We start from the raw sequence: 57,671 nt of genomic DNA, 5'->3' as shown, positions 1-57,671 counted from the left end.
TAAAAACAGGATTCATTGTATTGTAACAAAATATGAAGTCAATGTAATAAATGGGTTACTCCGATAAACGAACAATCAAGGGCTAAGGGATGCTTAAAAAATAGACAAATATATTTTATTTTGGCAACCTGACACGAAATATATAACTAACAATGAGATAGATGAATTTTTCATCTTTGAAATCGCTGTAATATGATGGTCATAATCGTTTATTTTTATGGGTTTATTCGATGGTGTTAATCGGTTTTTGCATTTAATCTAGGCAGAAAAATTACATAATTAAGCTTAAAAAGTGTGAATAGAATCTACTTTTCCTGTGTTTATGTGGTTTGTTTTTATAATTTAAGCGGACTATCTGGATAAGATAGATAAAACCAGGTTAACAAAAGGCTGGATTTTTTAAAAAGGATTAACAAAAACGATGAAAAATTTAAATCTGATCTGTTTAATCGACTTTACTTTTTGAGATGTGTTTCACATAATAGTGAGGAAGAGGTGTGGTATTTGCATTGTACCTCATAACATTTTCTCGAGTATTCGATGTGTCATGCATCCTTTTTTACTAGCTCGGCTTTCCCCAAGGCTGAGCTTTTTTTTGCCTGTATGGTCGTGATTATCCTGTCGATCCTCTATATTTCCATTCCACTTATTATCCAGAGTCATCAGGAATATATTAAAACCCAACAGGTGCTGACTGAGATTACCAGTTTGCGTGCCCCCAGCAACAAGCTGATGTCGAGCCATCCAAATGAACTGGATAAAAATAAAAAAGAATTGCAGACATTCAGGCAGGTGGTGGATGCGCAAATCAATGAAACCATCCTCACACTACAGAAAAATGGCTTTGATGTAATCGCGCTGCAATTGGGGACAGATTTAAAGCCCAAACTGGCAAAAGCATCAGCTCAACATTGAGGGAGTTGGCGTAAATTTAAGCTGGTGAGACAAAATCAACCGAAATTTACGCCAGTGTTTGAGAACCTGTTAAATTTATTTCAACATCGGCTTTAAGAAATGCCCCGTATGTGAAATCTCAACCTCAGCGACTTGCTCAGGTGTACCTTCGGCAATGATCTGACCACCACCAGAACCACCTTCAGGACCAAGGTCAATCACCCAGTCAGCCGTCTTGATCACATCCAGATTATGTTCAATCACCACAATGGTATTTCCCTTGTTGCGAAGCTCATGCAGGATATCCAGCAACTTGGCAATATCATGGAAATGCAGGCCAGTGGTCGGTTCATCCAGAATATACAGGGTTTTACCTGTATCACGTTTTGCCAGTTCACGCGCCAGTTTTACCCTTTGTGCTTCACCGCCTGAAAGTGTGGTTGCAGCTTGACCCAAACGAATATAGCCTAAGCCCACCTGCATCAATGTTTGCAGACGACGGTGAATCATGGGAATCGCGCTAAAGAACTCTGCCGCATCCTCGACTGTCATTTCCAGCACATCGGAAATGTTTTTGCCTTTATAACCCACTTCCAGCGTTTCGCGGTTATAACGCTTGCCATGACAGGCATCACAAGGCACATACATATCAGGCAGGAAGTGCATCGCCACCTTGATCATGCCATCGCCTTCACAGGCTTCACAACGTCCGCCTTTCACGTTAAATGAGAAACGGCCTGCGCTATAGCCCCGTGCCTTGGCTTCAGGGGTTTGCGCAAACAATTCACGAATCGGGGTAAATAAACCTGTATAGGTCGCAGGATTCGAACGTGGGGTACGCCCAATCGGGCTTTGGTCAATATCAACCACTTTATCCAGATGCTGCAAGCCATCAATCGAATCAAATTTTTCCGCAGTGAGTGTGGTTGCGCCATTCAGTTGCGTGGCAGCCAAAGGTAATAAGGTACGGTTAATCAGCGTTGATTTACCAGAACCTGAAACACCTGTTACACAGGTCATAATACCTAATGGAATGGTCAGATCGACATTTTGCAGGTTATGGCCACTAGCGCCAGACAGCTTGATCACCTCATTTGGGCGTGGCGATGGGGTACGTTGTTTTGGCACTTCAATTTTTAATTTGCCTGATAAATACTGACCTGTGAGGGAGTCGGCATGGTTGGCCAGTTCCTCATACGTTCCTTCGGCAATGATGGCACCACCATGAATCCCCGCACCTGGGCCAATATCAATGATATGGTCAGCTGCACGGATCGCATCTTCATCATGCTCGACCACCAGTACGGTATTGCCCAGATCACGTAAGCGAATCAGGGTTTGTAACAGGCGATCATTATCACGTTGATGCAAACCAATGGACGGTTCATCAAGCACATACATTACGCCCATCAAGCCTGCACCAATCTGTGAGGCTAGACGAATACGCTGTGCTTCACCACCTGAGAGGGTTTCCGCGGAACGCGCCAAACTCAAATAATTCAGGCCAACACTCACCAGAAAGTGTAAACGCTCACGAATCTCCTTAAAGATTTTATCGGCGATTTCACCTTTGGCACCCTCAAGATTGAGGTCCTGATAGTAGTTTTCTGCATCGCCAATCGACATTTTGGTGATTTGTGCAATGGTTTTATCCTTGACCCGAACATGACGTGAGATTTCATTCAGACGTGAACCACCACAGGCATCACAGGCGGCATTGGAAAGATATTGCGCCAGATCATCACGAACGTAGTTTGACTCGGTTTCACGGTAACGACGTTCCAGATGTGGCAAAATTCCCTCAAATGGTTGTACACGGGTGTGTTTACGACCACGTTCATCAATATAACTCAGGTCGATTTTCTCTTTGCCTGTGCCTTGCAGGAATTTTTTCTGGGTGTCCTTATCCAGCTTATTCCACTGCTCATCCAGACTAATGCCAAAGTGATCAGCGACTTTTTGCAGCATGGTGTAGTAATAAGGACGTTGTCTGTCCCAACCACGAATTGCACCCTGACTGATGGAAAGCTCAGTGTTTGGAATCAGCTTTTCTGCACTGAAATGGCTACGTGTGCCTAGACCATCACAGACAGGGCAGGCACCAAATGGATTGTTGAATGAGAACAAACGTGGTTCAAGTTCAGCCACCGCACGGTCACATTCAGGACAGGAGTGCTTTGCAGAGAAAACCCGTTCAGGATGTTCGCCATTCATCCATGATAAAATCGCTATATCGCCGCCTAAACGTAGAGCAGTTTCAAAGGATTCTGCAATACGGTTGCCAAGGTCATCCCGTACCTTAAAGCGGTCCACCACCACTTCAATGCTATGTTTTTTCTTTTTGTCCAGTTCAGGCGGGCTATCAATATCAATGATTTCACCATCAACACGGGCACGAACAAAGCCCTGACCCTGTAACTGTTCAAATAGCTGGCTATATTCACCTTTACGCTCACGCACCACAGGTGCAAGCAGCATCAGTGCCGTGCTTTCGGGCAGTGCCTTGACTGCATCAACCATTTCTGAAATGGTCTGAGCCACCATTGGCAGGTCATGTTCAGGGCAGTATGGCGTACCGACACGTGCATACAGCAAGCGCAGATAGTCATAAATTTCGGTAATGGTTCCCACGGTTGAACGTGGATTATGGCTGGTCGACTTTTGCTCAATGGCAATCGCAGGAGACAAGCCCTCAATTGAATCGACCTCGGGTTTTTCCATTTGTGACAGGAACTGGCGTGCGTAGGCCGAAAGTGACTCAACATAGCGGCGCTGACCTTCGGCATACAGGGTATCGAACGCCAGTGATGATTTACCTGAGCCAGAAAGTCCCGTAATCACCACAAATTTGTCACGTGGTATATCGAGTGACACATTCTTTAAGTTATGGGTACGTGCGCCTCGAATACGGATATGACTTTGACTCATAAATACATCTCGAAATTGTGCGAATAAAACGTGTATATAATAGCGATTTAAAATTGTTCAAGCTGTAACAAAACGATTTTAAACGTCAGATTGTGTCGGATTAATGATTTCAAATATATTTTTAACATGAAATTCTTATCTGACCCAAAGGTTTATCGCTGAGATTTACAGACCATTTATTCAAAAATAAATTCCAAAAATTGAGGGCATCATGTCAAAAAAACTGCAAGTTTCTATTATTGCGATTGTTCTACTGATTTTCGCTTTTGTATATACATCTCCCTATCTGGCAATTTACCAAATCCGTCAGGCATTGAAGAATGAAGACAGTGCAGCACTGGCAGCCTATGTTGATTTTCCCAGTGTTCGACAGGGAATCAAGGATCAGTTGAATACCGAACTCGTAAAGAAATTTCCAGAACATGCACAGGCATCGGAGGGTGGCTTTGCCGCTTTCGGTGCCTTACTGGCGTCTTCGATGGTGGATAAAATGGTGGATGTGATGGTCAGTCCGCAAGGAGTTGCCATGCTTTTACAGGGAAAAAAGCTAAAAGAAAGTTTGCCATTTCAAACCCAGCCTGAACAATCCGAACAACAGCAAACACAGGCAGGAGCGCAAGCAAAGGAAAAGCTGTCTTATCGAGGTAAATATCAGGCATTTAATCGTTTTGTGGTCCAGATTCAATATCCGTATCCAAAACCTCCTGTTACAGTCACAATGCAGCGACAAGGCTTAAGCTGGAAAGTCACACAAATCGTATTGCCGATTGAGCAATTGAAATAGATCAGTGCTACATTTAAATCCATTGTATAAGCGGTAAAACAAGGAAAAAATAAAATGTTGGGAACAATTTTAATTGCGTTGATTGCTATATTGCATGTTTATATTTTAGTGCTGGAAATGTTTTTATGTCTGTATGAAATGTTTTAGGCGTGGTCCAACCCCAACCACTCTCTTTGCTGATAGGCACTGTCCCAGAAGAGCCATTCCAGTTTTGCACCCATGCTATAGGCTGCATGCATTTTTGCCAAAGTATCCGCATCACAGCGTGCGGCCACTTTATCAACGGTTGCAATCACGTTGCGTACGGCTGTATGAAACTCTTCACCTGAATAGGTATCCACCCATGCCTGATAGGGATTATTTTCCACAGACTGGCTGACAATATCGTTGCCAACCTCTGCATAAATCCAGAAACAAGGTAACAGGGCGGCTAAAACCACAGGGTAGCTTTCCGACCAGGCCGTTGCAGTTAGGAACGATGTGTAATGATGACAGGCAAGGGTTAAAGGCGTGCTTTCAAACTCAGTTTTAGTGATGCCAAATGCCTGCATGAAATCCTTATGTAGGCTGCGCTCCACAATAATCGCAATTTTGGCGGCCTCGGAAAACTGGATCACGTCATCTGCGTCAAAGGCCTTTGCTGCGGCAACAGCCAGTGCGCGGCCATAAGCCAGTAAGTAATGTGCATCCTGAATGACATAATGGCAAAACGCCTTACTGTCTAGTGTGCCAGCGGCAAGCTCCTGATTAAAAGGTAGTGCCAATATTTTTTGATATAAATCGAGATTACGTTGCCAAACCTCTTGGGAAAACGTCATGAACTGAGCCTATGCGAGTGTTATTCCATCAATGATTTTCAAACTATAGCAGAATCTTGACGGGCATTTGTTTTGAATCCCTTGGGAGATTTAAGCCTATTTTCAGTTGAACCAGATAAATTCAAAAACGCTGTGGAATTTTCTGCCAGATTTTTCATCATCTCCTTACAACCTTTGTAGGCGAATGGCTTATAATTCGCTGAGTCAGTTACAGTGTCTTATCAACAATGAATGCTTTAGAACGCCGTTCAACCTTTGCCCTAAGTAGCATTTTTGCCTTACGCATGTTGGGCCTGTTCATGATTATTCCTGTGTTTTCAGTGGCAGGACAATCCTATCAATATGCAACGCCAGCCCTGATTGGCTTGGCTGTCGGGGTGTATGGCCTAACCCAGGCAATCCTGCAGATTCCATTCAGCCTGTTGGCCGACCGCTTTAGCCGAAAACCCCTGGTTGTTTTGGGCCTGTTGCTGTTTGCATTGGGCGGGGCCATTGCTGGCTTCTCTGACACCATTTATGGGGTGATTATTGGGCGTGCCATCGCAGGCGCGGGTGCGGTGTCAGCGGTGGTGATGGCATTGTTGGCGGATGTCACCAGTGAGGAGCAGCGAACCAAAGCAATGGCTGCGATGGGCATGAGCATTGGATTGTCCTTTGTAGTGGCATTCAGTCTGGGACCGTGGCTGACCAGTATTGTGGGGATTTCAGGATTATTTTTTGTCACTACACTAATGGGACTGGTGGCAATCCTGATGTTGTTGCTGGTTCCGAAAGTGACCCGACATCATCGAAACTATCAGCAAGGTTATCTGAATCAGCTTAAACAGGTCATTCAGATGGGCGACCTGAACCGCTTGCATGTATCGGTTTTTGCCCTGCACCTGTTGCTAACTGCGATGTTTATCTATGTACCATCACAGTTGATTGAATATGCACAGATTCCACTGGCCAAACATGGACTGGTTTATTTGCCGCTTCTAGTAATTAGCCTGTTTTTTGCCTTTCCAAGTATCATCATTGCGGAAAAATACCGCAAGATGCGCGGCATTTTCCTGTCTGCAATTGCAGGCATTATTGGTGGTTTGCTGATCCTGATCTTCGGTTATGAATCCAAATATGTACTGCTGGCTGGGCTGGGCATTTTCTTTATTGCGTTCAACGTGATGGAAGCCTTGCTGCCATCCTGGTTGTCCAAGGCCGCACCCCTCCAGTCCAAGGCCACCGCAATGGGAGTAAACGCCAGCAGCCAGTTTTTGGGTGCATTCTTTGGCGGTACGCTGGGTGGACAGCTTTTGATGTTACAGAATACTGCGCTCGGGTGGAGTGTGCTGGCGGGGATTGCTATACTATGGCTGCTGATTAGTTTTGGGCTGGCGCAGCCAAGATATTTATCCTCGATTGTATTGCCCCTGCCTCAGGGGGTACAAACAGATGAATGGACTTCAAAACTATTGGCAATTCGTGGTATTGAAGAAGTGGTGGTGATGCCCGAGCAGCAGGTTGCCTATATTAAGGTCGATAAACAGTGTATTGATGATGCTGGGCGACAAGATTTAACGCACTTGTTGGGCAAAGAGGTAGCCATTTAAGCATAACTCTTATAAAGTAAAACACAGAAATACATAGGATGAATACAGCTAATGCGTGGTGTGAATAAAGTTATTTTAGTCGGTACTTTAGGTAAAGATCCAGAAACTAAAACCTTTCCAAATGGTGGATCATTAACCCAGTTTTCGATTGCAACAAGTGAGTCGTGGGTAGATAAGAATACAGGTGAGCGTAAGGAACAAACGGAATGGCACCGCATTGTGCTGCACAACCGTTTGGGTGAGATTGCACAACAATACCTGCGTAAAGGCTCAAAAGTCTATATTGAAGGTTCATTACGCACACGCCAGTGGACGGACCAGAATGGTCAGGAGCGCTACAGCACCGAAATCCGTGGTGACCAAATGCAGATGCTAGATTCACGTCAGCAAGGTGAACAGGGGGTTGCGGGTGGCAATGACTTCAACCAGCCAAGATTTAACAACAATAACAATCAGGGTGGCGTTTACCAGGATACGGGCTTTAACAATAACCAGAATGGTTATGGTCAAGGCGGTGGCTTTGCTGGTGGAAACCAGGGCAACTATGCAGGTAGCCCACAGGCGGGCAATGGCTTTAATACACCAAAAGCAGCACCACAACCTGCGGCGGCTGCCCCTGCGGATTTAGATGATGATTTACCATTTTAGATCATCGTAGAACCCTCAAGAAAAGGCATAAAATTAAATTTTATGCCTTTTTTATTTTCATTAGCTTCTTCTTTTCTAGGAGATTGTCTCATTCATATTTGACTTCGGTTCTCACAAACATACCTCGTTCTGTAAATAGGACCATGTGTTGTATTTCCATAGCTATAAGCCTGAACTTGCAAGGCGTAAAATCAAACCCAAAACCAGAACTTCTAAATGAATAGGAGTACAGAGATGAAAAAGATTATTGGTATCTATGAAAATAAGTACATGCATTGGGTGGGTGATGGCTTCCCAGTCTACAACCTGTTTTCCTATGATCGCCTAGGGCAAAGCATCAGTCCTTTCCTGTTGCTGGATTATGCGGCGCCTTACCGTTTTGCCCCAACAACTGAGCATCATGGAGAGTTATTAACTAGGATAAATCAGCTATTTATATAAGAAAGCCCATCACTCTGTTTGACTGATGGGCTCTCGCTATAAGGTTCTCTATTGATTTTTTTAATATTTGGTCACTTATTCTTGTACAGTTTATTATGTCACTCTGTTCTCATTATTGTTTAATCAGAATAGCGCTAAAATTATACTTTGCAAAGGCCCCTATAGTGCAAAAAATGGATATATAAAGTACGATCTGTATGTTTTTGTGGGTTTTGATCTAATAAAGTTTTATTTTTCATCTATTTAGCGTGTAAAATCAATTTTTGTCAAAATGTAAATATAACCGACAAATAATTGGTCGACAAAATTCTGGCCTAAATGCTGAATCTGGTATTTTTTAATACGGCGTTTGAGCCGATGATCAGTCATAATCAAGAAAAATCATCAACTGATGGGACATAATTTTGGATATTGCAATTATTGGCAGTGGAATGGCAGGGCTTGCTGCCGCCAGAATCCTACAGGATGCTGGACATCAGGTGACTATCTTTGAGGCCCTCTCTGGTCGAGGCATGGATAGTCACAGTATTGATTTTGAAGGAGGCCTGATTGACGCGCCATTACGGGTGATGAATCCGAAGCTTTGGAAAAACACGCTCAGTCTGGCAACCTATTTAGGCATAGAAACCTTTCCAGTACGAACCTTTATGGCCTGTAGCTGGCTGTTTGAAGATAAAACCGATACATGGTTGACCACCTCGCGTAGCCGTATTGGCAATTTTCCGATTATCAACAACCGCAAGGGCATACAGCAGTATGGCTGGCGTTTGGTCAAGGGCATGCTGCAACTCAAGACCGCCATCACCCAGTTCTTTAAGTCGGACAATCAGGACATCACCCTAGCTGAGTTCATGAATCAGTACCATATTGAGGAAGTGTTCTGGCACGGCACGGTAATGCCGGTGCTTTATACAATTTGCACCTGTCATCCAAAAACGATTGGTGAATGGCCTGCCAAACCTTTACTGGAATTTATTCGCCAGCTCACTGAGGGTGAGGCACTGTTGCGTATGAAAGGGGGCACACCTGCATTGGTGGATCGCCTAATCGCGGGAATCAGCATTTATAGTGGTTCAGCGGTTCAGAAAGTTGAAGAGCAGGGAGACAAGGTAAGGGTTGAAAATACGCTGGACGAAAGCCAGTCATTTGACCGTGTGGTGATTGCCACCCCAACGCCTGCCATTGAGGGTTTCCTCAAGCAGCCACAATTTGCTGAAGATATTGCCCTGTTAAAACAGTTTAGGTTTGAACAGGGGGATTTGGTGATTCACACTGACCCGATTGTCATGCCTCAGCGCCGTAAGGATTGGGCAGTACTTAGTTATATGATGGACCGAAAGTTTACACGCCAGCAATTTACGGTATGGATTAATTCTATTGAACCCAGTCTGGTTGGTAAAAATGCGGTTTTCCAGACTTGGTGTCCTGTGATTGAGATTGATCCCAAAAAAATTATTTCCAAAGTGAAACTGACCCGCGCGGTAGTGGATTCTGAAACTGTGGCATTGAACAAAAAAATTCAGCAACAACACCTACAGTTGAACCGTAAGGTGTTTTACTGTGGCTCATGGTCATGTGATGGCCTGCCAATTTTAGAGTCCGCCGTGACCTCTGCCATGCATATTGCCCAAATCCTGGGTGCGCCATTGCCTTTTGTTGGGCTTAAACCCAAAGTCAAGGTGGCACCTGAACTCGGGTACTAAACATGGCGACTTTTAGACAGGCATTCATCGAAAAAGTCATTGGGCATAAATATGCAATTGATGCCAAACGGCTGGGTGATGATTCATTGCTTGCCTGGAGCAATCTGGGGTATTGGCAAGGTCAACAGCATAACTATCCACTGGCATGTCAAAACCTAGCTGATCAGATCGCGGCATCTGTTCAGCTCAAGTCGACAGATCGTGTTTTAGACCTTGGTTGTGGGCAAGGTGCTAGTTTATTGCACTGGCTTAATCATTATCATATTGAACAATTGAGTGCAGTTGAATTACAGAAAGATTACATTCAGCGAATTCAAAAGGAATTGCCACAGGTGCAAAGCATCTGTGGTTCTTTTTTGAATTTAAGGCCGCTGCACTTTTTAAATTTATTTGATGTGGCCGTATGTGTTGATGCTGCGTATCACAGTGAATTGAATTTATTTCTGGATTCAGTTTCTTTTGTTTTGAATTCAAAAGGGCGAATTGCCTTTCATTATTTGATGTGGTCGGATGATTGGCAACATTGTTCCTATCTACACAAACAGCAATATCGCTATCTGTTAAAAGGTGCTGATGTGAGATGGCAGCATTTGATGGACGAGCAGCAGCTTTCTCAAATACTGGTAAAGCGTGGTTTTAAGGACATTGTCATTCAAGATTTTTCAGAACCTGTTTTGAAAGGTTTTGCCCAATATATTGATACACGGTCACCAAGACCAAGGAACAAGCCTTTTGATTTTGCCCAACTCAAAATAGCAATGACGGCCAAGTTGTGCCAAAAACTCTATCAAGATGGTCTGGTGCGTTATGTTCAGGTGAGTGCAGTTAAAAACTAGGTAATAAGAAAGGCTTAAACCTTAAAAGTTTAAGCCTTTCTTGAATTTAATGGTGCCGACACACGGATTCGAACTGTGGACCTACTGATTACAAGTCAGTTGCTCTACCAACTGAGCTATGCCGGCAACGTGGCGTGAATTTTACAGATTCTGTTGAAAAAAACAAGTGAAAAAATAAACAAATGAATTTGATAGTTTAATGGCTTTTAATTGATCAAAATCTATGGGATGAATAAAGGAATCGAACGTTTTGCCATTTCCAATGCACCACGTGCTTCAATTTTTTTTGCACAAATAAGCACATCTTTACCCTTAATTTGATCAATAGGCATATCACCTAAAGCAGGGAAAAGGTCTTTTTCAAATACAGACAAATCACGTAGGTAAGTTGTTTCTTTAATGACTGCTTTACGATCTGCCATCCACTCCATCGCAAGGGATTTAAATAGGATGCTTTCATCCGTTTGTTGTAATCGTTGCATTTTCAAAGCATTGGGGTCGATATTCTTATAAAGCTGAACACGTGCTTCATCACGTGTACGGCGAGCTTGAGCAAGGGATATTTCTGGATAGCTTCCAATGGTTAAAGTGCTTTCGCGACCATTGAACCGATATTTTAAACGCCAGAATTTTCCACCCGACGGAGTGACTTCTAAATATAGTCCTTTTTCATCTGAATAACGTTTTTTCTTATCAAGTGGTTTTATCTTTCTAACCTGAGCATCTGTAAGCATTGCAGCAGTTTCCGTAGAAATTTGGGGGTATAAAAATGGGGGTAATTTATTATACCCCCAGTTATACCCCCAACTATCTCAGGATTCAATAGGATTAATTGGAAAACATAAGGCAATAAAAAAAGCCTAAACCCTTTAGATTTAAGCTTTTAGGACTCTATGAGATATCATAGAAAGTAAACTTGGCGGTGAGAGAGGGATTCGAACCCTCGATACGCGCAAACGTATACACACTTTCCAGGCGTGCTCCTTCAGCCACTCGGACACCTCACCAAGGTGTGCGATAGTAACCAAAAAAAAGCGAGCTGCCAAGTTATTACAGCATAGATTTGCAGAAAAACTTTTTGGCTAGTGATAATATTGCGCTATAACGCTCTATATTGAAGACAATATATGCAAAGTACCGCAAAAAAAGCCGCATTGCCTGCGATGACGCTGGCAGCCTTAGGGGTCGTATTTGGAGACATTGGAACTAGTCCTTTGTACGCTTTGAAAGAATCCTTCCATGCTGCACATGGGCTAGGAATTCAACCTGAAAATGTATTAGGAATCTTGTCGATTATTTTTTGGTGTTTAATGCTGATTATTAGTATTAAATACATCGCGATTGTTATGCGTGCGGATAACAATGGTGAAGGTGGAATCATGGCTCTACTTGCTTTGAATCTACGCAAAGCAAAAATATCCGACAGTAAAAAGATTTATTTAATTGCGATTGGTTTTGTTGGGGCATCGCTATTTTTTGGTGACGGTATTATTACGCCTGCAATCTCAGTACTTTCCGCTGTTGAAGGTCTATCAATTGCAACCAATGTACTTGATCCTTTTATTGTGCCAATTGCAATCGTGATTGTAACGACATTATTTTTAATGCAAAAACACGGAACCGCGTTTGTTGGTAAATTTTTTGGGCCAATTACGTTACTTTGGTTTTTGTCATTAGGGATCTTGGGCGTCATTAGCGTTGTACAAACACCAATCGTACTCGGTATGGTTAGTCCTCATTGGGCAATTCAGTTTATTTTCACTCATCCTGTACAAGCATTTTTTATTATGGGTGCTGTTGTTTTAACGGTCACAGGTGGTGAAGCCTTATATGCAGATATGGGGCATTTTGGACCACGTCCAATTCGTTTCGGTTGGTTTAGTGTCGTTTTGCCTTGCCTTGTATTAAATTATGCTGGACAAGGTGCGCTGTTACTTCGCAATCCTGCGGCGATTGAAAATCCATTCTATTTACTAGTCCCAAGTTGGGCTTTGTACCCAATGATTATCTTGGCAACGATGGCAGCTGTGATTGCATCGCAGGCCGTTATTTCTGGGGTTTTCTCATTAGCACGTCAAGCAATCCAATTGGGTTATTTACCACGTTTAGGCATTAAACATACTTCTGATTCTGAAGAAGGACAAATTTATGTGCCATTTCTGAATTGGTTATTGCTGATTGCGATCGTCATCTTAATTCTAATTTTTAAAACTAGCTCAAACCTCGCAAGTGCTTATGGTTTGGCTGTGACCTTAACCATGTTATGCGACACGATTTTGGTTGCTGTATTCATATACTATGCATGGAAATGGAGCTTACCAAAGGTGATGCTGTTGATTATTCCATTCTTTATTTTGGAATCCGTACTGGTCGCAGCAGCATCATTAAAAATGTTCTCAGGTGGTTGGGTACCGTTATTGATCGGTGCAGTCGCCGTTACGATCTTGATGACGTGGAAACGTGGGCGTGAGCTTACTTTTGCTAAACTTGAACATGACACTCTATCACTCGATTTATTTGTGAAAAGTATTGGGAACAATGTTCATCGGGTACCTGGCGATGCAGTCTTTTTAACAGGAACGCCTAATGTTGTTCCACATGCGATGCTACATAATATTAAGCACAATAAAGTACTACATGAGCGTAATATTTTAGTCACTGTTGTGATTGAAGATGTTCCATTTGTCCCTCAAGAAGAGCGAATTAGTGTTGAAACGTTGAATGAACATTTCTATCGCATCAAAATTTTCTATGGTTTTAAAGATGAACCTAATGTGCCAAAAGCCTTGATTCAAGCTTACGAAGAATTAGGCTTTGAATACGATTTGATGCAAATTAGCTTCTTTATTTCACGTGATCGTATTGTTCATAGTGTGGGAGATGGTATGTCTCCGTGGCGCGAACGCTTATTTATCTCAATGCAGCGTAATACCAGCCCTGTGAGTGACTTCTACCAGATTCCGACCAACCGTGTGGTAGAGCTGGGTAGCCAGATCGAGATCTAGTGAAAACCTGTATGGAAAATGGCACTTTCGAGTGCCTTTTTTATTGTCTGCTGATCAAGTGAACAGTTTTGCGACATAAAGTGTCGTTCTAGGCGGTAGCGCAATATACAGCATGCTCCTGAATTGTTAAGCTTCGCGTTCATGTTGATCTTGATGTGGTTATGGCAAAGAAACCAAGCAAAAAGGCTAAAACTCAAGCTAATTTTTTAAGCCAGAATATTGGAAAAATTGTTCTTGCTTTGATCGCAACAGGCAGTTTCGCAATTGCATTTGGTAATGAAAAAATTTCTAAATTAATTCCTTTGCCATCGAGTCATGGGGCTTGTTTAGAACAATTTTATCGAGATGTTCCTCCTTTATTTACAAAAGAAAGTCTAAAAAAAGATAGTTATGCGCTGTGCTTTAATGACTTTAACGTGATGTATTCAGGTATTTCAAAAACACCATTGTGGTCAGCGGAATATCTGACACCTGAACGTTTAAGCATCAAGATTAAACGCGAAGATAGTTTTCATGAAGAAACACGAGTGCCTCTCGCTCATCGTGCATTGTTAGCAGACTACCGTGGTTCAGGCTATGACCGTGGGCACATGGCGCCAAATGGCGATATGAATAACACCGCTGCACAATATGATAGTTTCTCTTTAGCTAATATGGTGCCACAGGCCCCTAAAAATAATCAGGAAGTTTGGCGTAAATTAGAAGAGGCGGTTCGAGCAGTCGTAACCAAACATCATAAAGATGCTTATGTACTCACTGGGCCAGTTTTTGAAGGTAAAAGATTAAAAACGATTGGTAGTGGAGTGATTGTACCAACGGCGGTATATAAGGCAGTTTATTTGCCCAAGCAGGGGATTATTGGTGCTTATTACGCTCCGAACAATAATTCTCAGCAGGTGAAAGTGGTGAGTATCTGTTATCTAGAAGAGAAACTGGGAATCAATTTATTTCCGCAGCTGACCGAACAACAGAAGCGGAATGTTTATCATCTTCCACTCACTGCGCAAAATGTAAAAGCCAATAGAGAGATCAGTTACTCGCATTGGGATGGCCAAAGTCAGTGCGCAGATGAAGCGGATAATGCCAGTATTCAAGCACAGCAAAAACAGTTCACCTCAGGACAAACGCAAGCTGTTGAAAGTAAATTCCCACAGATCGATGAGGAAACTAAACAGGCATTAATCAAGCAGTTAGTCGATGCCCTAGTTCAGTATTTCTTACAATTGTTGAGATAATGTAGCGAAGATTGCAAAGTCTCCGCACTTCGCTCATGGTGTAAAACTGACAATAACAATGAGAGAAAAAATGTTTAAGCCTTTTCAAAATGGAAATGAGTCAGCAGCGATTTATGATCTGACACTAGAAAATGATTTAGATTGCGTGAGCTTATACGGCAATTTGCAGATCACCAAAGATCAAGAGGGTCTGAAAACAGCAAAAGCTTTACAGCAGTTTGTGAATGAGCTTGTGGCAGCATTAGAGCAGCAAGATCTGCCTGCGAAGATAGAACGTCGACCTGAACAAGAGATAGAAAACCCATTTCTATAAATAAAAAACAGCCTAATCAGGCTGTTTTTTATTGCAATATATCTTAGTTTTTCTCGTTGCTTACCACCTTGTAGATGATTGCACCGATCACAGCACCAATAATTGGCGCAACCCAGAACAACCAAAGTTGGCTTAATGCTGCTGTTTCTGCAAAGAAGGCAACGCCTGTACTACGTGCAGGGTTCACAGATGTATTGGTGACTGGAATACTGATTAAATGAATCACAGTTAAAGTCAAACCAATCGCAATCGGTGCAAAACCAGCAGGGGCATTCTTATGTGTAGATAACAAAATGATAATCAAGAAAACCGCTGTCAGAACCACTTCAATTAAAAATGCTGAAGCCAAAGAAAAGTGGTTTGGAGATAACTCACCATAACCATTGGTTGCGAAGCCACCTGTGCCTGAAAAGCCAGCTTGACCTTGGACGATAATGTAAAGAATAAATGCGGCGAATGTTGCACCGAGCACTTGCGAAATAATATAAGGTGCTAAATCTTTGGCTTCGATACGACCACCCACCCATAAGCCCACACTGACAGCGGGGTTAAAGTGCGCTCCAGAAATATGACCAAAGGCATAAGCGCCTGTTAAAACAGTTAAACCAAAAGCAAAAGCAACACCTAAGAAACCGATTCCAAGTTCTGGAAATGCAGCTGCAAGCACTGCGCTACCACAACCACCAAATACGAGCCAAAAGGTTCCGAGAAATTCTGCTAAATATTTGTTCATTTTTATCACCACACAATTTATAAAAAAATAAAAAAGTAACCATCCAAAAATTTATTATGGATATGTTTAAGACCTGTGAAATAAATGTGAAGTAATTCACACAGGTTGTACGCTCTTGTATAAATGGTGTAAAAATAATGATCAGTTGTGAAACCGTTAGTTTGCCCCGAAATTTATTACGAATTGTAAGTTGTGTTGTCTTTCCGCCACTGTTGTGGGGTTAAACCAGTCCAAAACTTAAATGCACGCTGAAAGGCACTCTGTTCTGAATAGCAAAGCAGCAGGGCAATCTCCTGTAAACTCAGGTGTGGGTCTTTTAGATATTCAGTTGCCAGCATAAAGCGAACTTCCTGTACCCGTTCCTGAAAAGTGGCATTTTGCTGTTGCAGGTGGCGTTGTAACTGCCGAACCGAAACTCCCAGTTTCCTCGCAATAAAGTCGATCTGGTATTGGTTCTTTTGCAGGCCTGTCAAAATGGCGTGCTGCAAGCGTTGGTCGAGTTGGGTCGAGTTGGGTAGCTTGTCCAGAAGTGCCTGTGCCTGCTGTAAAAGCAGTTGCTGTAAGGTGTGGTCTCCTGTTCGAAGTGGCTTAAAGGCTTCGGTAACAGGTAGAAGTAGCTGAGTTTTAGGCTGATCAAAACGGACTTTACAACGGAAATACTGCTCATAAACCATAATGTTTTTCGGTGCGGTATTCACAAAATGCACTTCGTGTAGATTGAGATCTTCACCTGACAGAAATAACTTATGGAATTGCACCATCAGCGCAATTGCAATTTCATCTGTTAATTGGGTTGGGTTGGGTTCTGGAGCTTCCCAGCGGATTGATGCGTAGGGTGGGTTAAATTCAACGACGAGAGGGCTACCATCATAAATTAAGCGATGAAAATCATGATAACGCGCCAATGCTTCGCCCAAGTTTTCACATGACAGTGCGAGATAAGCAATAATTCCTAAATGTTTAGGTTGTACGTGCTCTGCAATTTCTAAGCCTAAACCTGTCTTGGGATTTAAACGATTAAGATCTTCAAGTAAGTCACGCCAAATGACGTAATCAAAACGTTCAAGATTTTGGACTTGTTGTAATTGCTCAGGAATTTCAATATTTTTTGTTTCGCAATAAGCCTTTAATAAATGCCCTAATCCGCCATAAACAGAGCCTGTATAGTTCTTGAGTTGGGACATCCTGTCTACTCCTTATTCTGTCGTGTTTTGTCAATATAAATATATCGTATCGTCAATACTTCGCCTACAAAAATTTATATCTTTAAAAAAATAAGGAAACATTTGGAGAAAACCATGTTGAAGGGTTTTGTTGCAGGTTTGGCAGTTGTAAATGCATATGAATGGTTTGCTCATAAATATCTATTGCATGGGGTACACCGTAAAGGCAAGCCACGTTTCAGTCCAACGCCAAAACAGATGGAATCGCATTGGGCACATCATCGTGAAGTCCGTAAACAAGACTTTTCTGATGATTGTTATGTGGAAGGTCTAGACAGTTGGCGTACACGTAATGAAATTATGTCATTGGCTGTGGTTGCAACCGTGTTGAGTGCGGCAGCCTATCCATTCTCCAAAGGGATGGCGCTGTCATTCTGGTATTGTGCAGGTAATTATTATTATGTGCATCGCCGTTCTCATTTAGAGCCAGAATGGGCAAAAAAACGTATTCCCTGGCATTATGATCATCACATGAACTCAAATCAAGATGCGAATTGGTGTGTGACCCGTCCATGGTTTGATTATGTCATGGGCACACGCGTGGTTTCATCTGCTGATTTAAAAGAAGCCAATCCACTCGGTTTACCTCTACCTGCGCCACTTTCCAAAGCGCTGACTCAAGCGATTGAATCGGTTTTCCCTGCGAAGTGGGTTGAGCAAAAACCAAAGTTAGTGACACCACCTGTAGCCGATGCGGAGCAACAAGAATCAGTTGCTTAGTGAAAAATGCGAAGTGTGACAATAAAGCACCAAAATTTTGACGAATCACGACAATACTTCAGTCGTCCATGTCGTGAATTGTCAATAAAATCTGTTTTTAATGTCAATATTTTTGTGCATTATCCCGCTATCTTAGCTCAGGCATTGAAAGTGCTCGGAATTTATTCAAGATAGCTATATTTTCTTTTACCCTCTAGCGTTGAATAAACGCATTTTTCCATACCTTGCTTAGGCAAGGTATTTTTTTGCCTACTCGTTTTGCAGGCTTAAACCTGTGAGCAGGTGACGTTCATCACTATCTTTAGATTTTAGTGAATATTGAAAACAGAAAAAACATGCAACTTGCAAAAGTAAAAATAACAGTCCAGAGTAAAGTATCATACATATTTTTATTCTTTTAAAAATTAAGGCGTAACCCAAAACCCAGCTACGCCTATGACAGGGCTTACAAACGCATTTCAATGCCTTGTTCAGCCAGATATTGTTTGGCTTCTGGAATGGTGTGCTGACCAAAGTGGAAAATAGATGCTGCTAATACGGCATCCGCACCGCCTTTTAATATCCCATCCGCTAAATGCTGTAGGCTTCCAACACCACCTGAAGCAATGGTTGGAATGCTGACACGATCATTGATTTGACGCATTAAGGCGATGTCATAACCTGCCTTGGTGCCATCGGCATCCATACTGGTTACCAGCAGTTCACCCGCGCCGAAGTCCGCCATTTTGACAGCCCATTCAATCGCATCAATTCCTGTTGGCTTACGACCACCATGAGTGAAAATTTCCCACTTATTTTCGCCAGTTTTTTTCGCATCAATGGCAACCACAATACATTGCGCGCCAAAACGCTGTGAGGCTTCCTGCACAAACTCAGGGGTAAACACCGCAGCCGAGTTGATGCTAACCTTGTCGGCACCTGCGTTCAGTAGTAAACGGATGTCCTCAACCTTACGCACGCCACCCCCCACAGTTAAAGGCACGAACACGCTTTCAGCCATACGTTCTACCGTACGGTAAGTCGTATCGCGTCCATGATGGGTAGCAGTAATATCTAAAAAGGTAATTTCATCGGCACCCTGTTCGTTATAACGGCGTGCAACCTCAACAGGGTCACCTGCGTCACGAATATCAAGGAATTGAACGCCTTTAACGACTCGGCCATTATCAACATCCAAGCAAGGGATAATACGTTTTGCGAGCATAAAATTTTCCAAAAAATCGCCAAGAGAGAAAGGAGACCGACTCTGGTGCTACACCTTCATGGAGGGAACGGGTATTCTATCAAAATCAGAGTGATATTTTGCAGGTTTTCCATGTCGGTTTATACCCCGTTGAGTTTAGAAGAAGTGCAGGCATTTGCCGAGCCTTATGGTTTGGCGGTGATTGACCTGATTCCAATCCAGGGCGGTATTCAAAACACCAACTTTTTTTTGGTGGATCATACACAGAAACAGTATGTTTTAACGGTTTTTGAGGAATTGGATACTGAGGGAGCGGCTGAACTGGTGCCCGTGCTGGACTGTTTGGGGCAGGCAGGCGTACCTGTCGCGGTGCCGTTGAAACATCACGGTCAGGCTATCCATAGCATTGCAGGCAAACCCGCCCAGATTGCGCCACGTTTAATGGGTGAGCATCCTGAGCAGGCCAGCATTGAGCAGGTGCAGGCGATTGCACAGGCGCAGGCCAAACTGCATCTAGCGTTACAGGATTTTCCATTACAACGTGATTTTAATCGCAATCATGCCTATTGGTCAGAGGTTGCAAGCCAATTACGCTCCAAGATGCCCCTAGCAGACCAACAACTTTTAGATCAGGTATTTCAGCTATTTGAGGTGATTAGTCAGGAATATCCAGATCGGCCAACAGGCTTTATCCATTCAGATTTATTTCGGGATAACACCCTGTTTGAGGGCAGTCAACTCAACGGTATCCTCGATTTTTATGAGCTTAATCAGGATGAATGGTTGTTTGATATTGCCATTAGCATCAATGATTTCTGTACCAGTTATCCGCAGGCACATTTGGATATGGAAAAAGCAGAGACATTCCTCACCGCCTATCAACAAGTGCGCCCACTGACACAAGATGAGTTAGCTTGTTTAGATATTTTTCTGGCAATGGCGGCCTGCCGCTTTTGGTGTATGCGTTTGCAGGTAGCCCAGAAGAATGCCGAGCAGGGGCGCACAGGGGAGGATATTTTGCAAAAAGACCCGATAGAAATGCGTATGATGCTACAAGACCGTTTACAACAAGTGTTAGGTTTAGGATAGGAATATGCGAGATCAGGGACGTTTGGTGGAATGGTTTGATGATAGGGGCTATGGATTTATTCAACCCAATGATGCACATAAGCAGCGTGTGTTCCTGCACATCAAGGACTTTGCCCGTACAGGGCCACGCCCGATAGTGGGCTGTGCGCTGGAATATACCGTGATTCTGGATGAGCGGGGGCGTTATCGTGCCCAGCAGGTGACCTACCTGAAAGCGTCACAGGTGCTTGAACATCGGGCTGAACCAGCTCTGCCAAAACAGTCTAAAGCGTGGTCGGCGATGCAGGTGGGTATCGTGATTTATATCGTTTTTATGCTGATCGTAAGCTTTAGTAAATTGCTGCCGCCCTATACGCTACTGTTTGTCAGCCTGATGAATGTCCTGAGCTATTGGCTGTATGCACAGGATAAAGAAGCGGCACAATTGGGGAATCGACGTATTCCAGAGCAGACTTTGCATATCGTGGATTCTTTAGGTGGTTGGTGTGGAGGGTGGCTTGCTCAGCAAAAACTGAGACATAAAACACAAAAACAACCATTCCGTAAGATTTATTTCTGTACCATAGCCTTTCATATACTGTTGATATGCTGGTTAATTTCGCCGCTCAATGTCTTTTATTGAGGGCGTGTCTGGAGATAAATAAAAATGAATTATTCCGTTGATCAAGACCCGAACCGTACTTTAACGCTGGTTCTTTATGTGCTTTACATTATTGCGATTTTTTCTGGTGGTTTATTGGCGGTCATTGCGCTCATTATTAACTATGTCAAGCGTGGTGATGTGCGTGGCTCAATCTTTGAAAGCCACTTTACCTGGCAGATCCGTACATTCTGGTGGTATCTGGCCTGGAACATCATCGCCTTTATTCCATTCTTCTTCCTGTTCTTTACAGGGGACAATGCCAATGCATTTGCTGGCGTTGCGCTCTCTGGTACGGTATTTTGTGTACTGGTGATTTTTGCCGCGTGGGTCTGGATTGTTTATCGGGCAATTCGTGGTTTAATCGCATTGAATGATAATAAACCCATGTACCAATAAAATAGGATAAAGCATGATTATTGAGCATGTGCATTCGTGTATGTTAATCAAAAAGAAAGAGTCATCAGCAGCATAGAGCGCTTTTTAGCGCTCTTTTTATTTGGGCTTGTTCCATTTTAACTCACTGACCAACACCCCCAGAACCACCATTAAACCTCCCATCAAGGCCAGTAAAGGTAGTCGCTCACCCGCAATCCGCCCAAATAAACCTGCCCAGACAGGTTCACCTGCATAGATGATTGCGGCACGGGTTGGATCAACCATACGCTGTGCCCAGTTCATCACGAACTGAATCAGGGCACTGGCTAAACCTAGAGCCACAGCAATCATCAGTAGCGCCCATGAAAATTCAGGAATCTTGTGTTCACCCACCATAGGCATACTGGCAAAGGAGAGGAGTGAGGCAACGGCAAGCTGAACCACCGTAACCCGCCTGAGATTGACCTTTCCAGCAAAATAACCAATCAAGATAATTTCCAGGGCAATCACAAAGGCACAGATCAGGGTCAGCACCTGCCCGTAAGTGAGGTGAATACCTGAGAAACCATTTCCTGTTAAAAGTACCAGACCTGTAAATGCCAGTGCTGTGCCCACCCAGGTCATTAAACTGGGGCGTTTCTGGAAAATAACCCACATCAGGATGGGTACCAGTGGAACGTACAGGGCAGTAAGAAAGGCCGATTCACTGCTGAGAATGGTCTGTAGGGCAATGGTTTGTGTGCCATAACCAATTGCGATGACCACACCAATTGCGCTGCCTGCCAGTGTTTCCTTTAGGGTTAACCCGCGAATGGAATTGATCGAGATCAGTAGGATTGCCAAGGCTGCAACAGCAAAACGACAGCCGACAAAAAACATCGGGCTACTAAAATTCAGGGCGTATTGCACAGCCAGAAATGTGCTGCCCCAGATCATGGTAATAAAAATAAGCGCAAACTGGGCGGCTCTGGGAGAGGAGGCGAGATGGGTTGGCATGGTGTAAAAACAGTAAAAATCAACTTTATATTGTGTATAAACGGATAGCGTCTATGCAAGAGAAATCATCTGTTCCAGTATGGATCAGGCAATTTATTCAACTCACAAATAAAAAAAGAGCCTGACCGCTCTTCTTTTAGTGCTTTGTTTAGAGGCGATCTTCATCCAGTAATAACTGAGCCTCACGCAGATTCAAGGTACCCTCATAAATTGCACGGCCTGTAATTGCGCCTAAAATACCTTTCTGGCCTTTCAGGTTGCGGACATCATCAAGGTTGGTCACGCCGCCTGAAGCAATCACAGGTAGGCCTGAGTATTCCGCTAAACTCACGGTTTGCTCAACGTTGACACCTTGCATCATGCCATCACGTGCAATGTCGGTATACACGATGCTGGAAACCCCTGCATCTGCGAAACGCTTGGCCAGATCAGTTGCCTTGACATCGGTCACATTGGCCCAGCCATCGGTTGCGACCATACCGTTGATGGCATCAATACCAACAATGATATGACCTGCAAAGCGTTTGCATGCCTCTTCCACAAACTCAGGCTCTTTCACCGCTTTGGTGCCAATAATCACAAATGACACGCCAGCTTCTAAATAATGCTCGATGGTTTCCAGGGAGCGGATACCGCCACCGATCTGGATTGGAAGCTCAGGCTGGGCGCGGGCAATCGCCTCAACCACAGGTTTATGGATGGGCGTGCCTGCGAAAGCACCATTCAAATCCACTAAATGTAAACGACGTGCGCCTTCATCCACCCAGTGTTGTGCAGTTGCGACAGGATCATCAGAGAAAACGGTATCGTCTTCCATACGTCCTTGTTTTAAACGAACACATTTACCATCTTTCAGGTCAATTGCAGGGATGATTAGCATGCTTTCGCTCCTAGCGTCATCATAAAGTTTAAATTGGCTACATATTAGCAAAGTATTGGGCGATCTCTAAGTCTTGGATACTGAATCATCCAGTATTCTATTAATTTGTTGCTGGAGTTGTGGGCTGAGTAACTGCTGTGTATAAAGATGGCCAAAGATCAGCAGGGCTGCATAGGCATCTGCCGCCGCATAGGGGATTTGTTTGTTGCTGCATTTCCATTTTATGAAACTCAAAACTTTTGGTTGAGCTTAAACAGTTTTATGGAAATGAAAAAGCCAAGTGAGAAAACTTGGCTTTTTGACCATGTAACGTGATTTATTTAACACATTGCTGCTGTTCCATTGATATTTGATTTAACTTAAATTTTCCATTCCACAAAGTTTTTTAACAACTGTAAACCAGCGGTATGACTTTTCTCTGGATGGAACTGGGTTGCGAACAGGTTGTCCTTATGAATCGCAGTACAGAAGTTCACGCCATAATCACAGGTTGCCGCCGTTATCGCTGAATCTTTTGGCTCAACATAATAACTATGCACAAAATAGAAACGTGCGTCCTGCTCAATGTTGTTCCACATCGGATGATCTGGATCAAGCTGGTGAACCTGATTCCAGCCCATGTGTGGTACTTTTAAATGTGGAATTTCAGGGAAGTGTTTCACTACACCATCAAAAATACCGAGTGCATCCACGCCGCCATTTTCTTCTGAGCGTTGCAACAGCGCCTGCATCCCCACGCAAATTGCCAGTACAGGCTTGTTAAACGCCGCCTGACGCACCACCTCATCAATGCCTGCCTCATGCATACCCTGCATACAGTCACGCATTGCGCCAACACCTGGAAAAACAATCTTATCCGCTTTGGCAATCAGCTTTGGATCATTGGTGACATCAACCGTTGCACCCACATGCTCTAGCGCTTTCGCCGCAGAGTGCAGGTTGCCCATGCCATAGTCAAGTAATGCAATGCGAGTCATTACAGACTCCCCTTGGTAGATGCAATGGTATTTTCGGCACGTGGATCGATTTCACAGGCCATACGCAATGCGCGAGCCAATGCCTTAAACACACTTTCGATCTGGTGATGGCTATTCTTACCCTTTAGATTGTCGATATGCAGGGTCATTAACGCATGGTTGACAAAACCTTGGAAAAACTCAGAGAACAAATCGACATCAAACGTGCCGATACGAGCGCGAGTGAATGGAATATCCATAAATAAACCTGGACGACCAGATAGATCAACAACAACACGAGACAGTGCCTCATCGAGTGGCGCATAAAAATGCCCATAACGACGCAAGCCCTTTTTATTACCTAAAGCTTGCGCAAAGGCTTGTCCCAGCGTGATTCCACAGTCTTCTACGGTGTGGTGATCATCAATTTCAAGGTCACCATCGCAATGAATGTCGATATCAAATAGACCATGGCGCTTGATTTGATCAATCATATGGTCTAAAAATGGAACTCCAGTGTTGAGGGTGCCTTGACCAGTACCATCGAGATTGAGACGAACTCGAATTTTGGTTTCGTTGGTGTTTCTTACCACTTCACTGATACGTTGCGTCATGGACACGTTCCTCAAAAAACGTCAAAAATGATAGAATTAAAAACCGATAGTTTCGCTGTGACGAAAAAGTGACAGCATCATAGTTTGCTCAGGAGGGTTAATCAATGCCTATTACCGTACATGCTTACCGTTCTCTAGATAATCTAGGGATTCGTACCCAGCTAGAGCGACTTTATGACACCAGCCCAGAGTTTGGTGATGGGCAAGATGCAATGCAGCAACTTGAACAAGATCTGCAACAATATACCACAGTTTACACCGCTGAATTTAACACCAAAATTATAGGTGCAATTTGGTCAACAGGACAAGGTGAAAGCCGTGTGCTGGAATATATTGTGGTTCACCCTGCCAATCGTGGACGCGGCGTGGCGGAGCGTCTGGTTGAGGAGGTTTGCCGCATTGAAGAGGAGCAGGGCGTGAAGCAGTTTGAGCCAGGCTGTGGCGCGATTCACCGTTGCCTGTCGCATCTGGGCAAGATCTAGCTGAAAATAGATTCCTGTTCAGTATTGTAGCAAAATTAAACAGTTAATAGAAAAATCCACAAATTGACTTGACGGATTTTGACAAACATTGTTTAATATGCCCACTTTGGCGCGATAGCTCAGTCGGTAGAGCAACGGATTGAAAATCCGTGTGTCCCCAGTTCGATCCTGGGTCCCGCCACCATGAATTTGAAATTTCAATCCCTGATCCCATCAGGGATTTTTTTTGCCTGGGGTTTTTGTGTGAAAAATCGTCATTTAAAACAAAAGCTCAGGATAGTTATTGACTATTTGCCTGATATGCGGCTTAATACACGCCATTGGCGCGATAGCTCAGTCGGTAGAGCAACGGATTGAAAATCCGTGTGTCCCCAGTTCGATCCTGGGTCCCGCCACCATATTCAAAAAGCCCCAAACAAAAGTTTGGGGCTTTTTTTATAATCTAAGAGTGACAATAAAAAGCCAGCTTTCAAGCTGGCAATTATTCTATTGACTTAATGATAAATTAAGCTGATTTAGCAACCTCAATATTACTAACCAGCATATGGCCTGTTTCTTCAAAGTTTGCATGCCAAGACAGCGCTTCACGAAGCAGGTGAGGTGTATGTCCACCACGTTCACAGGCACGCTCAAAATAGTCCTGAAGTGCGTTACGGTAAAGCGGATGTACACAATTCTCAATGATCACTTTGGCACGTTCACGAGGTGCCAGACCACGTAAATCTGCTAGTCCAATTTCAGTCACCAAAATATCCACATCATGCTCGTTGTGGTCAACATGGCTGACCATTGGCACGATAGAGGAAATATCACCACCCTTGGCAATCGACTTGGTTACGAAGATGGCCAAATGTGCATTACGGGCAAAGTCACCTGAACCGCCGATCCCATTCATCATTTTAGTGCCGCAAACGTGTGTTGAGTTCACATTGCCGTAGATATCAAACTCAAGTGCGGTATTGATACCAATGATGCCTAAACGGCGAACCAGTTCAGGGTGGTTGGACATTTCCTGTGTACGCAACACCAGCTTGTCACGATATGCTTCAATATTGCCAAACACCTTTTCGCCATATTTCTGTGACAGGGTGATGGAGCAGCCTGACGCAAATTTCATTTTTCCAGCATCAATCAATTCAAAAGTACAGTCCTGCAAGACTTCTGAATACATCACCAGATCTTCAAAAGGAGAATCTTTTAAGCCCGTCAGTACCGCATTGGCAATCGAACCAATACCTGCCTGTAAAGGTCCTAGGTTTTTCGGTAAACGACCCTCAGCCACTTCTTTTTCAAAAAAGGCGATCAGGTGATTGGCAATTCCTTGCGTCTCGTCATCTGGCGGGGTGACGGTTGATGGCGAATCCAGCAGGGTGTCATTGAATACAATACCGACAATTTTGGCAGGGTCGATATTGATGGCTGTACTTCCCATACGCTCATCCACCTTGGTCAATGGAATTGGCTGGCGTGTTGGACGATAGGTTGGAATGTAGATGTCATGCAGGCCTTCAAAGGCGATGCTGGTGTTGGTATTGATTTCAACAATAACTTTTTCAGCAAAAATCGCAAAGCTGGCTGAATTACCCACCGATGTGGTTGGAATGATGCCACCGTCTTCAGTAATCGCCACCGCCTCAATCACCGCAATATCTGGTTTTTTCAGTTGCAGATTACGCATGTGCTCCACAGTTTCAGACAGGTGCTGGTCAACAAACATCACTTCGCCGTTGTTGATGGCGCGGCGCAGGGTGTTGTCCACCTGGAAAGGCATACGACGTGCCAATACACCTGCCTCAGTGAGCTGTTTATCGAGGTCGTTACCTAGACTTGCACCTGTAATTAACGTGATTTTTAACGGATTTTTCTTGGCACGTTCAGCAAGTGCCTGAGGAACGGCTTTCGCTTCGCCTGCGCGGGTAAAACCACTCATGCCCACGGTCATGTCATTTTCAATAAAGCTGGCAGCCTGCTCGGCACTCATCACTTTGTCATGCAGTGAGGCAAGGCGAATACGATCTAGAGACATCATCCATTCTCAATTTTGATTTTCATTGGATATGGATTTTAGCGCTAAAATGTGAAAAGTGAATTGAACTAAGGCTAAGGTCTAATAGGTGAAATGGAGGATAATTTTATCAACAAGAGGAAAGGTCAGCTGGCGGTCATGCCAATGTCTAGAAATGACCGCTTAGGGTTTGCTTGATCTTGTCGATGGTATTGCTATGTGATTCATCTTCGGGTGTGGGAATAGGTAGGGAAATCACCACTTCCAGACCGCCTTGTTCTCGGTTACGAATGTTGATCTGTCCATGATGGATATCCACAATACGTTTCACAATGGCAAGGCCCAGACCACTTCCCTGAATGGTACGTGCGGAATTGCCACGTACAAAAGGTTGCATCAGTTCCTCCACCTGATCGGGCGGGATGCCCTCACCATGATCTGCAACAGTAATTAAAATATACTGGTCGACATGACTGGCAGACAGTTCGATGGGTTCGGCACCATAACGCTTGGCATTATTGATCAGGTTGGCAATCAGGCGCTTGAGTGACAGGCTGCGTGCAGGAATCACGGGAAGTTCCTGTGCCTCAAAACGGATGTCCAGCGGCTTGAACTGCACCACCAGTTCTTGCAGCAAGATGTTGATATTGGTATCCGTCAGCTCCTCATCCGAACCATCTCGCATATAGGAAATAAACTGATTCAGGATGGCATCCATATCATCCACATCATAAATCAGCCCCTCACGGAAAAACTCATCAGGCAGCATTTCCGCGGTCAGGCGAATACGGGTTAATGGAGTGCGCAAATCGTGGGAGATGCCCGCCAGCATGATCTGTCGATCACGCTCGGTTTGCTCCAGTGTATATACCATGTGGTTAAAGGCCTGATTGACCTGACGGATTTCCAGTGGTCCGTGGTTGGTATCCAGATAGGGTGCCTTGCCTGTTTTACTGTAGTTGTTGGCTGCATTCTGTAGACGGCGCAAGGGGCGGTTCATCTGCCGCACCAAGGTCAGGATAATAGCGGAGGACAGGAGCGGCACACCAAACAGCCATGATGCAATCAGTTCAACACTGTAGTTGGTGTAAGTCTTGAGGGGTTCCCTGACCCAGTTGCCATTCATTTCAGGTGTCTGAATCCAGATACGTGGAATCGGCTTGAATTTAAAATAAACGGTAACTTTCTCGATGCCCAGCTCTTTGGCAAGCTTTTTCTCAATTTGATTGGTGAAAAATTCAGCCAGAAATTTATTTTCTAATTTTGGAAATTCTGCTGGATCGGTGACATATTCAATTCCAATACGGTTTTTTAGCCATGTGTCGATATCGACTTCATTATCACGGTGTAGGATGCGAATGTCAGGATTGTTGACCAGTTCCAGCTCAATGGCCAGATAGCGTGCATGCTGTTGCAGTTCAGGAAGATAGAGGGTTCGCCAAAAGAACCACAAGGACATGAATAGGCTAAAGAACACCGTAAACAGTACCAGTACGGTGGTACGCATTGCGGCAGACCGTGGCTTGATCTTGTCTAAAAAACGTTCCCACTGGGTCCGTGGCTTTTCAGAGTAGGTCTCAAAGTCGGTAAATTCTTGTGGATCAATCGGTTCAAGCTTCAAGGTTGAGTTTCCCGCACTTACTCAGCACCATCTGGAACAAAAACGTAGCCCACGCCCCAAACGGTCTGGATGTAGCGGGCACGGGCAGGATTGTCCTCAATTAAGCGGCGTAAACGGGAAACCTGTACGTCAATCGAGCGTTCCATCGCACCCCATTCACGGCCACGGGCTAAATTCATTAATTTATCACGCGTTAATGGTTCACGTGGATGTTGAACTAAGGCTTTGAGTACAGCAAACTCACCTGTGGTTAATGTGACCACCTGTCCCTCACGGGTTAAAGTACGTGTAGACAAATCCAGTGCCCACGGCCCAAAACTGACCACTTCAACCTGCTGGCTTGGTGCGCCTGGCACCTCGCGAACCTGACGGCGCAGTACCGCACGGATACGGGCCAACAGTTCATTCGGGTTGAATGGCTTTGGCAAATAATCATCTGCACCTGCTTCCAGACCTGCAATACGGTCAGAGTCACTGCCACGTGCGGTCAGCATGATGATTGGGGTGTCGATATTAGATTGACGTAAACGACGGCAAATACTTAAACCATCTTCAACAGGCAACATAAAATCTAAAACGATAAGCGAAAATAATTCACGTTGTAGCAAACGGTCCATCTGGGTGGCGTCATGTGCGGTTTTTACCACAAAGCCCTTGTCTTCAAGAAAACGTTGTAACAGTGTACGCAAGCGCACATCATCATCGACGACTAGGATGCGTTCGACCCGATCGGTTTCATGGTGTACGGTTTCCGTTGATTCGGCAGGTACAACTAAACTCATGATGTGCTCCTTTTATCGTTTATTGTCATCGTCTTTATGCAATGCGATTGTGAAATGTCAATAGACCCTGAAGTATACGATTCATTGCACAGTTTTGGCTATGTTATAAAGCAACAAATATTGCCAATAAAATCAAGAGATAGATACCAAATATATACAGGCAAAATGATGACAATCAACCTATTTTTTAATATTTAGCCTAAAAAACGCCGTTATTTTAGAAACATTGACGGATTTGCAAAAACTACTGATTAAATATTCAAAAAAACAATAGTGGATTTTATGGCCATGAACTTTATAATCAGTGCTTTTAGACTTAACCCTTGTGGAATCAATCACGATGACTGACTTAGTTCAGCAGTTGGCAAATGAACTTGCCGTACGTCCAAACCAAGTAGAAGCTGCTATTCGTTTAATTGATGAAGGCGCTAGCGTTCCTTTTATTGCACGTTACCGTAAAGAGGTCACGCAAGGCTTGGACGATACCCAATTACGTCAACTTGATACACGTTTGACTTACTTACGTGATTTATACGAACGTCGTGAGAAAGTGATCCAGTCTTTACAAGAACAAGATAAATTAAGTGATGATTTATTGGCGCGTGTCAATGCCGCAGAAACCAAGAACGCACTGGAAGAAATTTACGCACCTTACCGTCCAAAACGGACCAGCAAATCATTTAAGGCGAAAGAGGCGGGTTTAGGACCAATTGCTGAAAAAATTATTGCAGATCAAATTGATCCAACTGAGGCATTGGCTGGTTTTAGCCATGAAGACTATCCAGATGTTGAAAGCCAGCTTGATGCAATCCAGCATATTCTGATTGATGACTGGGCGCAAAACATTGCCTTGACCACTGAGTTAAAGCAAAGCTTTGCCAAAACCGCAGTGTTGAAAAGTGCGGTTGCTTCTGAAGATAAAAAAGAAGTGGGCAAAAAATTCCGTGATTATTTTGAGTTTTCTGAAAACTTGAACAAAGTACCATCACACCGTTTATTGGCGATGCTGCGTGGTCGTCAGGAAAATGTACTGGGCTTGAAAGTAGATGGTGAAGATGATGCACCATTGGCACGTATTGAAACCGAATACAATCTTGAAACGCTACAGCCACAAAGCCGTCAGGACTATTTAAAGCAAACAGCAAAACTGTTCTGGTTGGGCAAGGTGCGCCCACAGATTGAACACTCATTACTAACAGATAAACGTCTGTCTGCTGAAGCGGAAGCCATGGATGTGTTCGCTGAGAACCTGCGCCATCTACTGCTTTCTGCACCAGCGGGTGGCCGTACCACTTTGGGTGTTGACCCTGGTATTCGTACAGGCGTGAAGCTTGCTGTTGTCAGCGATGCGGGTGATGTGCTTGCCTACAGCACCATTTATCCATTTGCCCCTAAAGAAGATAAAGAGGGTGCTATTGCGGAACTTGCTCGTTTGTGTCGAGAGTTCCACGTGGAACTTATTGCGATTGGTAACGGAACTGCAAGCCGTGAAACAGAGGCATTGGTTGCTGAGATGATGGCTGCCAATACCGATCTGAAGCTGACACGTATCACAGTGAGTGAGGCAGGTGCGTCAGTTTATTCAGCAAGTGAACTCGCTTCGCAAGAATTGCCAGAGCTTGATGTGTCGATTCGTGGTGCAGTGTCGATTGCACGCCGTTTGCAGGACCCGTTGGCCGAACTTGTGAAGATTGATCCAAAATCCATTGGTGTGGGCCAGTACCAGCATGATGTGAACCAGACAGGTTTGGCAAAAACACTGGATGCCGTGGTGGAAGACTGTGTGAACGCGGTGGGTGTTGATGTAAATACCGCTTCTCCAGCAATCCTTGCCTATATTGCAGGTTTAAACAAGGCCATTGCCCAGCAAATTGTTGAATACCGTAAAGAACATGGTCGTTTTGACAACCGTCAGGCATTGAAGAAAGTACCACGTTTGGGCGAACGTACGTTTGAGCAGTCAGCAGGTTTCTTGCGTATTCAGAATGGTTCAGAGCCATTGGATGCATCTGCTGTTCACCCTGAAAGCTATGGTTTGGTGGAAAAAATTGTTGCGGCAAAAGCAACAACCGTAAAAGATATCATTGGCAATACTGAAATCATTCGCCAAGTCAAAGCGGATGAATTTGTGGATGACAAATTCGGCTTACCCACCATTCAGGATGTTTTAGCAGAACTGGAAAAACCAGGCCGTGATCCACGTCCAGAGTTCCGCACTGCCAAATTCCGTGAGGATATCACTGAAGTTGCCCAGCTTACTGAGGGTATGCAGCTTGAGGGTGTGGTGACCAATGTCACCAACTTTGGTGCTTTCGTCGATGTGGGTGTACATCAGGATGGTCTAGTTCATATCTCTGAGCTGGCGAATGAATTTGTTTCTGATCCGCATAAAGTGGTGAAACCAGGTCAAATCGTGCAGGTGCGTGTGATGCAGGTGGATGTGGAACGTAACCGCGTCAACCTGAGTATGCGTGCTGAGGGTTCTGCACCTGCAAAAGCGCCTCGCCAACAGCAGCGTCCACAGCAAGACCGTGCGGAACGTTCAGAACCTAAGCCACAGGGACAGCGTCCACCACGTAAAGAAGGTGACTTTAAGCGTCCACAACAGAGCAAGCCAAAAACTGAAAAACCACAAGAGCAAAAAATTGGTGGTTTAGGTGCCTTGTTGTTGCAGGCGGGAATTAAAGGGACGAAATAAGTCTATTACAATTTTTGATAATGTAAAAAACCTCCCTCGGGAGGTTTTTTACATTCGCAGATTCAAATCCCAAGTGCAACACATTTGTAATTAGTTGAAAAAGTTAGGTGTATTCATAGAATCATTAGACTTTTTCAACTCGCAATTGGAAAGCACACAATGAAGAAATACACCCAACTTTCTCAAGATGAAAGATACGAAATTTATGCTACTTTGAAAAGTAAAAGTTCAATCGCTACCCTTGCTCGGGAGTTAGGACGTTCACGATCAACCATCTACCGTGAATTAAAAAGAAATACTGGGCAACGTGGATATAGAGCTCAACAGGCAGCTAAATTTGCAAGTCAAAGACGGTACCGTCCTTCATCATCAATGACAGCATTTGCCTTCGCTTATATTGATTATTTGATTGGTTTGGACTGGTCACCCGAACAAATTTCAGGTGCTTTAACACAACGCGGTTGGCTGGATGTACCTTCACATGAGTGGATTTACCAGTACATTTATCAAGATAAATCAAAAGGTGGTAAACTTCATCTACACTTAAGGCATCAGAAGAAATATCGAAAACGCGGTTACAAAAACACGGATCGTAGGGGTCAAATCATTGATAAAACAAGTATTCACTGCCGAGACCAGGTCATTGATCAACGACAACGTTTAGGAGATTTCGAAGGTGACACGGTGATTGGTAAACATCATAAAGGTGCTTTATTGACTCTCGTTGATCGAAAGAGCCTGTATGTACATATTGTTCATTTAGGGCCAACGAGAGCATCCTCTCAAACGATTACTTGTGCACTAGATCGTTTACAAATGAGCCATGCTTATAGTGTGACATTTGATAATGGCAAAGAATTTTCCGAACACAAAAGAATTACTGATGCTGGCATAGAGACGTATTTTGCTGATCCTTACAAGTCTATTCAGCGAGCTAGAAATGAAAATACGAATGGTTTAATCCGTCAATATCTGCCAAAATCATCATCGTTTGATGACGTGTCAAAGGAACAAATAGAGCAGATAGAATTTGCACTCAACCATCGTCCTAGAAAAACCCTAGGTTGGTATACACCGAGTGAAGTTATGGCTGGTTTTTATACTGTTGCACTTGCCGCTTGAATCCGCCATTCAAAATAGATGATTTTTCCATTTTTATTTTGAACTTTATTATAATTCCTCAGTTCCCAACGCAAACTTGTTGTTCTTATGTCCCCAGATTCTGCTGAAAGTCTTTCTTCCCCCCAGCGTGCTTTTTTACAAGGGGGCATCAAAATACTTCCCTTATGTTTGGCAGTGTTACCGTGGGGCTTGCTGGCAGGTTCAATGGCGATTCAGGCAGGGTTGACCACTGGGCAAGCCATAGGAATGTCTGCACTGGTTTTTGCGGGTGCAGCGCAGTTGATGACACTGGGTTTGGTCATGGCGGGTACGCCAGCACTGACCATCATCATTTCAGTATTTTTGATTACCACACAGCATTATTTATATGCCCTATATTTTCGTGAAGAAATTGCCAGACTGCCCTTAAAACAGCGTTTGTTATTTGGTTTTTTGCTGACTGATGAATTGTTTGCTGTTGGTATTCATAAGCGTGAACATTATATTTATTTTTTGCTTGGGGCAGGTAGCTGTTTCTATTTGGCCTGGGTATTGTTTAGTGTTGGCGGTATTGTGCTGGCTTCCTCTCTGCCAAATTTAGACCAATATCATCTCGATTTTTCCATTGTTGCAACTTTTATCGCGATTGTGATTCCGTTTATTAAAAACATAAATACTTTGGTCGGTGTGTTGGTATCGGTACTGTTGACCTTGATTTTTCTGAGTCTAGGCATTAAAAGTGCAGCCATCTTGGCAGGGGTGATTGGCATGTTGGCTGCAACCTGCTTGCAGAATTTTCGGGAGCGTATGGCATGAGTTGGTTTCTCCTGATTATTTTGGCAATTGTGGTGTTTATGAACCGCTATATCTTGCTCGAACCGAATATTCCCTTGCGTTTGCCCAAATGGTTTCAACAGTCCTTGCAATATTCTGCACCATGCTTATTGACCGCGATTGCCACCCCGATTGTGTTTATGGATGAGCAGGGCGTATTTCGTGAAACATTACTTAATCCTTATTTTCTGGCCATGATTTTAACCATTGTGATTGCCTATAAGGTCAGACATACCTTATTGACCATTATCCTGAGTTTGACGTGTTTTTATGCCTTGGTGTTTTGGTTGAATTAGCAAGCTTGGGCAATATGAAATTTGCCACAAGCCCCATTTAAAGCCTGTTAACGTGTGGTATAACCACCATTGGCAAAAATCGTTTGGGCCGTAATCCACTAGCCGTCAGTAACTAAGCTAAGAAGCGAACCAAAGGCTCAATATCTTCAATCTTGGTTAAGCCACCTAAAGCTGAAGCAGATTTGTGATAGGCCACTGTCTCAGGCAGTTCCTGACCATAGAAAAATGCTGTGTCCATTGGGCCAGGTGCAACGGCCGCCATTCGCAAAACAGCTGACTGGATCAATCATGGAGCAGGGGGCTAATTGGACAAATAAAAAAAGCAGCGTTGTTGAGACGCTGCTTCTTGAGGTTTGGACTGGACAGATTACCAGTGTTCACCTGGGAACAGGCGGGCATAGGCACGCTGTATGATCGTTAATTTCTCTTGTTCACCAATAGAGGCAGTTGAACTTGGGAACAAGTTAAAGCCAATTGACATCAGGATGTTGTTAATGTCTGGTGCAATTGTATAAGTAATTGAAGCAATACGACCCAGGTTGGTTGCGATTTTCTTTGGACGTTTCACAATCGCATAAGCAATCAAGTCTGCTGCTTCTTCAGGTGAAAGCGTTGGAACATATTTATACATCTTGGTTGGTGCGATCATTGGAGTACGCACTAAAGGCATATAAATTGAAGTAATTGCAATCTTGTGTGAATGCACTTCAGCAGACAAACAGCGGCTGAACGCATCCAATGCAGCTTTAGATGCAACATAAGCCGAAAAACGGGTTGCATTGGCAAGCACACCGATTGAGCTGATGTTGATGATCTGGCCATCCTTGCGTTGCATCATGTGTGGCAACAAGTTAAGGACCAAACGGACTGCACCAAAGTAGTTAAGTTGCATGGTGCGTTCGAAATCATGGAAACGGTCAATTGATTCATGTACAGCACGGCGAATTGAACGTCCTGCATTGTTGATCAAAATATCAATGTGATCTACGCTTGCCAAAATTTCTTTTGACACAGCATCAATTGATTCCATATCGTTGAGATCGCATGGAAAGACCGATGCCTTGCCACCCTCTGCCTCAATTTCCGCCTTGACTTCATCCAGTTTATCTTTGGTACGTGCAAGCAACAACACATGAGCGCCAGCTTGAGCAAGATATTTTGAAACCGTTAAACCAATACCACTCGATGCACCAGTGACAATGATTGTTTTACCGTTGACTTTTTGCTGAAAAAGTTTTTTAAGTTTTGCGTTCATGTACGTGTCCTACATTAATCAACATGTTGTTTGCATTGCCGTTATGGTTGTGATTAGGCACTGCATTTTATTTTGTATGTATATTAACCGACATTTTTTGTTTGTCTAGTTCAAATGTTTGAAATTTAATAATTTTTTAGAGTAAAAACTCTAAAAAAATAAACCTATAGTTGAAAATGATATTATATTTTTTCGAATTTTGCATATAAAAAAAAGCCCTATGTTAAGGGCTCATTGATTTTATTGACTTTAAACCTGAGCAAGCGCCTGTTCAAGGTCGGCAATCAGGTCATCAACATGCTCGATACCAATGGACAAGCGAACCAAGTCTTCACTGACCCCTGCCGATTTAAGTTCCTCCTCATTGAGCTGGCGGTGGGTGGTGGTTGCTGGGTGGCAGGCCAGACTTTTGGCATCCCCAATATTCACCAGACGTGTAAATAGCTGTAATGCATCAATAAAGCGAGTGCCGCCCTCCAGACCATCCTGTACCCCAAAGGAAAGGATCGCAGATGGTTTCCCTTTCACATATTTTTGTGCCAAGTCATGCTGTGGATGGTCTTTCAGACCTGCATAGTTCACCCATTTCACTTTTGGATGTTGTTTTAAGTATTCAGCAATTTTGATGGCATTTTCAGTATGGCGCTCCATGCGCAGGTTGAGGGTTTCCAGTCCCTGCAAGATCAGGAATACGCTGAGTGGGCTAATGGCCGCTCCAGTATTGCGTAAAGGCACCACACGGGCGCGAGCAATATAGGCGGCCGCACCCAATGCCTCAACATAGTTGACACCGTGATAGCTTGGATCAGGGGTATTCAGTGCCTTAAAGCGTTCAGGATACTCACCCCAAGGGAACTTGCCGCTGTCAACAATCACACCACCGATACTGTTGCCATGACCACCAATATATTTGGTGAGGGAATGGATCACAATATCTGCACCAAATTCAAATGGCTTAAGCAGGGCAGGCGTTGCTACGGTATTGTCGACAATCACAGGCACACCATATTCATGGGCAATTTTGGCAATCGCTTCCAGATCAATGATATTGCCAAGTGGATTACCAATGGATTCAACAAACACCAGTTTGGTTTTATCATTAATAATGGAGCGTAATGCTTCTGGGTTTTGATAATCAAAAAAGCGAACTTCAAGACCTTGTTTCGGTAAAGTATGGGCAAACAGGTTGTAAGTGCCGCCATACAGGGTTGAAACCGAGGCAATGTTGTCGCCAGCTTCAGCAATGGTCTGAATGGCATAGGTAATCGCGGCCATGCCCGATGCCACGGCAAGCGCCCCAATACCACCCTCTAGTGCCGCGATCCGCTGCTCCAGTACCGCCGTGGTTGGGTTCATGATACGGGTATAGATATTACCCTGGACCTTTAGGTCAAACAGGTCTGCACCATGCTGTGTATTATCAAAGGCATAGGAGGTGGTTTGATAGATTGGCACTGCCACTGACTTGGTGGTGGCTTCTGGTGAATATCCTGCATGAATGGCTAAGGTTTCATCTTTATAGGTCATGGTTACATCATCTACGTGAGTTAAATACTGATCGAGTGTAGCCGAAAAGCTATCCAAAATGTTGCATAAATTATGCGATTTTTAGCATTTTTATTCATATAAATGAGATGACGATAACGGTGTCTGTATTTTTCCTGGCAAGGTCTTTGCAACGCTGCAATGTCTTGAAAAAGAAAATCCTTTGTTCGAGACAAACAAATCCTATCTTAACTTCAAGTTGATCGGGTTTTCAGCGTATAATACGCCCGATTATTCATTCGCTTTTTTGCGATGTATTGGTTTTTCAATTGAGGAGTCCTGCGTGGCCCAATATATTTATACGATGAACCGAGTGTCGAAAATGGTTCCGCCCAAGCGCGAAATCTTAAAAGACATCTCTTTATCATTTTTCCCAGGCGCAAAAATTGGTGTGCTTGGTTTGAACGGTGCAGGTAAATCGACCTTGCTCCGTATTATGGCTGGCGTAGACAAAGATTTCTCAGGTGAAGCCCGTGCCCAACCAGGAATCAAGATCGGCTATCTGGAACAGGAACCGCCACTTGATCCAAGCAAGGATGTTCGTGGCAACGTTGAAGATGGCGTACGTGAAGCACTGGATGCTTTAGAGCGTCTTGATCAGGTATTTGCTGAATATGCTGATCCTGATGCTGACTTTGACAAGCTTGCAAAAGAACAGGAAAAACTGGAAGCGATTATCCAGACCTGGGATGCACATAATTTAGATAACCAGTTGGAAATTGCAGCAAATGCCTTGAATCTTCCAGCTTGGGATGCAGATGTATCATTACTTTCAGGTGGTGAACGTCGCCGTGTTGCACTGTGTCGTTTATTGCTGTCTAAGCCAGATATGTTACTTCTGGACGAACCGACCAACCATTTAGATGCTGAATCAGTGTCTTGGTTAGAGCGTTTCCTAAAAGATTTCCCTGGCACCATCGTTGCGATTACCCATGACCGTTATTTCCTGGATAACGTGGCCGAGTGGATTCTTGAACTTGACCGTGGTATGGGGATTCCTTACCAAGGTAACTATTCTTCTTGGTTAGAGCAGAAGAATGCCCGCCTAGAGCAAGAAAATAAGCAAGAAGAGTCTTTTGCCAAGGCATTGAAAAAAGAACTTGAATGGGTTCGTTCAAATGCCAAAGGTCAGCAAAAGAAAAACAAGGCGCGTATGGAGCGTTTTGAAGAACTTAACTCGCGTGAGTTCCAACAACGTAATGAAACCTCTGAAATCTACATTCCACCTGGTCCACGTTTGGGCAACAAAGTTGTGGAAGTGGAAGGCATTAGTAAATCATTTGACGGTCGCCTATTGTACGAAAACCTGAGCTTTACTGTACCACCTACAGCGATTGTCGGGATTGTGGGTCCAAACGGTGCAGGTAAAACCACACTGTTCCGTATGATGACTGGCGAACAGCAACCTGATACAGGTACGGTGACTTTGGGTGAGTCGGTTAAAGTGGCGTATGTGGGTCAGATTCGTGACACCCTGGATAATAACAAAACTGTATGGGAAGAAGTTTCTGGCGGTTTGGATATCTTAAAAATCGGTGATTATGAAATCGCATCGCGTGCTTATATTGGTCGCTTTAACTTTAAAGGCCAAGATCAGCAAAAACGTGTAGGTGAATTGTCTGGTGGTGAGCGTAACCGTTTACAACTTGCGAAAATCCTGCAAATGGGCGCGAACGTGATCCTGCTGGATGAGCCATCGAACGATCTGGATATCGAAACCTTACGTGCGCTTGAGGATGCAATTCTCGTATTCCCTGGTACCGTCATGGTGGTGTCGCACGACCGTTGGTTCCTTGACCGTATTGCCACGCACATTCTGTCATTTGAAAATGAACAGCCAGAATTCTACACAGGTAACTATGCAGAATATGAAGCATACCGTCAGTCTCGTTTAGGTGAAGATGCGGCCCAGAAACGCACCAAATATAAGAAGATTACAGGTTAATTGCCCGTAAACTAAAAGAAACCAGCTTTCGGGCTGGTTTTTTTATTGCTTAGATTATCATTTGAAGGACAAAAAATGGATTTATAAGATTGGTTACGTAATTAAAACAATCTCACTTAATAATGTAATTTTATTACATAAGCTTTCGTTGCTATGCTTCAATAAATTTTGAACAGTTGATCAAACGTGCGACGTTCTGCTGTATTTATGACAGTCTTATTGAGTTTGTTCATATTCCAAAGCATTTGGAATGTGGCTGCAGCTTATTGCACGCACGAAAATCCAACTGAACAAATTATCTCAGATTCGCATTTTGGTCATCATTTTTCTGAAAGCTCAACCAAAAATAGCAGTGATGCTGAGGTTGTTTTAAAGGTTTCAGATACATCGAAATCTATTAATGTCACCGATCATCATGATCATCTGCCAACCTGTACGAATGTAGTCTTTTTAGCTTCAGAACAACAACTAAATGAGCCAATTTTCAGAGCACATGAATTAAAACAAAAGTATTATTGGGCAAATTTCTACCAATCCCCTTATTTATCTGAATTTAATCCACCACCTGAATCAACCCCGCTATTAGTGGGGTAGCCAAAAAATAACCCACTAGAAATATATCTATTTCAAAGGGTTATTCTATGCTTAATTATACTTGTAAATACAGTACAACGATCTTCTCTGTAGATTACTCACGGAAACGTCCACATCCTTATGCTGATAAGACGATGCTATCTACAGTTTTATCAAGATTTTGTAAATCTTTACGGAACGTTTCCTTCATTCATGAATCCAATTTGTTCCAGTATTCATCCTCCATTCCTCATCAGCAAAAATATCATTTTAATGAAGTTCCTATTTCATCTTTAATGATTTGCAGTCATTGAGGTTTATAAAATGAATATTTTATTTTCCCCACGTGTTCGGACTGTGAGTTCAAGAGTTATTGGATTTACATTGGCGATTATTCTTGCATTGAGTTCTAGTGAATGGCATTTCCAGTCTTCATTTATAGAACATATTTTATGGTTCTTCGGATGGCTATTTGTAGGCATTGGTGTGATGGGGAGAATATGGTGCAGTCTTTATATTTCAGGATTTAAGAATGCAAAATTAGTGACCGAAGGTCCATATTCTCTTTGTAGAAATCCACTATATCTATTTAGTTATTTAGGCGGCGTTGGCATCATGTTTCTGACAGAGACGTTTGTCTTCCCAATCTTATTTACGATCTATTTTCTTGGTTATTACCATTATGTTATGCGTCAAGAAGAAGTGTTCTTGAGTAAAAAATATGGAACAAGATATTCAGATTATGTAAGCACAACCCCTCGCTTTTTACCAAGCTTCAAAAACTTTAAAGAGCCTGATTTTTATCAAGTATCTCCAAAACATTTCCGTATTTTTTTGGGGCAAGTGGTTTGGTTTATCTGGGTTGCAGCTTTAGTTCAGCTTTTTGAAGAGCTACGTTTACATGGTGTGCTTCCTTCATTGTTCAGTTGGTTTTAGTAGCAAAGAAATCCTTATGTTTTTTAGACCTTTTAATGAGTACTAAGGTCGGTTGATGAAAGCATAAGTCAAATTAATTTTATTTTTGGATTAAATCCTTAAATAAATCTGAAATATTTAAATGAGGTAATGAGTATGTCTATTCAATTAAATGTAAAATTAGGCTTAGTAGTTTTATTATTTTCTGCAACCCTCGCAAATGCAGATGGCGGATTAATTTTTCTAGAAAAAATATTCAGTCTCAGCAAGAAATGAAAACCAAGACTACAAAGCAGCATCATCATTCTCACTTAAGTTGTGAATGTAAATAATTTTTTAGGAAACTGATTATTTAAATAATCAGTTTCCTATTCATGAAGATAAATATATTGATGAGTTAAATTATTTTTTAAAGCAGTCAGATTTACTTTGTTTTCTATTTTTATCTTGCTAAATGTAATTTTATTACATCGAACTTACTTGCTATAGTCCATTTGAGCAATTTTTGTCTAAAGAGAAACTTTTGCGCCATTCTACTCTTTTCATTTCCGTCTTGCTGAGTTTGTTCATATTCCAAAGTCTTTGGAATGTGGCTGCCGCGTATTGCGGACATGAAAATATTAGTCAACAGTCAATCTTAGATAGTCATTTTGGTCATCATCTTCCTGCGAATGCTGAGGTTGTAACGAAACAGCATATCCATTCGATTAATCAGGATACGACTGATTTACCAATGCCTTTGAGCTTGCAAGATCATCATGATCATTTGCCATCTTGTTTTCATGTTGTGATGATTGAAGCACAGCAGCAACTTGATGAACCTTTGCTTAGAGTCAAAGAATTTAAGCAGAATTATATTTGGTCGAATTCCTACCAATCCCCGCATTTATCTAGATTAAACCCACCGCCGCTTTTTACCCCGCTATAGGTGGGGTAGCCGAAAAATAGCCCACCGCAATTTTCCTTTATTTGCGGGGCTTCATTATGTCTTCCAGTTTTAATCAGCGTAGTAATACGCTTAGGTCGTATGCACTAAAACCAAGTGCTTATGCGTTTTCATCAAAATGTTCAGTACTTTTGCTAACACTGGCAATGGTGATTTCTAATCAATCTGTGCAAGCAGAGTCATTGTTGGATGCCAATCAGTCACCCAATCGTGCTATGCAAAGAAATGCTAGTTTTGATCAGATCCTTGAACAGATTCGTAGCTATCAAGCGAATCAGTCAAGTTGGCAAACACAGCAACAAATGGCAAGTGCGCAGCTTAAACAAAGCGCTTTGTGGGCGAATCCAAGTATTTCTGTTGAACAAACAGGCTTACAAAGTAACAAAGATCAAGAGTTAGCAATTGGTGTTTCGCAAGCTTTGGATCTTTTTGGTCAGCGTCGAGCAGCACAAAAAGTTGCTCAACTTTCCTCAACACAAGTTGACCTTGAACAGCAACGTTACAATGCGAAACTTGATTTGATTGTGCAATACGCATGGTCGCAAGTGGCGTTATTCCAATTAGAAAAGTCATTGATCGCAGAACAGTTGCAAGTGAGTCAGCAAAATTTAGATGCCACTTTAAAACGCTATCAGGCCGGTAGTATTGCTCAAGTTGATGTCGAACGTGTGCGTATGGCTCATTTAGAGAATCAGCGTATTTTTCAGCAGGCTGATTTACAGCTGCAAGTCGCACAGAAACAATTAGCCAGTTTCTGGGGCAGTGATGCGAATCAATTTATGATTGCACCAACTGTCAATGAGCTTTGGGCAAGAGCCACAGCTGTGAAGACTGATGAACAAAACATTGAGAATTTGTTTGAGCGTAGTTTGCAATTAGAAACACAACGTCAACAAGCCAATATCGAGCAGCTCAAAGCAAAATCTCGTCCTCAGCCGATTATGACCTTAGGGGTGAATCGGACTCGATCAGCAGATCAAAACACTGAAAATCAAATTCGTTTAGGCGTTGCGATTCCTCTTAATATTTTTAATCCACAAAAATACGGTATTCAGATTGCAGAGGCCAAACAAACACTGATTCAACAGCAACAGCGTTTCTACCGTCAACAAAACCAGATGGATATCGATGTTCGTCTTGCAGAATTACGTGGCTTACACATGCAATTTAAACAACTGAATGATCAGCAGGTGCCCTTGGCAACCCAAGTTCAGCAAAAAACCTTAGAAGGTTTTCGTCTTGGTAAATTTGCTGTGACTGACGTGCAGCAAGCGACCACCCAATTACAAGATGTTCGCTTGCGTAAAGTACAACTCCTTAAACAAGCATGGCAGTTGAGTGTAGAAGTTCAAAGTGCGCGTATGGGTCTTCCTGTCGAGCAAATCACAGCCAAAGATGCACTGATGCAATTGAATCAACGTGTTTGGCAACAAAGTAACGCTTTCCCAAGCCAAGTCGGAGAATAAGAAATGAATATCAAACAAAAAACACCTTCTCAGTGGCTTTGGATTGTGGTGATTGCCGTACTGACGATACTTTTGGCAGTCGGACTATTGTGGAATAACAAGAGCAAAACTGCTGAAAGTGCTGCACAGGGTGAACAAGAACATGCTCATCAGGAAAGTGAAAAAGCTGAATCTGCTCATGATGAAAATGGCGAGGAACATGAGGCTGAAGAAAGCCTTAGTTTAACCGCAGAGCAAATGCAGCAGCATCGTGTCAAATTGGCACAAGTGGCATTGGGTGAAGTGAATCAGGTTCAAACTTTTCCTGCAAAATTGGTCGTGAATACAGATCGGCAAGCGCATGTTTCACCAAGTTTTGCTGGTCGTGTTGAATCGGTCTACGTTGAGTTGGGTCAGCAAGTGAAACGTGGTCAGGCTTTGGCAAATCTGCTTGTTCCTGATTTGGTGGATCAACAGGCCAATTTACAAATTGCCCAGACCAATCTGGAGCTGGCAAAGCAGGATTATGAGCGTGAACGTAGTTTATGGTCTCAAGGTATTTCTGCCAAACAAGATTATCAACGTGCCTACAATGCTTATCGTCAAGCACAGATTCAGGTGCAGGCAGCCCGTTCGCGTCTTAGCGCCTTTGGTGCAGCTTCTGGTTCAAGTGGTCGCTATACGCTAACTGCACCGATCAGTGGTGTAATTAGTAATAAAGACATTGTCATTGGTGAAAATGTTCAACTTGCAGATCAACTATTTACTATTGATCAGTTAGATCAACTTTGGTTGGAATTTGTGTTGCCGACTATGGCGAATATCAATGTGCAACCCAATCAGCAAATTCGTTTTAAATCGCTACAAACAGGCAATATTTTTAATGCCCAAGTTCAGAGCCTAACCACGGAGGCAGATGCTCAAACGGGGCGCTTACAGATTCGTGCCAAAGTATTGTCGAATGCGACTGAATTACGTCCAAATCTGATGGTGAATGTTGAACTACAAGCAGGTTCAAAATCATCTGTGATTCGCGTGAGTTCTGAAGCGATTCAGCAGGTAGACGGTAAAGATGTCGTTTTCGTTGCCCAACCGAATCAGAAAAAGGGTTTTGATTTCAAAGCGATTCCTGTTCAGATCGGTCAACGTACCCAAGATGGACAATGGGTCGAAATTACCCAAGGTTTGAGTGCGGGCCAGTCTTATGTAGCAACAGGTAGTTTCTTGTTGAAATCAGAACTTGAAAAAGGGGAGGCTGAACATGGGCATTAACTCTCCTCAATTCCCCAAGCCTGAAGGTTTATTTGATCGATTGATTCAATTTTCGATTCGTAATGCCATTTGGGTGATGCTATTTGTGATGACGTGGATTGCAGTTGGTATTTGGAGCTATCAAAAGCTTCCGATAGATGCAGTTCCTGATATTACCAATACTCAAGTACAAATTAATACCCAAGCGAATGGTTATACTGCCTTAGAGGTAGAACAGCGGATTACTTATCCGATTGAAACCGCCATGGCAGGGATTCCAAACTTAGAGCAAACTCGTTCAATTTCACGTTATGGTTTATCGCAAGTCACTATTATTTTCAAAGATGGCACTGATATTTACTGGGCGAGACAGTTAATTAATCAACGTTTGCAAGAAGCCGATGGGCAGTTGCCAGATGCAGTTGATCCACTCATGTCACCTGTTTCTACGGGCTTGGGCGAAATTTACCAGTGGGTGATTAAAGCTAAACCTGATGCCAAAAAAGAAGATGGTACGCCATATACTGCTATGGATTTGCGCGAGATCCAAGACTGGATTGTGCGTCCGCAATTGCAGCGAGTGAAAGGTGTAGCTGAAATCAATAGTATTGGTGGTTACAACAAAACCTATATCGTTTCTCCTGATTTAAAACGTTTGCAGCAGCTTCAAATTTCACTGACAGAGTTTCAAACAGCTCTACAGGAAAATAATGAAAACCGTGGTGCGGGATTTATTGAGGAAAATGGTCAGCAGCTTACTGTCCGTGTTCCGGGCATGCTCAGTACAGTTGAAGATATCCAAAATATTACCGTAAGTGTCAAAAATGGTTTACCTATACGTGTAGCCGATATTGCAACGGTTGCGATTGGGCATGATTTACGTACAGGTGCTGCAACCTATAATGGCGAAGAAACGGTATTAGGTATCGCCATGATGATGATGGGCGAAAACAGTCGTACCGTTGCCCAAGCGGTAGATGCAAAAATTCAAGAAATTCAGCCGACTTTACCCAAAGGGGTTGAAATTGAAACGGTTTATGATCGTACCAGTTTAGTCAATAAAGCCATTAAAACTGTTCAAAAGAACTTGGTTGAAGGTGCGATCCTCGTCATCGTGATTCTCTTTGTGTTCTTAGGTAATTTTCGTGCAGCTTTAATTACTGCCTGTGTCATTCCGCTTTCGATGTTGTTTACATTAACAGGAATGGCTGAGCAAAATATTAGTGCCAATTTGATGAGTCTAGGCGCATTAGACTTCGGGATTATTGTCGATGGTGCGGTAGTGATTGTCGAAAACTGTATTCGACGGCTCGCAGAAGCCCAACATCATGCAGGGCGATTATTAACAAGACAAGAACGCTTTAAAGAAGTCTTTTTGGCAGCCAAGCAAGCACGTAAACCACTCCTGTTTGGTCAGGCCATTATTATGGTGGTGTATCTACCCATTTTTGCTTTGACAGGTGTAGAAGCGAAAATGTTCCATCCAATGGCAATGACGGTGGTAATGGCATTGCTGGGTGCGATGATTTTGTCGGTGACTTTTGTTCCAGCGGCTGTGGCGTTATTTATTACAGGTGAGGTGAAAGAAAAAGAATCTCGTTGGATGCAAGCGCTAAAAAGAAAATATCAACAAATCCTAGATTGGGCATATCAATTTAAGATGGTGGTTGTGACTTTAGCGGTGAGTATTTTAGTTTTGACTGGTGTATTGACCACGCAAATTGGTAGTGAGTTTGCACCACAATTGAGTGAAGGGGATTTTGCTTTACAGCAAATGCGCTCTCCAAGTACAGGTTTGGAACAATCTTTAAGAATGCAGGAAAACACTGAAAAACTAATCTTAAAGAATTTCTCAGAAGTTAAAGCTGTTTTTGCTCGAACAGGTACGGCTGAAGTTGCAACGGATGTAATGCCACCCAATATTTCCGATGCGGTGATTTTATTAAAACCACGAGATCAGTGGGAAAATCCAAAGGAAACTATTGATGAGTTACGGACACGGATGCAGGCATTTCTGGAAAATATTCCAGGCAACAACAGTGAGTTTTCACAACCGATTGAACTACGTTTTAATGAATTGATCTCAGGTGTACGTAGTGATGTCGGGATCAAAGTCTTTGGCGATGATATGGATGTGCTGAATACTCAAGCACAGACAATTGCGCAACAAGTCCAGAAAATCTCGGGAGCGACTGCAGTTAAGGTTGAGCAAACGACGGGCTTGCCTGTACTCAATGTCGATATCAATAATGCACTTGCAGCGCAATATGGCTTATCTGTGAAATCGATTCAAGATGTTGTTGCAGCGAGTGTCGGTGGTCAGAATGTCGGTCAGATTTTACAAGGTGACCGCCGTTTTGATTTTGAAATCCGTTTACCCGATGAACAACGCACAGCACAGAACTTAGCGCAGTTACCTATTCAATTGCCGAATGGTGGTTTGATCCAGTTGCAAGATATTGCCAAGGTGGAAACCATTTCAGGTATGAATCAGGTCGGACGTGAAAATGGTAAACGTCGTGTCATTGTGACTGCCAATGTGGAAGGGCGTGATTTGGGTTCATTTGTCCAAGAGTTACAAGCAACCCTTAAACAACAACCTTTGCCTGCGGGATATTGGTTGGAATATGGTGGGCAGTTTGAGAATTTGGCTTCTGCTGCAGCACGTATGCAGATCGTGATTCCACTCGCGTTAATTACCATCTTTGTTTTATTGATGGCTGTGTTCCATAACTTTAAAGAAAGTTTATTGGTCTTTAGCGGCGTGCCATTCGCATTGTCTGGTGGTTTGGTTGCACTTTGGCTTCGGGATATTCCACTGTCAATGTCGGCAGGTGTGGGATTCATCGCACTGTCAGGTGTCGCTGTATTGAATGGTCTTGTGATGCTGAGTTTTATTAAAGAACTTCGTGAGCAGTTTGATGTGCATAAAGCCACATGGCAGGGAGCAATCTTAAGATTACGTCCTGTATTAATGACGGCTTTTGTTGCTTCGCTTGGCTTTATTCCAATGGCAATTGCGACTGGTACTGGTGCAGAGGTGCAGCGTCCATTGGCAACGGTAGTGATTGGTGGAATTATTTCATCGACTTTGCTGACCTTGCTGATTTTGCCTGTAGTTTATCGCTGGATGAATGAAGCTAAGGAAGCAAAAAGTCAGGAAACCGCAATCTAATCCATTTATGCTATCTTCTTAGTAAAGCATTTTATTAAGAAGAAACTAAACCAGCCAAAGCATTTCAACTTTGGCTGACTTGTAAAACCCCTATGGGTTTTACGCCGATAATGATAAGGAGTCCAATATGAGTGGACATCAAGGGCATGATCATAGTTATGCTGTAGTTACTGAAGGCAACGCAAAAAAATTGACGATTGCGTTGGTGCTGACAACAACATTTTTAATCGTCGAAGTTATTGCGGGTTTAATTACACAAAGTTTGGCATTGCTGTCCGATGCAGCGCATATGTTTACTGATGCGGCAGCACTCGCGATTGCTTTGGCTGCGATTAAAATCGCTAAACGTCCAGCAGATAATAAACGCACATTTGGTTATCAGCGTTTTGAAATCTTGGCGGCGTTATTTAATGCTTCCATGCTATTTTTTGTTGCAATCTATATCCTTTACGAAGCTTATCAACGATTTACACAACCTCCTGAGATTCAAAGTGTAGGCATGCTTATCGTTGCGTCTTTGGGTCTTGTCATTAATCTTATTTCCATGAAGATTTTGATGTCGAGTGCAGCCGAAAGTTTGAATATGAAAGGCGCTTATTTGGAAGTGTTAAGTGATGCGCTTGGCTCAGTTGGTGTGATTATTGGTGCGGTCATTATTTACTACACCAATTGGTATTGGGTTGATACGATTATTGCCGTTGCAATTGGGTTTTGGGTGTTACCAAGAACTTGGATTTTGCTTCGTCAAAGTATCAATATTCTCCTTGAAGGTGTACCTGAAGAAGTGGATATTGAAAAACTGCGTAACGACTTATTGGCGTTACAGGGTGTTGAGAGTATTCATCAACTTAAGGTTTGGGCGATTACCTCAAAGAATATTCATCTGACCGTACATTTATTTGCACCAAATGCTGATCGTAAGCAATTACATCAAGCTGCGACTGAAATGTTGGCACATGAACATGGTATAGCTGAGGTGACATTACAAATTGAAGATGATGCAGAAATGAATTGCCAGCATACGCATCAACATGATGAAGATGAGGAACATGGTCATTCACATCAGCATTAAGCTGATGTGAAACCTACTTCTTTTATGTGGTTTAATTCTGCCATTGGTGATTGCAGTCACGGCATTTCCAGTGCTTTTGCGCCTGCATAAAGGCCTGCATGGAGATTTTAAAATCTGGCAGATCACGCCAGAACAGAACACCTGCAATTACACAAACACCAAATACTGCAACGGTTGCGATTTGCAGTGTTTGTCCTGCACCATCACCAAAAACCCACATCCCAACACTGATCAACACCAAAACCAGTAAAATAAAAATGGCGGGAACGAGAAGCACCAGGCTTTTTGGTACGCTGGGACGAGGGCTGTTGGCACCCTGACTGACAGGCATAATTTTCACGCTTTGACATTTAGGGCAACGGTATTGCATAGAGGATTCCTATAGTGTTTTGGCTATTTTAGCGAAAATTATGCAAAAGCTAAAATCCTGAATTATTCAAATACATAATTTTACTTATTTTCTGCTTTTAACTGCTATCGAATCAGCGCTGGAGTTAAGCCAAAGGTCTATATACAGCTCGTCTAAACCTGTTCGCAAAACTACAATCAGTCATGATAGTTTTATTGTAGGGTTTATTTACGGTTGTGAAAGGAAACGCATGCTATCCACCAAAATTCTAAAATTGCGTTTGTCACGGATTGAAAAGGGAAAAGAACATCTTTCCACTCAGGACAAGTTGATGCTGGTGAGTATGGAAAGTCCTGATCTCAGTGCCAATTTCTTTTTACGGCTCTTTAAGATGTCTTTGCCAAAACAATGGAAATTCAGGCATGAGACAGAAGAGGACATTCTGTATTCAACACAGCTGATTCAATTGGTTGAGGATGAGTTTATTCCTGCTTATGAAACCCATGCCAGAAAACATGCCTGGTATGAACAATGCCTGATGTATCGACTAAACTTCATCACGCCACAACCGACCCAGCAGCAAATCAACATCTATTTGCGTCAGCTTGACCCATGTCTGGACCAGCAGCCTAAACTGGATTTGCTTCATCATTTTCAGCAGAAATATCCAAGTGCCCAGCATGCGGTGGCACTGGCGAAGTCCTATGCAGGTGCAGGGCAATATAGGCAGGCCATCACGCAATATGAATGGGCAGCGCAACAATCCACACAGCGCAATGAAATTGCCTTTTATGGCTATATCGACTGCCTGCTTAAGCGGAACCAGCCTGAATATAAGTCACACCTCAGTGATGTGGAATATGCAGTTGAGTTGTTAAACCAATATGGCAAAGTGATTGACCAGAAAACCCATGCCATGCTGTTGCAGCGGGCAGTGAGTCTGTTGTTACCCGCCAATATCTTGCAGAAACGGGCAACTGAAACCAATATTCTGGCAGATGTGGGGCGTGGTTTAAATTCGCTGGGGAAATCTTTGGGTGGGATACTGGGAGGAAGAGAATTGCATCTTCCTTATAGTCAGGATGTGATTGCCAGCGCGCCCCAGCTTTTAATGGATCAGATCATTGTTGCGAGCCTGGTTCATTCAAATAACATGCAGGCAGCGTTAAAACGTATTTTAAACCCTGAAAATGATTCGACAATCACACAGGATCATGCTGAACAACAACTTGGGCGTTTATGGCTTGCTGTTCAGGCCAATCCTGATATTTTGAAATTATTGAACCAACCCGAGCAATTAACAACAACACTGACCAATACAGAGGCATTGCATGAGAGCTGTTTAAATCTCGGTTCAATCCAGACCATTCTGGAGCAGGGCTTAATGGCCTATCTAGGCGATATTCGTTTGGATAAATACCATCCTGAAAGAACGGCCTTATATGAGCAGCGGGATGTGGTGGTTGCAGAAATGACTGCATTTGCCCAGTGGTTCCATCAGGATGTGCTAAAGGCTTACCTTGAGCAACAAACTAAACGGTTGCAGCAGCTACAAGGTTTGTTAAGTGAACAGACGATTGAGGGAGCACTATCAAGTGGGCTGTTTGTCTATCAGTTTGAACAGCAGCAGCGGGCTCAGGGTCTGTTTAACTGGATGCAGCAAAAACTGCAAAAGGGCAATGATTTTGACAGGATGCAGGCTGCATGGGTGGCGCTGAGGGAAATTGTTTATTTCCAGCTTGAGGGTGTGGGAGAAAAGATTGAGTTACTCCAGCAGGCTTTGGACAAGTATAAAACCATCCGTCTGGAACAGGTGTGGGTACGACCAGAACAGCCTGAAAATATATCTATCAAAGAAGATGAAAAGTAACGTTTTTTTTATTAGAGATTGTATGTCTGGTGCATTAAATAATTTGAAGTTACGCAACAAAAAGACGCAATTTGCCATGCGTTGCATGCTAATCTAGAAAAAACGTTGAATAAGTTTAGAAAGTAGAGTGTAGCCCATAGAAATGGGCCAGTAAGAAAGGGAAGAGGGAGAACATCTTGAATCGACAAGATGATAAAAAGGCAATGTTTGATATTATGCCAGCAGACTCAGATGAATCGGGTGAAAAACCATCGCTGTCACGTCGGCTGATCAACAAGACCCTGCAACACGCGCAGGATGCGGTTGAGTTTGCCACTGACACATCCCGTAACATAGCAGGCGTTGCAGACGCTGCCCTGGATCATGTGACTCACCATACCAAACGGGGAGTGGAGGGAATGCGTAACTCCGTGCGTGACATGGTTTCCGAGACTAGTGAGGCAGCACGTCAGGTTGCACTGGCAATGGCGAGGGCATCTCTGGGTAAGGGGGCAATTACCCTGTATTTGCCTGAAATGTTATTGAACAGCCAATTGCGTAAACGCATCAATCGGGCGGAAATTGATGATATCAAGGTGGAATGTGGCAATGACCGTTTTCACATTGAACTGGACGGGCATTACCGCCGTTTTCTCTATCGTCTTTCACTTGAGTTCAATGTGCTGGAATGTCGCATTGGTCAGGAAAAATATCTGCGTTTACGCCAGATTGATGAACATCTGGACCTGCAAATCCGTCATGGTGGCACGCTAACCAACTGGGCGGCACGTCGGGTGGGTAATGTCAGCTTTGAAGTCATTAATTCCTTGCCGATTCCCTTTTTAATTAATCACCTGATCCGTGATGTGCCAGGCATCCAGAAAGAGGGGCACCGCATTTGGTATATCGACCTTGAGGAAGCGGGCTTTATTGATTTTATTAACAACCGTTCATGGATGGTCGATAAGCTATTAAGCTTGACTGATTTCAGTATTTTGCCAGGACTTAATATTTTGCAAGAGAGCCGCGAATTGGTACAACAATTAGTTGATCAATTTGAGATCCGAGGCTTACGGGTACAGTCTGGACGGCTGGAAGTGCAGGTTGGCATCGGAACAGATTAGGGTAGGGGCGTATTGTATACGCCCTGTAAATTGCATATGTCCAATAAAAAAGCCACTGTCAATGCAGTGGCTTTTTAGAATTTGGCGTCCCTACGGGGATTCGAACCCCGGTTACCGCCGTGAAAGGGCGATGTCCTAGGCCTCTAGACGATAGGGACGTTTCAGAGGTGGGCGTATATTAGGTTGAATTGCATAGGGTGTCAAACACTTTTCTCAGGAAAATCCAGAAAAACTTGATAAGTGTCTAAAAATAAAGCGTTGTGCGGAATAAATAAGCAAAAATGGTTTTAAGGTCAGTTGTTTCAGCCAAATCACCTTTTATGGAGATAAAAAATGCAACTTGAGCAAGCCAAAGCGATTGAAGCTTTGGCGAAGTGCAAGTGCATTTTTATTGAGCCAATTTTATGTACGGTCACGATAGAAAATATAATGGCTGAGATAACAGGCTGCAATAAACAGTAAACATCCGATAAAGCCAGCCTGCATTTCAGGATCTGCCGCCATACTTAAACCTGTAATAAAGCAGAAGACAAAACCCAGAATCGGAACAATCGGATAAAGTGGCGCAGCAAACTTGAGGTCTTTTGCGGAGTGACCAGCCTTGTACCATGCACGTCTAAAGTTGAACTGGCTCCAGCAGATGCTCATCCACACAATCACCATAGTAAAAGCGGCAATACCGAGTAAATTCTTAAAAATGGTTTCAGGGGCAAAATGCTCTGATAACAGTCCTGGAATTGCACCAAACATAGTGACCACCAGCGCGATTACAGGTGTACCGCTACTCGACAGGCGTGAGAACACTTGTGGAAGCTGGCGCTGGGCGGACAATGACCACATCATCCGTGATGCTGCATACAGACCAGAATTGGCGGCAGACAACAGTGCGGTAATAATCACGAAGCGCATAATGTCATCGGCATAAGGAATACCAATGTAGTTAAACACAGTCACAAAAGGACTGTTGCTTACACTTTCACCACCCAGGCCTGCAACCTGAAATGGCAATAAGGCACTAATCACCACGATGGTGCCGACAAAGAAAATCAGTAACCGCCAGATTGCGGCGTTGATGGCTTTTGGCACATTCACCGCAGGGTCTTTAGTTTCACCTGCCGCTACGCCAATCAGTTCAGTGCCTGAAAAGGCAAAATTTACAATCAGCATGGTGGTGAAAATTGGAACCAGTCCCTGGGGAAACCAGCCTTGCGCAGTAAGGTTGTGGAATAGGGGGGCAGACTCGGCACCGTGGAAAGGAATCAGGCCGAAAATTGCCAGCAAACCCAGGATAATAAAGGCAACCACAGTCACCACTTTAACCAGTGCCAGCCAAAATTCAGATTCAGCAAAAATACGGGTTGAGCTGAGGTTCAATGCAAAAATGGTGATGGCAAAGATAATGGTCCAGATCCACATGGAAATATGTGGAAACCACTCCTGCATCAGCAAGGCCGCAGCCGTAAATTCGGTCCCTAGGGTTGCGGTCCATGTCAGCCAGTAGACCCAGGAAATCATGTATCCCGTACCTGGACCAATGTATTTTTGCGCATATGCACCAAAGGAACCCGCTACAGGCATGTGTACCGCCAGTTCACCTAGACAGAGCATGACCATATAGGCGATCAGGCCACCTAAAATATAGGCAATGATGGCAGCTACTGGACCTGTTTGGGCGATGACTTCACCAGAACCAAGAAATAGACCTGTACCAATTGCACCACCTAAAGAAAGCATGACTAAATGGCGGGTACTCATCGCACGTTTCAGTGCCTTGGTTTCTGAATTCGCATTTGAGTTGGAAGATTGCATAGCACAATTTGTCCAGGCATGGAGAAGCGGCTATTTTATGGAAAATTCGGAAATGTGCAATCTGAATAATGGAAAGATTGAGAGAAAAGTATAATTATTGGATAAACAGAATATGGCGTCCCTACGGGGATTCGAACCCCGGTTACCGCCGTGAAAGGGCGATGTCCTAGGCCTCTAGACGATAGGGACAGGTGAGGCAGTCATTTATCTGCATGGCGCAGATGAAAAATACACATAAGAAACTTGGTGGAGTCAAGCGGGATCGAACCGCTGACCTCTACAATGCCATTGTAGCGCTCTACCAACTGAGCTATGACCCCAGTATGTGTGACAGCAATCTTAGGAGGATTGCCATCACACGTCAATGATTAGATTGAATTAATTTTCACTGTTTGCATCATTTTTCGGCAATTTCAGCGTTTCATTCAACTTTTCCCAAACTTTCAGTTCTTTCTTGCTTGGAGAGCCAATAATCTCAAGCGCATGGCGTAGACGGGCAAAGGTCAGGTCAGGCCCAATAGTCACCATGGATTGCATGACAGGCGTGGAGCTGGTTGAACCTGCAATCGCAATAAAGAATGCAGGCATGAAGTCACGGAGCTTCACTTCCATCTGGTTTGCCAGGTCCATCAGGGTCTGGCTGACTGTGTCATTGTTCCAGGTGAACTGGCTTTCCAGACGCCAAATGGCAAACTGTAGACTTTGGCGAACCTGTTCTTCAGTCAATTTCTTGCTTTCAAACTGCTCCTTGCTAATTTGAGGCATGTGGTTAAAATAGAAACCTGCCCAGTTTACTGCTTCAGACAACAGGTTAATACGTGGCTGAATGGCGGCGGCAATATCTTCCAGCGTTTGACGGTCATTTTTCCATGCCAGTAAACGGTCCAGCAATTGTCCAGGAGTCAGTGCCTTGATCCATTGACCATTCAGCCAGTTGAGTTTTTCAACATCAAAGATTGGACCACCTAGTGAAACACGCTGTACATCAAAGTTTTCCACCATTTCCCCCAAGGTGAACACCTCACGCTCATCTGGCATTGACCAGCCCATACGGCCTAAATAGTTGAGTAGGGCTTCTGGTAACACGCCAATGTCGCGATAATAGTTGATGGAGGTTGGATTTTTGCGTTTAGACAATTTTGATTTGTCTGGGTTACGCAATAAAGGCATGTGGCACAGGGTTGGCATGTCCCAGCCAAAATATTGATACAGCAACTGGTGCTTTGGTGCGGAAGGTAGCCATTCCTCACCACGCAATACATGGGTGATTTCCATCAGGTGATCGTCAACCACATTGGCAAGATGGTAGGTCGGCAAGCCATCAGTTTTTAACAATACCTGCATGTCCACCTGTGCCCATGGAATCTCCACTTCACCACGCAACAGGTCATTGATCTTACATACACCATGTTCAGGGACTTTCATGCGGATCACATGGGGCTCGCCCGCAGCAAGACGACGTTCCACTTCTTGCTGTGATAATTTTAGCCCACGACCATCATATTTTGGTGTTTCGCCACGCGCCTGCTGTTCAGCACGCATCTGGTCAAGTTCTTCCGCGGTTGCAAAACAGTAGAAAGCATGACCTTTTTCAACCAATTCCAGAGCATACTGCTTATAGATCCCCATCCGTTCCGACTGGCGATAAGGCGCATGCGGCCCACCCACATCTGGACCTTCCGACCAGTTCAGACCCAGCCAGCGTAAAGAATCCAGAATCATCTTTTCAGATTCGGGCGTTGAGCGAAGCTGGTCAGTATCCTCAATACGGAGAATGAACTCACCACCATGCTGTTTGGCAAAACACAGGTTGAACAGGGCAATATAGGCAGTGCCTACATGCGGAAAGCCTGTAGGAGAAGGTGCAATACGGGTACGAACTTTCATAGAGAAATGAGTTTTTAAAATAAAATTGACACCATTATAACGAAAAAGCCTAGTCACGACATGACTAGGCTCATTTAAACATGCAAGGGGACTACATATTTAAAAGATCAGGAATTTTGCTGCTGGAACAGGCTCTGCACAAAACGTGAAAAACGCTGGTTCTGCGTTGCAAAGAAATTCTGTGTTGGCGTGGTGCGGATGGTGTTCAGCATTTTCAATTCATCATCTGTCGCTGGAATCATACTGATGTTGCGTTTTTGCTGATCCAGCGCCTTGCCGATAAGTGAAGATGAGGTCGATTTATCAATCGTTTTTATGTTACTGCTTTCTTTAATTGCAGCAGCATGCCCGAACTGGACTGAACATGCCAAAAATAGACTTAAGCATAGTGTTTTTTTTAATTTTAATGCTCGCATTGATACGCCCCTACATGATTTCGAGTCTAAAAGACTAACTAAGCAAATATACTATTGCTTTAATGATACAATTTAAACATAAATATTAATGAAAAAGTGGAATGGCATCACATTTTTGCAAAAAAAGATAAAGTTCCATTAATTTTATGTCCAATATTTACCCATTGGAGCGTAAAACCTCGGGGTTTAGCCCGAGGATATAAGCGACTGGCGTAAGCCATTAATGCGGTGTTTGCTGTTGTTGAATATACTGCTTAATAATCCCAATAGGCGCACCTGCGCATGATGCAGCGAAGTAACTAGGCGACCACAAGGCATTACCCCATAATTTGCTTTTAATTTCAGGGTGTTTGGTTCGTAAAATTCGACTAGATGCACCTTTCAAGCTATTTACCAAACTAGAAATAGCGACTTTAGGCGGATAATTGACGAGCAAATGTACATGGTCATGTTCACCGTCAAACTCTACCAACTCAGCTTCAAAGTCCAAGCATACACGCTCAAATACTTCACGCATCGTTTCAAGCATTGCTTTAGTAAAAACATCACGCTGATATTTAGCCACAAAGACTAAATGAACGTGCATATTAAAAACACAGTGGCGACCTGTTCTAATCTCTTGACTATTACTCATAGACCAAATATATTTTAAGTATGAAAACACTTAAATTACGCATAAAAGACAAACATTGCAAGGTGCTAAATCAGATGGCATCTGAGGTGAATTTTGTCTGGAATTACGTGAATGATTTGTGTTTTAAACATCTACAACGAAAACAACAATTCTTTTCAGCATACGATATTGCTAAATACACGAAAGGCACATCGAAAGAATGCAATTTGCATAGTCAAACCATTCAAGCCATAACAGAAGAACTCATTACACGCAGAAAGCAATTCAAAAAAGCAAAATTAAAATGGCGAGTCAGCAATAAAAAATCAGCTAGGCGTTCATTGGGCTGGATACCGTTCAAGAAAGTAGCAATCAAATATGCTGATGGATATGTTCAATACGGCAAGCATCAATTCAAACTATGGGACAGCTACGGACTAAGCAAATACAATGTTAAAACAGGCTCGTTTGTAGAGGATAGTCGTGGGCGTTGGTATGTCTGTCTTGTAGTTGATTCAATTAAAACAGAGAAAACCAGCGCTAAAACCTCAATTGGCATAGACTTGGGTTTAAAGGATTTAGCCACTTGTTCAGATGGAGTAAAGCTCAAAGCCCCTAAAATCTATCGGCAATATGAACAAAAACTTGGCATAGCTCAACGTGCGAGAAATAAAAAGCGCGTCAAAGCGATTCACGCCAAGATTAAAAATATACGTCAAAACATGTTGCATCAATTCAGTCATAAACTGGTGAATGAACATGCAGCAATCTTCATTGGCAATGTGAATGCCAAAGCACTAGCACGGACTAAATTAGCTAAGTCTGTATTAGATGCAAGTTGGACAACACTAAGAACCATGCTCAAGTATAAATGCGAGAACGCAGGGGCATGGTATGAAGAAGTCAATGAGGCCTATACCACCCAAACTTGTTCGTGCTGTGGCTCACGCTGTAGTAGTCCGAAAGGTAGAGCAGGCTTAGGAATAAGAGAATGGCAGTGTATGGAGTGCGGTACGCTCCATGATCGGGATGTAAATTCCGCACTGAATATTCTTGCGCTCGGACATGAGCGTCTAG

At 43.3% G+C, this 57,671-nt stretch carries 48 protein-coding genes, 7 tRNA genes and 6 pseudogenes; 33 read left to right on the top strand and 28 right to left on the bottom strand.

The features are described from left to right. Positions 1-540: 540 nt before the first annotated feature. Positions 541-900: pseudogene (locus tag F967_RS01485) on the top strand (GGDEF domain-containing protein); the annotation flags it as partial. Between the two features lie 90 nt (positions 901-990). Here the strand turns inward: F967_RS01485 and uvrA are convergent. Then, complete coding sequence (gene uvrA / locus F967_RS01480; protein ID WP_004797750.1) at positions 991-3,822, bottom strand: excinuclease ABC subunit UvrA; 2,832 nt, start codon at positions 3,820-3,822, stop codon at positions 991-993. A 211-nt stretch (positions 3,823-4,033) separates the two neighbouring features. On the opposite strand from uvrA, the gene F967_RS01475 reads away from it, so the two are divergent. Both F967_RS01475 and F967_RS14020 read left to right on the top strand, forming a co-directional pair. Further along, positions 4,034-4,606 carry a DUF2939 domain-containing protein gene (locus F967_RS01475; protein WP_004683497.1) on the top strand — a complete coding sequence of 191 codons (573 nt, stop codon included), beginning with the start codon at positions 4,034-4,036 and terminating at the stop codon, positions 4,604-4,606. 54 nt (positions 4,607-4,660) lie between these two features. After that, positions 4,661-4,732: pseudogene (locus F967_RS14020) on the top strand (DUF1304 domain-containing protein); the annotation flags it as partial. 17 nt (positions 4,733-4,749) lie between these two features. On the opposite strand, the gene tenA reads toward F967_RS14020, so the two are convergent. Continuing rightward, positions 4,750-5,424 (bottom strand): thiaminase II, encoded by a 675-nt coding sequence (gene tenA / locus F967_RS01470; RefSeq protein WP_004797745.1) that lies wholly within the window; start codon positions 5,422-5,424, stop codon positions 4,750-4,752. Positions 5,425-5,651: 227 nt separating this feature from the next. On the opposite strand from tenA, the gene F967_RS01465 reads away from it, so the two are divergent. The 3 genes and pseudogenes from F967_RS01465 to F967_RS01455 form a co-directional block, all read left to right on the top strand. Beyond that, positions 5,652-7,013 (top strand): MFS transporter, encoded by a 1,362-nt coding sequence (locus tag F967_RS01465; protein WP_004797743.1) that lies wholly within the window; start codon positions 5,652-5,654, stop codon positions 7,011-7,013. Between the two features lie 51 nt (positions 7,014-7,064). Next, positions 7,065-7,661, top strand: coding sequence for a single-stranded DNA-binding protein (gene ssb, locus F967_RS01460; protein WP_004678963.1), 597 nt, complete (start codon positions 7,065-7,067; stop codon positions 7,659-7,661). 234 nt (positions 7,662-7,895) lie between these two features. Further along, positions 7,896-8,066: pseudogene (locus F967_RS01455) on the top strand (hypothetical protein); the annotation flags it as partial. A gap of 279 nt (positions 8,067-8,345) precedes the next feature. On the opposite strand, the gene F967_RS14620 reads toward F967_RS01455, so the two are convergent. Next, a complete protein-coding gene (locus F967_RS14620; RefSeq protein ID WP_265586634.1) occupies positions 8,346-8,471 on the bottom strand; it encodes a hypothetical protein in 126 nt (41 codons plus the stop codon). A 35-nt stretch (positions 8,472-8,506) separates the two neighbouring features. Between F967_RS14620 and F967_RS01450 the strand changes: the two genes are divergently transcribed. Then, entirely contained in the window at positions 8,507-9,805 is a 1,299-nt protein-coding gene (locus F967_RS01450) for an FAD-dependent oxidoreductase (protein ID WP_004797740.1), read from the top strand. A gap of 2 nt (positions 9,806-9,807) precedes the next feature. Then, complete coding sequence (locus tag F967_RS01445; protein ID WP_004797739.1) at positions 9,808-10,641, top strand: SAM-dependent methyltransferase; 834 nt, start codon at positions 9,808-9,810, stop codon at positions 10,639-10,641. A 50-nt stretch (positions 10,642-10,691) separates the two neighbouring features. Here the strand turns inward: F967_RS01445 and F967_RS01440 are convergent. The 3 genes and pseudogenes from F967_RS01440 to F967_RS01430 form a co-directional block, all read right to left on the bottom strand. Continuing rightward, positions 10,692-10,767 (bottom strand) — tRNA-Thr (locus F967_RS01440). 107 nt (positions 10,768-10,874) lie between these two features. Further along, positions 10,875-11,375, bottom strand: a pseudogene (locus F967_RS01435) (tyrosine-type recombinase/integrase); the annotation flags it as partial. A 183-nt stretch (positions 11,376-11,558) separates the two neighbouring features. Further along, positions 11,559-11,648: transfer RNA gene (locus F967_RS01430), tRNA-Ser, on the bottom strand. A gap of 120 nt (positions 11,649-11,768) precedes the next feature. On the opposite strand from F967_RS01430, the gene F967_RS01425 reads away from it, so the two are divergent. The 3 genes from F967_RS01425 (at position 11,769) to F967_RS01415 (ending at position 15,194) form a co-directional block, all read left to right on the top strand. Then, the gene (locus tag F967_RS01425) at positions 11,769-13,646 is read left to right on the top strand and encodes a potassium transporter Kup (protein ID WP_004760474.1); all 1,878 of its coding nucleotides are present in this window, start codon (positions 11,769-11,771) and stop codon (positions 13,644-13,646) included. A 161-nt stretch (positions 13,647-13,807) separates the two neighbouring features. Next, a complete protein-coding gene (locus F967_RS01420; RefSeq protein WP_004797735.1) occupies positions 13,808-14,881 on the top strand; it encodes a DNA/RNA non-specific endonuclease in 1,074 nt (357 codons plus the stop codon). A 70-nt stretch (positions 14,882-14,951) separates the two neighbouring features. After that, complete coding sequence (locus F967_RS01415) at positions 14,952-15,194, top strand: hypothetical protein (protein WP_004797733.1); 243 nt, start codon at positions 14,952-14,954, stop codon at positions 15,192-15,194. 43 nt (positions 15,195-15,237) lie between these two features. On the opposite strand, the gene aqpZ is transcribed toward F967_RS01415, so the two are convergent. Together aqpZ and F967_RS01405 are read right to left on the bottom strand one after the other, a co-directional pair. Then, a complete protein-coding gene (aqpZ, locus tag F967_RS01410; RefSeq protein WP_004797731.1) occupies positions 15,238-15,927 on the bottom strand; it encodes an aquaporin Z in 690 nt (229 codons plus the stop codon). A gap of 176 nt (positions 15,928-16,103) precedes the next feature. Then, complete coding sequence (locus F967_RS01405; protein WP_004797729.1) at positions 16,104-17,111, bottom strand: AraC family transcriptional regulator; 1,008 nt, start codon at positions 17,109-17,111, stop codon at positions 16,104-16,106. Between the two features lie 114 nt (positions 17,112-17,225). Between F967_RS01405 and F967_RS01400 the strand changes: the two genes are divergently transcribed. After that, a complete protein-coding gene (locus tag F967_RS01400; protein ID WP_004797727.1) occupies positions 17,226-17,870 on the top strand; it encodes a sterol desaturase family protein in 645 nt (214 codons plus the stop codon). Positions 17,871-18,315: 445 nt separating this feature from the next. On the opposite strand, the gene hisF is transcribed toward F967_RS01400, so the two are convergent. Further along, positions 18,316-19,074, bottom strand: coding sequence for an imidazole glycerol phosphate synthase subunit HisF (hisF, locus tag F967_RS01395; RefSeq protein WP_004678871.1), 759 nt, complete (start codon positions 19,072-19,074; stop codon positions 18,316-18,318). 111 nt (positions 19,075-19,185) lie between these two features. Between hisF and F967_RS01390 the strand changes: the two genes are divergently transcribed. From F967_RS01390 to F967_RS01380, 3 genes are read left to right on the top strand one after another with little or no spacing between them, the layout of a single operon-like run. Next, the gene (locus F967_RS01390) at positions 19,186-20,142 is read left to right on the top strand and encodes a homoserine kinase (protein ID WP_004797725.1); all 957 of its coding nucleotides are present in this window, start codon (positions 19,186-19,188) and stop codon (positions 20,140-20,142) included. Positions 20,143-20,146: 4 nt separating this feature from the next. Beyond that, positions 20,147-20,764, top strand: a complete 618-nt coding sequence (locus F967_RS01385; protein WP_004797723.1) for a DUF1294 domain-containing protein — start codon at positions 20,147-20,149, stop codon at positions 20,762-20,764. Between the two features lie 24 nt (positions 20,765-20,788). After that, positions 20,789-21,181, top strand: a complete 393-nt coding sequence (locus tag F967_RS01380; protein ID WP_004683474.1) for a DUF4870 family protein — start codon at positions 20,789-20,791, stop codon at positions 21,179-21,181. 96 nt (positions 21,182-21,277) lie between these two features. Here the strand turns inward: F967_RS01380 and F967_RS01375 are convergent, their stop codons facing one another. From F967_RS01375 to hisB, 5 genes and pseudogenes are all read right to left on the bottom strand, one after another. Continuing rightward, positions 21,278-22,156, bottom strand: a complete 879-nt coding sequence (locus tag F967_RS01375) for a DMT family transporter (RefSeq protein WP_004797721.1) — start codon at positions 22,154-22,156, stop codon at positions 21,278-21,280. A gap of 148 nt (positions 22,157-22,304) precedes the next feature. Continuing rightward, complete coding sequence (hisA, locus tag F967_RS01370) at positions 22,305-23,036, bottom strand: 1-(5-phosphoribosyl)-5-[(5-phosphoribosylamino)methylideneamino]imidazole-4-carboxamide isomerase (protein WP_004760490.1); 732 nt, start codon at positions 23,034-23,036, stop codon at positions 22,305-22,307. Positions 23,037-23,102: 66 nt separating this feature from the next. Next, positions 23,103-23,285 (bottom strand): annotated as a pseudogene (locus tag F967_RS13440) (3'-5' exonuclease domain-containing protein 2); the annotation flags it as partial. Positions 23,286-23,395: 110 nt separating this feature from the next. Further along, positions 23,396-24,013, bottom strand: coding sequence for an imidazole glycerol phosphate synthase subunit HisH (gene hisH, locus F967_RS01365; protein ID WP_004797718.1), 618 nt, complete (start codon positions 24,011-24,013; stop codon positions 23,396-23,398). Further along, positions 24,013-24,606 (bottom strand): imidazoleglycerol-phosphate dehydratase HisB, encoded by a 594-nt coding sequence (gene hisB / locus F967_RS01360; RefSeq protein ID WP_004797717.1) that lies wholly within the window; start codon positions 24,604-24,606, stop codon positions 24,013-24,015. The genes hisH and hisB overlap by 1 nt, the downstream gene beginning before the upstream one ends. Positions 24,607-24,710: 104 nt before the next feature. Here hisB and F967_RS01355 point away from each other — a divergent pair, with 104 nt between their 5' ends. The 3 genes from F967_RS01355 (at position 24,711) to F967_RS01345 (ending at position 25,486) form a co-directional block, all read left to right on the top strand. Further along, positions 24,711-25,088 (top strand): GNAT family N-acetyltransferase, encoded by a 378-nt coding sequence (locus F967_RS01355; protein WP_004760493.1) that lies wholly within the window; start codon positions 24,711-24,713, stop codon positions 25,086-25,088. Between the two features lie 108 nt (positions 25,089-25,196). Then, a tRNA-Phe gene (locus F967_RS01350) sits at positions 25,197-25,272 on the top strand. Between the two features lie 138 nt (positions 25,273-25,410). After that, positions 25,411-25,486, top strand: a tRNA-Phe gene (locus F967_RS01345). A 107-nt stretch (positions 25,487-25,593) separates the two neighbouring features. Here F967_RS01345 and F967_RS01340 read toward each other — a convergent pair. The 3 genes from F967_RS01340 to ompR form a co-directional block, all read right to left on the bottom strand. Beyond that, positions 25,594-27,114 carry an acetyl-CoA hydrolase/transferase family protein gene (locus tag F967_RS01340; protein ID WP_004756945.1) on the bottom strand — a complete coding sequence of 507 codons (1,521 nt, stop codon included), beginning with the start codon at positions 27,112-27,114 and terminating at the stop codon, positions 25,594-25,596. Positions 27,115-27,262: 148 nt separating this feature from the next. Next, entirely contained in the window at positions 27,263-28,714 is a 1,452-nt protein-coding gene (locus tag F967_RS01335) for an ATP-binding protein (protein WP_004797715.1), read from the bottom strand. Between the two features lie 17 nt (positions 28,715-28,731). Then, positions 28,732-29,496 (bottom strand): osmolarity response regulator transcription factor OmpR, encoded by a 765-nt coding sequence (gene ompR / locus F967_RS01330; protein WP_004678831.1) that lies wholly within the window; start codon positions 29,494-29,496, stop codon positions 28,732-28,734. A gap of 340 nt (positions 29,497-29,836) precedes the next feature. On the opposite strand from ompR, the gene F967_RS01325 reads away from it, so the two are divergent. From F967_RS01325 to F967_RS01310, 4 genes are all read left to right on the top strand, one after another. Continuing rightward, on the top strand, positions 29,837-32,194 hold the full coding sequence (locus F967_RS01325; protein ID WP_004797712.1) for a Tex family protein: 2,358 nt from the start codon (positions 29,837-29,839) through the stop codon (positions 32,192-32,194). A 159-nt stretch (positions 32,195-32,353) separates the two neighbouring features. Beyond that, positions 32,354-33,316 (top strand): IS30 family transposase, encoded by a 963-nt coding sequence (locus F967_RS01320; RefSeq protein WP_004682288.1) that lies wholly within the window; start codon positions 32,354-32,356, stop codon positions 33,314-33,316. A gap of 87 nt (positions 33,317-33,403) precedes the next feature. Next, positions 33,404-34,111: an AzlC family ABC transporter permease gene (locus tag F967_RS01315; RefSeq protein WP_004797710.1), complete on the top strand. Its 708-nt coding sequence runs from the start codon at positions 33,404-33,406 to the stop codon at positions 34,109-34,111. Beyond that, positions 34,108-34,425: an AzlD domain-containing protein gene (locus F967_RS01310; RefSeq protein ID WP_004769941.1), complete on the top strand. Its 318-nt coding sequence runs from the start codon at positions 34,108-34,110 to the stop codon at positions 34,423-34,425. The genes F967_RS01315 and F967_RS01310 overlap by 4 nt, the downstream gene beginning before the upstream one ends. A 98-nt stretch (positions 34,426-34,523) precedes the next feature. Here the strand turns inward: F967_RS01310 and F967_RS14260 are convergent. The 3 genes and pseudogenes from F967_RS14260 to F967_RS01300 form a co-directional block, all read right to left on the bottom strand. Continuing rightward, positions 34,524-34,693 (bottom strand): annotated as a pseudogene (locus F967_RS14260) (short-chain dehydrogenase); the annotation flags it as partial. A 99-nt stretch (positions 34,694-34,792) separates the two neighbouring features. Further along, a complete protein-coding gene (locus tag F967_RS01305) occupies positions 34,793-35,680 on the bottom strand; it encodes an SDR family NAD(P)-dependent oxidoreductase (protein ID WP_004797708.1) in 888 nt (295 codons plus the stop codon). Positions 35,681-35,929: 249 nt separating this feature from the next. Next, positions 35,930-37,207, bottom strand: a complete 1,278-nt coding sequence (locus F967_RS01300; protein ID WP_034422690.1) for an O-acetylhomoserine aminocarboxypropyltransferase/cysteine synthase family protein — start codon at positions 37,205-37,207, stop codon at positions 35,930-35,932. A gap of 301 nt (positions 37,208-37,508) precedes the next feature. On the opposite strand from F967_RS01300, the gene ettA reads away from it, so the two are divergent. The 8 genes from ettA to F967_RS01260 all read left to right on the top strand — a co-directional run bounded on the left by ettA (position 37,509) and on the right by F967_RS01260 (position 48,547). After that, positions 37,509-39,170 (top strand): energy-dependent translational throttle protein EttA, encoded by a 1,662-nt coding sequence (gene ettA / locus F967_RS01295; RefSeq protein ID WP_004683454.1) that lies wholly within the window; start codon positions 37,509-37,511, stop codon positions 39,168-39,170. A gap of 186 nt (positions 39,171-39,356) precedes the next feature. Further along, positions 39,357-39,764 (top strand): cation efflux protein, CzcI-like, encoded by a 408-nt coding sequence (locus F967_RS01290; protein WP_367682870.1) that lies wholly within the window; start codon positions 39,357-39,359, stop codon positions 39,762-39,764. A 303-nt stretch (positions 39,765-40,067) separates the two neighbouring features. Further along, positions 40,068-40,679: a methyltransferase family protein gene (locus tag F967_RS01285; RefSeq protein ID WP_004678818.1), complete on the top strand. Its 612-nt coding sequence runs from the start codon at positions 40,068-40,070 to the stop codon at positions 40,677-40,679. Positions 40,680-41,163: 484 nt separating this feature from the next. Continuing rightward, positions 41,164-41,586, top strand: a complete 423-nt coding sequence (locus tag F967_RS01280; protein WP_004797703.1) for a cation efflux protein, CzcI-like — start codon at positions 41,164-41,166, stop codon at positions 41,584-41,586. Positions 41,587-41,642: 56 nt separating this feature from the next. After that, positions 41,643-43,070 (top strand): TolC family protein, encoded by a 1,428-nt coding sequence (locus F967_RS01275; RefSeq protein WP_004797701.1) that lies wholly within the window; start codon positions 41,643-41,645, stop codon positions 43,068-43,070. Between the two features lie 3 nt (positions 43,071-43,073). Continuing rightward, a complete protein-coding gene (locus F967_RS01270) occupies positions 43,074-44,321 on the top strand; it encodes an efflux RND transporter periplasmic adaptor subunit (protein WP_004797698.1) in 1,248 nt (415 codons plus the stop codon). Beyond that, positions 44,311-47,475, top strand: coding sequence for an efflux RND transporter permease subunit (locus F967_RS01265; RefSeq protein ID WP_004760508.1), 3,165 nt, complete (start codon positions 44,311-44,313; stop codon positions 47,473-47,475). The genes F967_RS01270 and F967_RS01265 overlap by 11 nt, the downstream gene beginning before the upstream one ends. A gap of 127 nt (positions 47,476-47,602) precedes the next feature. After that, positions 47,603-48,547 carry a cation diffusion facilitator family transporter gene (locus F967_RS01260; RefSeq protein ID WP_004678803.1) on the top strand — a complete coding sequence of 315 codons (945 nt, stop codon included), beginning with the start codon at positions 47,603-47,605 and terminating at the stop codon, positions 48,545-48,547. Between the two features lie 31 nt (positions 48,548-48,578). Here the strand turns inward: F967_RS01260 and F967_RS01255 are convergent, their stop codons facing one another. Beyond that, positions 48,579-48,917: a hypothetical protein gene (locus tag F967_RS01255; RefSeq protein WP_004797696.1), complete on the bottom strand. Its 339-nt coding sequence runs from the start codon at positions 48,915-48,917 to the stop codon at positions 48,579-48,581. 229 nt (positions 48,918-49,146) lie between these two features. Here F967_RS01255 and F967_RS01250 point away from each other — a divergent pair, with 229 nt between their 5' ends. Both F967_RS01250 and F967_RS01245 read left to right on the top strand, forming a co-directional pair. Then, the gene (locus F967_RS01250; protein ID WP_004797694.1) at positions 49,147-50,766 is read left to right on the top strand and encodes a hypothetical protein; all 1,620 of its coding nucleotides are present in this window, start codon (positions 49,147-49,149) and stop codon (positions 50,764-50,766) included. A gap of 176 nt (positions 50,767-50,942) precedes the next feature. Continuing rightward, positions 50,943-51,869 carry a hypothetical protein gene (locus F967_RS01245; RefSeq protein WP_004756969.1) on the top strand — a complete coding sequence of 309 codons (927 nt, stop codon included), beginning with the start codon at positions 50,943-50,945 and terminating at the stop codon, positions 51,867-51,869. Between the two features lie 82 nt (positions 51,870-51,951). Here the strand turns inward: F967_RS01245 and F967_RS01240 are convergent. The 7 genes from F967_RS01240 to tnpA all read right to left on the bottom strand — a co-directional run bounded on the left by F967_RS01240 (position 51,952) and on the right by tnpA (position 56,615). Continuing rightward, a tRNA-Glu gene (locus F967_RS01240) sits at positions 51,952-52,027 on the bottom strand. Positions 52,028-52,271: 244 nt separating this feature from the next. Further along, positions 52,272-53,678: an amino acid permease gene (locus tag F967_RS01235; protein WP_004797693.1), complete on the bottom strand. Its 1,407-nt coding sequence runs from the start codon at positions 53,676-53,678 to the stop codon at positions 52,272-52,274. A gap of 113 nt (positions 53,679-53,791) precedes the next feature. Further along, a tRNA-Glu gene (locus tag F967_RS01230) sits at positions 53,792-53,867 on the bottom strand. Between the two features lie 55 nt (positions 53,868-53,922). Then, positions 53,923-53,998: transfer RNA gene (locus tag F967_RS01225), tRNA-Ala, on the bottom strand. A gap of 58 nt (positions 53,999-54,056) precedes the next feature. Beyond that, the gene (gltX, locus tag F967_RS01220; RefSeq protein ID WP_004769930.1) at positions 54,057-55,565 is read right to left on the bottom strand and encodes a glutamate--tRNA ligase; all 1,509 of its coding nucleotides are present in this window, start codon (positions 55,563-55,565) and stop codon (positions 54,057-54,059) included. A 107-nt stretch (positions 55,566-55,672) separates the two neighbouring features. After that, on the bottom strand, positions 55,673-55,981 hold the full coding sequence (locus tag F967_RS01215) for a hypothetical protein (protein ID WP_004683432.1): 309 nt from the start codon (positions 55,979-55,981) through the stop codon (positions 55,673-55,675). A 220-nt stretch (positions 55,982-56,201) separates the two neighbouring features. Continuing rightward, complete coding sequence (tnpA, locus tag F967_RS01210) at positions 56,202-56,615, bottom strand: IS200/IS605 family transposase (protein WP_004683514.1); 414 nt, start codon at positions 56,613-56,615, stop codon at positions 56,202-56,204. 20 nt (positions 56,616-56,635) lie between these two features. On the opposite strand from tnpA, the gene F967_RS01205 reads away from it, so the two are divergent. Beyond that, on the top strand, positions 56,636-57,671 hold a 1,036-nt coding region (locus tag F967_RS01205; RefSeq protein WP_034430982.1), incomplete at its 3' end, for an RNA-guided endonuclease InsQ/TnpB family protein.

The sequence above is a fragment of the Acinetobacter sp. CIP 102637 genome (assembly GCF_000368425.1).
Taxonomy (GTDB): Bacteria; Pseudomonadota; Gammaproteobacteria; order Pseudomonadales; family Moraxellaceae; genus Acinetobacter; species Acinetobacter parvus.
This window is presented reverse-complemented; position numbering and strand designations above follow the sequence as displayed.

Bases quoted from the DNA above. Each gene is read 5' to 3' on its own strand.
- F967_RS01375 (WP_004797721.1), bottom strand. From the start codon at position 22,156: ATGCCAACCCATCTCGCCTCCTCTCCCAGAGCCGCCCAGTTTGCGCTT.
- hisF (WP_004678871.1), bottom strand. From the start codon at position 19,074: ATGCTCGCAAAACGTATTATCCCTTGCTTGGATGTTGATAATGGCCGA.
- hisA (WP_004760490.1), bottom strand. From the start codon at position 23,036: ATGCTAATCATCCCTGCAATTGACCTGAAAGATGGTAAATGTGTTCGT.
- ssb (WP_004678963.1), top strand. From the start codon at position 7,065: ATGCGTGGTGTGAATAAAGTTATTTTAGTCGGTACTTTAGGTAAAGAT.
- F967_RS14620 (WP_265586634.1), bottom strand. From the start codon at position 8,471: ATGACTGATCATCGGCTCAAACGCCGTATTAAAAAATACCAGATTCAG.
- F967_RS01260 (WP_004678803.1), top strand. From the start codon at position 47,603: ATGAGTGGACATCAAGGGCATGATCATAGTTATGCTGTAGTTACTGAA.
- F967_RS01285 (WP_004678818.1), top strand. From the start codon at position 40,068: ATGAATATTTTATTTTCCCCACGTGTTCGGACTGTGAGTTCAAGAGTT.
- F967_RS01315 (WP_004797710.1), top strand. From the start codon at position 33,404: ATGTCCCCAGATTCTGCTGAAAGTCTTTCTTCCCCCCAGCGTGCTTTT.
- F967_RS01390 (WP_004797725.1), top strand. From the start codon at position 19,186: ATGTCGGTTTATACCCCGTTGAGTTTAGAAGAAGTGCAGGCATTTGCC.
- F967_RS01340 (WP_004756945.1), bottom strand. From the start codon at position 27,114: ATGTCTCTAGATCGTATTCGCCTTGCCTCACTGCATGACAAAGTGATG.
- tnpA (WP_004683514.1), bottom strand. From the start codon at position 56,615: ATGAGTAATAGTCAAGAGATTAGAACAGGTCGCCACTGTGTTTTTAAT.
- F967_RS01320 (WP_004682288.1), top strand. From the start codon at position 32,354: ATGAAGAAATACACCCAACTTTCTCAAGATGAAAGATACGAAATTTAT.
- F967_RS01355 (WP_004760493.1), top strand. From the start codon at position 24,711: ATGCCTATTACCGTACATGCTTACCGTTCTCTAGATAATCTAGGGATT.
- F967_RS01250 (WP_004797694.1), top strand. From the start codon at position 49,147: ATGCTATCCACCAAAATTCTAAAATTGCGTTTGTCACGGATTGAAAAG.
- F967_RS01415 (WP_004797733.1), top strand. From the start codon at position 14,952: ATGTTTAAGCCTTTTCAAAATGGAAATGAGTCAGCAGCGATTTATGAT.
- ompR (WP_004678831.1), bottom strand. From the start codon at position 29,496: ATGAGTTTAGTTGTACCTGCCGAATCAACGGAAACCGTACACCATGAA.
- F967_RS01270 (WP_004797698.1), top strand. From the start codon at position 43,074: ATGAATATCAAACAAAAAACACCTTCTCAGTGGCTTTGGATTGTGGTG.
- hisH (WP_004797718.1), bottom strand. From the start codon at position 24,013: ATGACTCGCATTGCATTACTTGACTATGGCATGGGCAACCTGCACTCT.
- F967_RS01255 (WP_004797696.1), bottom strand. From the start codon at position 48,917: ATGCAATACCGTTGCCCTAAATGTCAAAGCGTGAAAATTATGCCTGTC.
- F967_RS01265 (WP_004760508.1), top strand. From the start codon at position 44,311: ATGGGCATTAACTCTCCTCAATTCCCCAAGCCTGAAGGTTTATTTGAT.
- F967_RS01380 (WP_004683474.1), top strand. From the start codon at position 20,789: ATGAATTATTCCGTTGATCAAGACCCGAACCGTACTTTAACGCTGGTT.
- F967_RS01300 (WP_034422690.1), bottom strand. From the start codon at position 37,207: ATGACCTATAAAGATGAAACCTTAGCCATTCATGCAGGATATTCACCA.
- F967_RS01275 (WP_004797701.1), top strand. From the start codon at position 41,643: ATGTCTTCCAGTTTTAATCAGCGTAGTAATACGCTTAGGTCGTATGCA.
- tenA (WP_004797745.1), bottom strand. From the start codon at position 5,424: ATGACGTTTTCCCAAGAGGTTTGGCAACGTAATCTCGATTTATATCAA.
- F967_RS01475 (WP_004683497.1), top strand. From the start codon at position 4,034: ATGTCAAAAAAACTGCAAGTTTCTATTATTGCGATTGTTCTACTGATT.
- F967_RS01325 (WP_004797712.1), top strand. From the start codon at position 29,837: ATGACTGACTTAGTTCAGCAGTTGGCAAATGAACTTGCCGTACGTCCA.
- F967_RS01400 (WP_004797727.1), top strand. From the start codon at position 17,226: ATGTTGAAGGGTTTTGTTGCAGGTTTGGCAGTTGTAAATGCATATGAA.
- gltX (WP_004769930.1), bottom strand. From the start codon at position 55,565: ATGAAAGTTCGTACCCGTATTGCACCTTCTCCTACAGGCTTTCCGCAT.
- F967_RS01465 (WP_004797743.1), top strand. From the start codon at position 5,652: ATGAATGCTTTAGAACGCCGTTCAACCTTTGCCCTAAGTAGCATTTTT.
- F967_RS01445 (WP_004797739.1), top strand. From the start codon at position 9,808: ATGGCGACTTTTAGACAGGCATTCATCGAAAAAGTCATTGGGCATAAA.
- F967_RS01215 (WP_004683432.1), bottom strand. From the start codon at position 55,981: ATGCGAGCATTAAAATTAAAAAAAACACTATGCTTAAGTCTATTTTTG.
- aqpZ (WP_004797731.1), bottom strand. From the start codon at position 15,927: ATGAACAAATATTTAGCAGAATTTCTCGGAACCTTTTGGCTCGTATTT.
- F967_RS01385 (WP_004797723.1), top strand. From the start codon at position 20,147: ATGCGAGATCAGGGACGTTTGGTGGAATGGTTTGATGATAGGGGCTAT.
- F967_RS01420 (WP_004797735.1), top strand. From the start codon at position 13,808: ATGGCAAAGAAACCAAGCAAAAAGGCTAAAACTCAAGCTAATTTTTTA.
- hisB (WP_004797717.1), bottom strand. From the start codon at position 24,606: ATGACGCAACGTATCAGTGAAGTGGTAAGAAACACCAACGAAACCAAA.
- F967_RS01235 (WP_004797693.1), bottom strand. From the start codon at position 53,678: ATGCAATCTTCCAACTCAAATGCGAATTCAGAAACCAAGGCACTGAAA.
- uvrA (WP_004797750.1), bottom strand. From the start codon at position 3,822: ATGAGTCAAAGTCATATCCGTATTCGAGGCGCACGTACCCATAACTTA.
- F967_RS01405 (WP_004797729.1), bottom strand. From the start codon at position 17,111: ATGTCCCAACTCAAGAACTATACAGGCTCTGTTTATGGCGGATTAGGG.
- F967_RS01425 (WP_004760474.1), top strand. From the start codon at position 11,769: ATGCAAAGTACCGCAAAAAAAGCCGCATTGCCTGCGATGACGCTGGCA.
- F967_RS01310 (WP_004769941.1), top strand. From the start codon at position 34,108: ATGAGTTGGTTTCTCCTGATTATTTTGGCAATTGTGGTGTTTATGAAC.
- F967_RS01305 (WP_004797708.1), bottom strand. From the start codon at position 35,680: ATGAACGCAAAACTTAAAAAACTTTTTCAGCAAAAAGTCAACGGTAAA.